The sequence below is a fragment of the Micromonospora sp. NPDC023814 genome (assembly GCF_040639595.1).
Lineage (GTDB): Bacteria > Actinomycetota > Actinomycetes > Mycobacteriales > Micromonosporaceae > Micromonospora.
Genome location: NZ_JBFAAF010000003.1, coordinates 57406 through 115076, shown reverse-complemented (window position 1 = coordinate 115076; position 57671 = coordinate 57406). Strand labels below are relative to the sequence as shown.

General features: G+C 72.2%; 49 protein-coding genes (2 of these 49 only partly in view). 32 read left to right on the top strand and 17 right to left on the bottom strand.

Translation table 11 applies throughout. The features are described from left to right. Together AB0G14_RS02590 and AB0G14_RS02585 are read left to right on the top strand one after the other, a co-directional pair. A protein-coding gene (locus AB0G14_RS02590) for a histidine kinase (protein WP_357692971.1) crosses the window boundary here: on the top strand, nucleotides 1–642 show its 3' portion. Its footprint begins 633 nt before the window's first position; only the last 642 of its 1275 coding nucleotides appear in the window; its start codon lies beyond the left edge, outside the window; its stop codon occupies nucleotides 640–642. Then, on the top strand, nucleotides 639–1268 hold the full coding sequence (locus tag AB0G14_RS02585; protein WP_357692969.1) for a response regulator transcription factor: 630 nt from the start codon (nucleotides 639–641) through the stop codon (nucleotides 1266–1268). Before AB0G14_RS02590 ends, AB0G14_RS02585 begins: the two co-directional genes overlap by 4 nt. Nucleotides 1269–1384: 116 nt before the next feature. Here the strand turns inward: AB0G14_RS02585 and AB0G14_RS02580 are convergent, their stop codons facing one another. Then, entirely contained in the window at nucleotides 1385–2368 is a 984-nt protein-coding gene (locus tag AB0G14_RS02580) for an NAD(P)-dependent alcohol dehydrogenase (RefSeq protein ID WP_357692967.1), read from the bottom strand. Nucleotides 2369–2482: 114 nt separating this feature from the next. Between AB0G14_RS02580 and AB0G14_RS02575 the strand changes: the two genes are divergently transcribed. The 3 genes from AB0G14_RS02575 to AB0G14_RS02565 all read left to right on the top strand — a co-directional run bounded on the left by AB0G14_RS02575 (nucleotide 2483) and on the right by AB0G14_RS02565 (nucleotide 7133). After that, entirely contained in the window at nucleotides 2483–3199 is a 717-nt protein-coding gene (locus AB0G14_RS02575) for a TetR/AcrR family transcriptional regulator C-terminal domain-containing protein (RefSeq protein ID WP_357692965.1), read from the top strand. Nucleotides 3200–3327: 128 nt separating this feature from the next. Then, entirely contained in the window at nucleotides 3328–4710 is a 1383-nt protein-coding gene (locus AB0G14_RS02570) for an alkaline phosphatase PhoX (RefSeq protein WP_357692963.1), read from the top strand. Between the two features lie 161 nt (nucleotides 4711–4871). Further along, nucleotides 4872–7133: a hypothetical protein gene (locus AB0G14_RS02565; protein ID WP_357692961.1), complete on the top strand. Its 2262-nt coding sequence runs from the start codon at nucleotides 4872–4874 to the stop codon at nucleotides 7131–7133. Nucleotides 7134–7145: 12 nt separating this feature from the next. On the opposite strand, the gene AB0G14_RS02560 is transcribed toward AB0G14_RS02565, so the two are convergent. After that, on the bottom strand, nucleotides 7146–8525 hold the full coding sequence (locus tag AB0G14_RS02560; protein ID WP_357692960.1) for an SDR family NAD(P)-dependent oxidoreductase: 1380 nt from the start codon (nucleotides 8523–8525) through the stop codon (nucleotides 7146–7148). Between the two features lie 30 nt (nucleotides 8526–8555). Between AB0G14_RS02560 and AB0G14_RS02555 the strand changes: the two genes are divergently transcribed. Then, nucleotides 8556–8972: a hypothetical protein gene (locus AB0G14_RS02555; RefSeq protein ID WP_357692958.1), complete on the top strand. Its 417-nt coding sequence runs from the start codon at nucleotides 8556–8558 to the stop codon at nucleotides 8970–8972. On the opposite strand, the gene AB0G14_RS02550 is transcribed toward AB0G14_RS02555, so the two are convergent. Then, nucleotides 8963–9226 carry a hypothetical protein gene (locus tag AB0G14_RS02550; RefSeq protein ID WP_357692956.1) on the bottom strand — a complete coding sequence of 88 codons (264 nt, stop codon included), beginning with the start codon at nucleotides 9224–9226 and terminating at the stop codon, nucleotides 8963–8965. The genes AB0G14_RS02555 and AB0G14_RS02550 overlap by 10 nt on opposite strands. A 3-nt stretch (nucleotides 9227–9229) precedes the next feature. On the opposite strand from AB0G14_RS02550, the gene AB0G14_RS02545 reads away from it, so the two are divergent. The 7 genes from AB0G14_RS02545 to AB0G14_RS02515 all read left to right on the top strand — a co-directional run bounded on the left by AB0G14_RS02545 (nucleotide 9230) and on the right by AB0G14_RS02515 (nucleotide 16751). After that, nucleotides 9230–9931, top strand: a complete 702-nt coding sequence (locus AB0G14_RS02545) for a hypothetical protein (protein WP_357692954.1) — start codon at nucleotides 9230–9232, stop codon at nucleotides 9929–9931. Nucleotides 9932–10095: 164 nt separating this feature from the next. Further along, entirely contained in the window at nucleotides 10096–10467 is a 372-nt protein-coding gene (locus AB0G14_RS02540) for a metalloregulator ArsR/SmtB family transcription factor (protein ID WP_357692952.1), read from the top strand. A 177-nt stretch (nucleotides 10468–10644) separates the two neighbouring features. Then, nucleotides 10645–10803, top strand: coding sequence for a hypothetical protein (locus AB0G14_RS02535; RefSeq protein ID WP_357458072.1), 159 nt, complete (start codon nucleotides 10645–10647; stop codon nucleotides 10801–10803). 619 nt (nucleotides 10804–11422) lie between these two features. Continuing rightward, nucleotides 11423–11617 (top strand): hypothetical protein, encoded by a 195-nt coding sequence (locus AB0G14_RS02530; protein ID WP_357692950.1) that lies wholly within the window; start codon nucleotides 11423–11425, stop codon nucleotides 11615–11617. A 430-nt stretch (nucleotides 11618–12047) separates the two neighbouring features. Then, nucleotides 12048–15047, top strand: coding sequence for a family 16 glycoside hydrolase (locus AB0G14_RS02525; RefSeq protein ID WP_357692948.1), 3000 nt, complete (start codon nucleotides 12048–12050; stop codon nucleotides 15045–15047). 350 nt (nucleotides 15048–15397) lie between these two features. Further along, nucleotides 15398–15769, top strand: a complete 372-nt coding sequence (locus AB0G14_RS02520) for a hypothetical protein (RefSeq protein ID WP_357692946.1) — start codon at nucleotides 15398–15400, stop codon at nucleotides 15767–15769. A 16-nt stretch (nucleotides 15770–15785) separates the two neighbouring features. Further along, nucleotides 15786–16751 (top strand): HAD-IC family P-type ATPase, encoded by a 966-nt coding sequence (locus AB0G14_RS02515; protein WP_357692944.1) that lies wholly within the window; start codon nucleotides 15786–15788, stop codon nucleotides 16749–16751. 114 nt (nucleotides 16752–16865) lie between these two features. On the opposite strand, the gene AB0G14_RS02510 is transcribed toward AB0G14_RS02515, so the two are convergent. Both AB0G14_RS02510 and eccB read right to left on the bottom strand, forming a co-directional pair. After that, nucleotides 16866–17516, bottom strand: a complete 651-nt coding sequence (locus AB0G14_RS02510) for a response regulator transcription factor (protein WP_357692942.1) — start codon at nucleotides 17514–17516, stop codon at nucleotides 16866–16868. Further along, nucleotides 17513–18955 carry a type VII secretion protein EccB gene (gene eccB / locus AB0G14_RS02505; RefSeq protein ID WP_357692940.1) on the bottom strand — a complete coding sequence of 481 codons (1443 nt, stop codon included), beginning with the start codon at nucleotides 18953–18955 and terminating at the stop codon, nucleotides 17513–17515. Before eccB ends, AB0G14_RS02510 begins: the two co-directional genes overlap by 4 nt. Before the next feature lie 164 nt (nucleotides 18956–19119). Here eccB and AB0G14_RS02500 point away from each other — a divergent pair, with 164 nt between their 5' ends. Then, on the top strand, nucleotides 19120–20160 hold the full coding sequence (locus AB0G14_RS02500) for a type VII secretion protein EccE (protein ID WP_357692938.1): 1041 nt from the start codon (nucleotides 19120–19122) through the stop codon (nucleotides 20158–20160). On the opposite strand, the gene eccD is transcribed toward AB0G14_RS02500, so the two are convergent. The 5 genes from eccD to AB0G14_RS02475 are packed head-to-tail and all read right to left on the bottom strand — an operon-like array spanning nucleotide 20157 to nucleotide 26212. Then, entirely contained in the window at nucleotides 20157–21506 is a 1350-nt protein-coding gene (gene eccD, locus AB0G14_RS02495) for a type VII secretion integral membrane protein EccD (protein WP_357693056.1), read from the bottom strand. The genes AB0G14_RS02500 and eccD overlap by 4 nt on opposite strands. Nucleotides 21507–21535: 29 nt before the next feature. Further along, on the bottom strand, nucleotides 21536–21838 hold the full coding sequence (locus tag AB0G14_RS02490) for a YbaB/EbfC family nucleoid-associated protein (protein WP_357692936.1): 303 nt from the start codon (nucleotides 21836–21838) through the stop codon (nucleotides 21536–21538). 57 nt (nucleotides 21839–21895) lie between these two features. Further along, nucleotides 21896–24304: a WXG100 family type VII secretion target gene (locus AB0G14_RS02485; RefSeq protein WP_357692934.1), complete on the bottom strand. Its 2409-nt coding sequence runs from the start codon at nucleotides 24302–24304 to the stop codon at nucleotides 21896–21898. Between the two features lie 3 nt (nucleotides 24305–24307). Next, on the bottom strand, nucleotides 24308–25426 hold the full coding sequence (locus AB0G14_RS02480) for a WXG100 family type VII secretion target (RefSeq protein ID WP_357692932.1): 1119 nt from the start codon (nucleotides 25424–25426) through the stop codon (nucleotides 24308–24310). 33 nt (nucleotides 25427–25459) lie between these two features. Then, on the bottom strand, nucleotides 25460–26212 hold the full coding sequence (locus AB0G14_RS02475) for a WXG100 family type VII secretion target (protein ID WP_350705962.1): 753 nt from the start codon (nucleotides 26210–26212) through the stop codon (nucleotides 25460–25462). 190 nt (nucleotides 26213–26402) lie between these two features. Here AB0G14_RS02475 and eccCa point away from each other — a divergent pair, with 190 nt between their 5' ends. The 7 genes from eccCa (at nucleotide 26403) to AB0G14_RS02440 (ending at nucleotide 34661) form a co-directional block, all read left to right on the top strand. Next, complete coding sequence (gene eccCa, locus AB0G14_RS02470) at nucleotides 26403–30353, top strand: type VII secretion protein EccCa (RefSeq protein WP_357692930.1); 3951 nt, start codon at nucleotides 26403–26405, stop codon at nucleotides 30351–30353. A gap of 178 nt (nucleotides 30354–30531) precedes the next feature. Continuing rightward, entirely contained in the window at nucleotides 30532–30882 is a 351-nt protein-coding gene (locus tag AB0G14_RS02465) for a hypothetical protein (protein ID WP_357692928.1), read from the top strand. Nucleotides 30883–30907: 25 nt separating this feature from the next. Continuing rightward, nucleotides 30908–31210: a WXG100 family type VII secretion target gene (locus AB0G14_RS02460; RefSeq protein ID WP_350705957.1), complete on the top strand. Its 303-nt coding sequence runs from the start codon at nucleotides 30908–30910 to the stop codon at nucleotides 31208–31210. A 113-nt stretch (nucleotides 31211–31323) separates the two neighbouring features. Then, nucleotides 31324–31647 (top strand): hypothetical protein, encoded by a 324-nt coding sequence (locus AB0G14_RS02455; RefSeq protein WP_350678828.1) that lies wholly within the window; start codon nucleotides 31324–31326, stop codon nucleotides 31645–31647. A gap of 64 nt (nucleotides 31648–31711) precedes the next feature. Then, the gene (locus AB0G14_RS02450) at nucleotides 31712–32950 is read left to right on the top strand and encodes a WXG100 family type VII secretion target (RefSeq protein WP_357692926.1); all 1239 of its coding nucleotides are present in this window, start codon (nucleotides 31712–31714) and stop codon (nucleotides 32948–32950) included. After that, nucleotides 32941–34260 (top strand): alpha/beta hydrolase, encoded by a 1320-nt coding sequence (locus AB0G14_RS02445; RefSeq protein WP_357692924.1) that lies wholly within the window; start codon nucleotides 32941–32943, stop codon nucleotides 34258–34260. The genes AB0G14_RS02450 and AB0G14_RS02445 overlap by 10 nt, the downstream gene beginning before the upstream one ends. After that, nucleotides 34257–34661: a hypothetical protein gene (locus tag AB0G14_RS02440; RefSeq protein WP_357692922.1), complete on the top strand. Its 405-nt coding sequence runs from the start codon at nucleotides 34257–34259 to the stop codon at nucleotides 34659–34661. The genes AB0G14_RS02445 and AB0G14_RS02440 overlap by 4 nt, the downstream gene beginning before the upstream one ends. A 27-nt stretch (nucleotides 34662–34688) precedes the next feature. On the opposite strand, the gene AB0G14_RS02435 is transcribed toward AB0G14_RS02440, so the two are convergent. The 3 genes from AB0G14_RS02435 to AB0G14_RS02425 form a co-directional block, all read right to left on the bottom strand. Further along, a complete protein-coding gene (locus AB0G14_RS02435; protein WP_357692920.1) occupies nucleotides 34689–35927 on the bottom strand; it encodes a S8 family serine peptidase in 1239 nt (412 codons plus the stop codon). Beyond that, nucleotides 35924–37189, bottom strand: a complete 1266-nt coding sequence (locus AB0G14_RS02430; RefSeq protein ID WP_357692918.1) for an ATP-binding protein — start codon at nucleotides 37187–37189, stop codon at nucleotides 35924–35926. Before AB0G14_RS02430 ends, AB0G14_RS02435 begins: the two co-directional genes overlap by 4 nt. 475 nt (nucleotides 37190–37664) lie before the next feature. Next, complete coding sequence (locus tag AB0G14_RS02425) at nucleotides 37665–38453, bottom strand: hypothetical protein (RefSeq protein ID WP_357692916.1); 789 nt, start codon at nucleotides 38451–38453, stop codon at nucleotides 37665–37667. A gap of 814 nt (nucleotides 38454–39267) precedes the next feature. Between AB0G14_RS02425 and AB0G14_RS02420 the strand changes: the two genes are divergently transcribed. Then, the gene (locus tag AB0G14_RS02420; protein ID WP_357692914.1) at nucleotides 39268–40605 is read left to right on the top strand and encodes a sensor domain-containing protein; all 1338 of its coding nucleotides are present in this window, start codon (nucleotides 39268–39270) and stop codon (nucleotides 40603–40605) included. Nucleotides 40606–40646: 41 nt separating this feature from the next. After that, nucleotides 40647–41291: a response regulator transcription factor gene (locus AB0G14_RS02415; RefSeq protein ID WP_357693054.1), complete on the top strand. Its 645-nt coding sequence runs from the start codon at nucleotides 40647–40649 to the stop codon at nucleotides 41289–41291. Nucleotides 41292–41370: 79 nt separating this feature from the next. Here AB0G14_RS02415 and AB0G14_RS02410 read toward each other — a convergent pair whose 3' ends face one another. From AB0G14_RS02410 to AB0G14_RS02395, 4 genes are read right to left on the bottom strand one after another with little or no spacing between them, the layout of a single operon-like run. After that, entirely contained in the window at nucleotides 41371–42195 is an 825-nt protein-coding gene (locus AB0G14_RS02410) for an SDR family oxidoreductase (protein WP_357692912.1), read from the bottom strand. Then, the gene (locus AB0G14_RS02405) at nucleotides 42192–43034 is read right to left on the bottom strand and encodes an amidohydrolase family protein (protein WP_357692910.1); all 843 of its coding nucleotides are present in this window, start codon (nucleotides 43032–43034) and stop codon (nucleotides 42192–42194) included. Before AB0G14_RS02405 ends, AB0G14_RS02410 begins: the two co-directional genes overlap by 4 nt. Beyond that, complete coding sequence (locus AB0G14_RS02400; protein WP_357693052.1) at nucleotides 43031–44218, bottom strand: mandelate racemase/muconate lactonizing enzyme family protein; 1188 nt, start codon at nucleotides 44216–44218, stop codon at nucleotides 43031–43033. Before AB0G14_RS02400 ends, AB0G14_RS02405 begins: the two co-directional genes overlap by 4 nt. Continuing rightward, the gene (locus AB0G14_RS02395; protein WP_357692908.1) at nucleotides 44218–45600 is read right to left on the bottom strand and encodes an aspartate aminotransferase family protein; all 1383 of its coding nucleotides are present in this window, start codon (nucleotides 45598–45600) and stop codon (nucleotides 44218–44220) included. Before AB0G14_RS02395 ends, AB0G14_RS02400 begins: the two co-directional genes overlap by 1 nt. 240 nt (nucleotides 45601–45840) lie before the next feature. Here AB0G14_RS02395 and AB0G14_RS02390 point away from each other — a divergent pair, with 240 nt between their 5' ends. The 9 genes from AB0G14_RS02390 to AB0G14_RS02350 form a co-directional block, all read left to right on the top strand. Then, on the top strand, nucleotides 45841–46656 hold the full coding sequence (locus AB0G14_RS02390) for an IclR family transcriptional regulator (protein WP_357692906.1): 816 nt from the start codon (nucleotides 45841–45843) through the stop codon (nucleotides 46654–46656). A 255-nt stretch (nucleotides 46657–46911) separates the two neighbouring features. Continuing rightward, nucleotides 46912–49014, top strand: a complete 2103-nt coding sequence (locus tag AB0G14_RS02385; protein WP_357692904.1) for a hypothetical protein — start codon at nucleotides 46912–46914, stop codon at nucleotides 49012–49014. Nucleotides 49015–49046: 32 nt separating this feature from the next. Next, nucleotides 49047–51230, top strand: a complete 2184-nt coding sequence (locus AB0G14_RS02380) for a hypothetical protein (protein ID WP_357692902.1) — start codon at nucleotides 49047–49049, stop codon at nucleotides 51228–51230. A gap of 38 nt (nucleotides 51231–51268) precedes the next feature. Next, nucleotides 51269–52531 (top strand): Gfo/Idh/MocA family oxidoreductase, encoded by a 1263-nt coding sequence (locus AB0G14_RS02375; RefSeq protein ID WP_357692900.1) that lies wholly within the window; start codon nucleotides 51269–51271, stop codon nucleotides 52529–52531. A gap of 23 nt (nucleotides 52532–52554) precedes the next feature. After that, on the top strand, nucleotides 52555–53790 hold the full coding sequence (locus tag AB0G14_RS02370; protein WP_357692898.1) for a sugar ABC transporter substrate-binding protein: 1236 nt from the start codon (nucleotides 52555–52557) through the stop codon (nucleotides 53788–53790). A gap of 96 nt (nucleotides 53791–53886) precedes the next feature. Next, nucleotides 53887–54789: a sugar ABC transporter permease gene (locus tag AB0G14_RS02365; protein WP_357692896.1), complete on the top strand. Its 903-nt coding sequence runs from the start codon at nucleotides 53887–53889 to the stop codon at nucleotides 54787–54789. Beyond that, nucleotides 54786–55688: a carbohydrate ABC transporter permease gene (locus tag AB0G14_RS02360; RefSeq protein WP_357692894.1), complete on the top strand. Its 903-nt coding sequence runs from the start codon at nucleotides 54786–54788 to the stop codon at nucleotides 55686–55688. The genes AB0G14_RS02365 and AB0G14_RS02360 overlap by 4 nt, the downstream gene beginning before the upstream one ends. An 8-nt stretch (nucleotides 55689–55696) precedes the next feature. After that, the gene (locus AB0G14_RS02355; protein WP_357692892.1) at nucleotides 55697–56719 is read left to right on the top strand and encodes an NAD-dependent epimerase/dehydratase family protein; all 1023 of its coding nucleotides are present in this window, start codon (nucleotides 55697–55699) and stop codon (nucleotides 56717–56719) included. 2 nt (nucleotides 56720–56721) lie between these two features. Then, nucleotides 56722–57671, top strand: the 5' portion of a protein-coding gene (locus tag AB0G14_RS02350) for a dihydrodipicolinate synthase family protein (RefSeq protein WP_357692890.1). The gene runs 58 nt beyond the window's last position; only the first 950 of its 1008 coding nucleotides appear in the window; its start codon is at nucleotides 56722–56724; the stop codon falls past the right edge of the window.

Below are 57671 nucleotides of genomic sequence, written 5' to 3'. Positions count from 1 at the left end.
CTGACCGATCTGGACCCACGGGTGCACGAGGTGTTCGACGACGTGCACGGCACGGGGAGCGCGGCCCTGGCCGACCTGCGCCGGCTGGTCGCGGTCCTGCGCGACCCCGAGGGCGTACGCGGCGACGCGGCCCTGACCGCGATCGAGCCGTCGGCGCTTCCGGCCGCCCTCGGCGCGGCCGTCGACCGGGCCCGCCAGGCCGGCGTCACCGTGGAGGCCGACATCGACCCGGCGATCGGTTCGCTCGACGCGGTCCGGGGTCTGGCGGTGTTGCGCCTGACGCAGGAGGCGCTGACCAACGTGGCCAAGCACGCCGGCACCTCCGCGCTGGCCCGGCTGTCGGTCAGCGTGCTCGACGGGGCCGTCCACTGGGAGGTGTGGGACGACGGTGGCGGATGGGTGCCGGCGTCGGTGCCGTCCATCGGGGGCCACGGCATCACCGGCATGCGCGAACGCGTCGAGGTCCTCGGCGGGCAGTTGGAGGCCGGGCCGACGGGCGCGGGTTGGCGGGTGCGTACCGTCCTCCCGGCCGCGGCCACCGCGCCGGCGCCCGCTCCCCACTCCCCTGCCGCCACGCCGGCCTCGTCGGTGCCGCACGAACGCGAGGCCCCGGTGGGGCCGCGCACGGCGGAGCCGGCATGATCCGCGTCCTGCTGGTCGACGACCAGCACCTCATCCGCGCGGGCCTGCGCATGCTCTGCGACGCCCAGACCGACATCGAGGTCGTCGGCGAGGCCGACAACGGCCGCGACGCGGTCCTCCTCGCCGCGCGACTCGTTCCCGACGTCGTCGTCATGGACCTGCGCATGCCCGGCGTCGACGGGATCACCGCGACCAGCCGCATCCTCGCCGACCGCCCCGCCACCCGCGTCGTGGTACTGACCACCTTCGGCGACGACGACGACCACCTCTACCCGGCTCTGACCGCTGGCGCCTGCGGCTTCCTGCTCAAGGACGCACCCCCCGCCGACCTGCTGGACGGCGTCCGCCGGGCCGCCGCCGGTGACAGCCCGTTCAGCCAGGAGGTGCTGCGGCGCCTCGTGCGACGCGCGGTGCACGCCCGCGCCGAGACGCCTCGGCCGGTCGACGGGCTGACCGCCCGGGAGCAGGACGTGCTGAACCTGGTCGCCGAGGGTTTCTCCAACACGGAGATCGCCGAACGGCTCCACATCGGCGTCACCACGGTCAAGACCCACATCACCAGCCTGATGACCAAGACCGGCAGCCCCAACCGGGTACGCCTGGCCCTGTTCGCCCGCGACGCCTGAGTCAGGGCACGCCTGATCGACGTGCGACGCCGTGCGGTCCGAGGGCCCACGACGGCGCGGACGACCTCATTGCCTGGTGAGGGTCACGACCTGAAGCTGCCTCACCAGCCAGTGAGTCAGATGGTGATGACCACCTTCGCCCGCGCGTGTTCACCTTCGAGGTACCGGATGGCTTGGGGCACCTCGTGGAGCGGATAGGTCCGGTCGATGACCGGGGTGAGGCGGCCGGTCTCGGCGTGGGCGCGGAGCGTGTCGAGGTGTTGCCGGCTGGGTGCCGTCGTGAGGGTGACGATGCGGTGTCGAACGAAGGGTGCCAGCAGCCGCCCGCGCGCGAGGAGCCAGATCGGTCCGACGAGGCTGCCGCCGCGGTACACGCCGCCGCCGGAGAGCACCAGTGTCCCGGTCGGGGTCAGCGCCCGCCGGAGCGCGGTGAGTGAGCGGTTGCCGACCAGGTCGAACACCATGTCGTGGCGGCGAGTGTCGTGGGTGAAGTCGTCGCGGGTGTAGTCGACGACGCGGTCGGCGCCGAGGGAGCGGACCAGGTCGACGTTGCGGGTGCTGCACACCCCGGTCACGGTCGCGCCGAGCGCCTTGGCCAGCTGGACGGCCAGGGTGCCGACGCCGCCGGAGGCGCCGTTGACGAGAACGCGGTGGCCGGGCTCGACCTGCCCGACGTCGCGCAGTCCCATGAGCGCGGTGATGCCGGCCAGCGGCAGGGCGGCTGCCTGCTGCGGCGTCAGGTTCGCCGGCTTCGGCGCGACCAGGGTCTCGGGCACGCACACGTACTCGGCGAACGCGCCGTTGGCGTCGCCGAGGTCACCGAAGACGGCGTCACCCGGGCGCACCTGTCGAACGTGGGCGCCAACGGCCTCGACCCGGCCGGCGAAGTCGCGGCCACGGATGCGCGCCCGGGGCCCGGGTCGGCCCATGGCCAACCGCGCCATCCGTGGATCGCCACGCATGACATGCCAGTCGTACGCGTTGAGCGCCGCGGCCTCGACCCGCACGAGCACCTCGTCGGCGGCAGGCACCGGCACGTCGACGTCCGCGAGCGTGAGCGTCTCCGGCGGGCCGTACCGGTCCTGGACGATCGCTCTCATCTTCCCCTCCCCTCGCGGTGTACGGCGTACACCCTATGTAAGCAGCGTAGGTGTACGCCGTACACCCGTCAAGGCGGTTATGGTTTCAACCGTCGCCGGAAGACGAGGACCGAGATGGCTGAGCAGGCTGACACGCTGCGCCGGACGCCGCTGAACAGGACCCGGGTCCTGCGCGCCGCCGTCGCGCTCGCCGACGAGGCCGGGATCGAGTCCCTCAGCATGCGCAACCTCGCCCAGGATCTGGGCGTCGTGCCGATGGCCCTCTACAAGCACGTGGCCAACAAGGACGAACTGCTCGACGGCATGATCGACGTGGTCGTCGGCGAGATCGATCCGCCGGTGCCCGACGGCGACTGGAAGCACGTGGTCCGCGGGCGCATCCTCTCGGCGCGGCAGGTGCTGCGGCGCCACCCCTGGGCGCCGCTCGCGATCGAGTCGCGGAACATGGCGACGCCGGCCGTCCTCGCCTACCTCGACTCGGTGGTCGGGACGTTGCGGGCCGGTGGGTTCTCCGCCGACCTCGCCCACCACGTGATGCACGCGATGGGCAGCCGGATCCTGGGGTTCAGCCAGGAGTTGTTCGACGCCTCCCGGCGCGCCGGCCGGTCCGGCATCACCGACCCGGACCCGCCGTCGGCCCTACCACCAGAGGTCGCGGCCCGATTCCCGCACCTGGCCGAAATCGCCGGGGCGGCATCCCATGACGACGCGTCGGTCGTGGGGCAGGGCTGCGACGACCAGTTCGAGTTCGAGTTCGCGCTGGACCTGCTGCTGGACGGCATCGAACGGCTGCACCAGCAAGGCTGGACGTCGTCGCGCCGACCCCGGTGAGACGGTCAGCGGTTCTGGCTCGGCTGGCAGGGCCAGCAATTCACGCATGGTTCTCGACTTGTTGGGGGTGGGCGTGACCCGCCGTCGATAGCGTGCTCGCGTCTTGACGTGACAGGGAGATGACATCCATGACAGAGCACATCGATCCGGGTCTGGCCCGTCGCGGCCTTCTCAAGCGCAGCCTCGTGACCGCAGCCGCGCTCGCCGCGCTCGGCCCCCTGGAGGCTCTCGGTGCGCGTACCGCTGGCGCCGCACCGATGAGCAAGCGCCCGTCCAGCCCCGACTACGGTCCGCTCTACCCGACCAAGGACCACACCACGGGGCTGGAGTTGCTGGCCCTGCCCAAGGGCTTCGAGTACATCAGCTACGGCTGGACCGGCGACCTGATGTCGGACGGCGTGGCAACCCCGGGTTCGCACGACGGGATGGCCGCATTCCGCCGCCCGGACGGCAAGATCGCGCTGGTCCGCAACCACGAGCGTGGCAGCTACACCGGTGCGTTCACCACACCGGCGTACAACCCGGCGGCTGGTGGCGGCACCTCCAACCTGGTGTTCGACCCGGAGGAGGGCAAGTTCCTCGAGTCCTGGGGCAGCCTGTCCGGCACGATCCGCAACTGCGCTGGCGGGCCGACGCCCTGGGGCACCTGGCTGACCTGTGAGGAGACCACCGAGATCGCCCCGGACGGCACTCGCCACGGGTACGTCTTCGAGGTCCCCTACGACCGCAAGGGTGACCCCCGCCCCATCAGGGCGATGGGGCGGTTCAGCCACGAGGCGGTCGCGGTCGACCCGAGGACCGGGATCGTCTACCTGACCGAGGACGCCACCCCGTCCGGGTTCTACCGCTACCTGCCCAACAAGGCGGGCGAGTTGTCCGCCGGCGGCGAACTGCAGATGCTCGTCGTGCAGACCCCGGACGGATCGTCGTACTCGACCTACGCCGACGGCACCGGCGTGGAGTACCGGACCGCCTGGGTCACGGTGCCCAACCCCGACTACGCCCCGGGCGAGACCCGCCCCGCGGTGCAGGGCGCCGCACTCGGCGCCGCCGTGTTCAAGCGGCTCGAGGGCGCCTGGTACGGCAACGACCGGGTCTACATCGTGTCCACCAGCGGTGGGCCGAAGGGCCAGGGCCAGGTCTTCGAGTACGACCCGCAGGCCGAGACGATGCGAGTGCTCTTCGCGTCGCCGGATGCCAGCGTGCTGAACAACCCCGACAACATCTGCGTCAGCCCGCGCGGTGGCATCGTGCTCTGTGAGGACGGCAGCGAGGGCGAATACCTGCACGGCCTGACCACCGACGGCGAGATCTTCCCGTTCGCGCTGAACCAGGTCGTGATCCCGGCCGGCGGGGTCCCCGGCAAGTCGGTCGCCCCCGGTAACTACGCCGGTTCCGAGTGGGCCGGGTCGACCTTCGATCCGAAGAACGGCAACTGGATGTTCGTCAACGCGCAGAGCCCCGGTATCACGTTCGCCATCACGGGCCCCTGGCGCAACGGTTCGCTCTGACGCGCTGATCGCGCCGGAGAGGCGGGTAGCCGCACGGGGGTTGTCCGGGAACGTCACGGACAACCCCCGCACGGATCACCCAGGCCAGGAATCGCGGCCACCACCTTCCGGTGATCGATGTTCGGCAGCGGGCGGCGTCACTTTTTGTGACCCTGAACGGCGTGGGCACAGCACCCGGACATGAGACCGTTGAGCTGCGCGTGCACGGGGTGTCCGGCGCGTCGGCGGAGAGGATTCTCGACCACCCGATCGTGGTGCGCGTCGCCGGGGATCGGCACGCGGGGTTCTATCGGCCCCGGCCGGGAGCCGGCGCGGCCGGCGGCACCACCGCCGGGGTTGCCGTCGAGGCGTACCGCTGGGGCACACTGACGGCCGGCGCCGCGGTGCGCACGGCGTCCATGCTGCTGCTGTTGCCGTTCATGTTGGGCAACCTCGCGATCTGGCTGCGCCCGACGCCAACCGACCGGTTCGGTCTGCTCGGCGCGCTGTGCCGCCTGCTCGCCGGCACCCTCACCGCCGCCTTCACGCTCTCGATCATCGGCGTCACGCTCAACCTCGTCGGCTGGCAGTGCGTGCCATACGTCGAGTGCCGGACCGACCGGCCCTACCTGTCCTGGCTCGCCGCGCTGCCGATGGGCCCGCGCCTGGCCCTGCTGTCGCTCATCCCACTGCTCGCACTCCGCCTGGTCTGGGCGATCGGCACGCGCTCCGCCCGGGCGTTCGAGGGCTTCGGCCCGACCTCGGCCGAGCCACAGGCCTCGGAGATGACCGAGAGCCTCACCACCCGCGGGTTCTGGGACGACGAGCGCGTCACCGCCTGGCTTCGCCAGATCCACGTCGGGCTCAGCGCCGGCACGCTCGACGCCAGCCTGCTCGCCTCCCTGTCGGACGGCGGGCGGAATCGGCTGGGCCTGCTGCTGTTTGCCGCCGCCGCAGCCCTGGTGGCGTTCTGCGCGGTGCTGCTCTGCCTGCCCGCGCCGACCAGCCCCGAGCAGGCCCGTCGCCTCCTGCGCCCGCTGTGGGCAGCCACCGCCGGGGTGACCGTCCTGAGCCTCGGCTACGCCGCCCTCACCCGCCCAGTCCAGCCCGTGATCAGGCAGTTGCCGGGCTACGAGGGCAGCACCTCCGGCCTGGTCGCGGCGCAGGGCATCCTGCTCGTGGCGATCGCCGTCGTCACGTTCGCACGCCAGTGGACGCAGCCGACCGGGACCCGCCCGTTCCTGCGCGGACTCGGCACGCCCGTCGTGGCGGCGTTGTCAGTCAGCGTCGCCGCAGCCTTCACCGCCACCCTGGTCTTCCGGGTCGCCGATCACCTCGACCGCGGCTACATCCCCAATCCGATCCGGCCGAACCCACCCGTCCTCGGCCCCCTGGAGCCGCCCGTCGCGTACTGGTGGGCCGCCCTCGCGGGACTCACCGCGCTGCTGATCATCACCGGGATCACCACAGCTACGCTCGTGCTCAGTCGCCGTCGGCGGCGGACCCTGGCCGAGCGCGTCGTCGCACAGGACTACCCGCAGGTGCCCCTCGACGCGGCGCCCCGGCTACGCCTCGTGCGGGAGACCGTCGCCAAGTCGCACGTGACCGAGGAACTGGCCCCGGTCCTGGTCGCGTTCTTCCTGATCTCCTCGCTGGGCCTGGCCACCATCGCGCTGGACCTGATCGGGATCGGTCCCACCCAGCTCGCGGCAAAGCTCAGCGGCCAACGCGACGGAACCGGCCTGCTCGTCGCTCACGTCACCGACGTGGCGATCTGGGTCATCAGCCTGCTCGTGATCAGCCTCCTGGTCCTCGGCTTCCGCTCGTACCGGTCGGCCGAGACCCGACGCCTCGTGGCGGTCCTATGGGATCTGGGCACCTTCTGGCCCCGCACCGTCCACCCCTTCGCGCCCCCCTGCTACGCCGCCCGGGCAGTACCCGAACTGACCAAGCGGGTCTCCGCGCTCGCCGCGCAGGGCCCCGTGGTCATCTCCGGGCACAGCCACGGTTCGGTCCTGGCCGCAGCCACCGTCCTGCAACTGCCGCCGGCCGCCCTGCCCAGGGTCTCCCTGCTGACCCACGGCTCCCCACTGCGCCGCATCTACGCCCGCCTCTACCCGGCCTACCTCGGTCAGCAGGCGCTGTGCGACCTGGGCGAGCGACTCGACTGGCGGTGGCGCAACCTCTGGCGGGACACCGACCCGATCGGTGGACCCATCTTCGACCGCTGGGGCACAGAGCCACCATGCGACACCCCGGCAGCCGAATCGGTGGACCTGCGGCTCCGCGATCCCCACGCCGTGACCATCGACCCGGCCGACACCGTGCCACCGCCCGTCGAGCGCCACTGGCCGTACCACACGCAACCGCAATACCAGGCGGCCGTACGCGACCTCGCCGACAGAGCGGCCAGCAGCAGCCCCTCGCTACGGTCACCCCCTTGAGTTGGCTCGGGTTCAGTCCGGCGCGAGCGAACGCCATATCCGGTCGGGCAGAACCCGCGCAGCCTGCCCGAGATCGATGCCCGGCACGCCGGCGAGCCACCGGCGCGCGGTCTCCGCCACCGGGCCGATCAGCAGCATCTCGATCAGGGGTTCCGGCAGGGTGGCGATCTCACCGGCCGCCATCCGTGGCCGCAGCCAGCCGGCGACGGCCGCCATGCGCGGCGCCTTGGCCGCCGCCACCTGTTCGGCGTGCGCGGCCAGGTAGCCGGCGTAGGCCGAGGCGTGGATGAAGCGCGCTGCGGCCGGGTTGTCCTCCGTGAAGCGCAGGTAGGCCGTCACGATGGCGCGGACGCCGGTGCGGGCGGTCCGGGCCCGGCTCAGCGCCGTGATCAACTCGTCGAACAGCGCCGCCATGCACCGGCTGTACAGCGCCGCGGCCAGCCCGTCGAAACTGCCGAAATGGTGGTAGAGACTGCCGAGGCTGACCCCGCTGGCGGCAGTCACGGCGTGGACCGTGAAGCCGGGCTGGCCGGCCGAATCGAACACGTCCAGCGCCGAGGCCAGCAGCCGCTCCGCAGTCGCCTCACCCCGCTGCTGCTTAGGTGACATGAGCCATCCCCTGGTCCCACAGCCGTCGAGCCAGGGCCGGATCGTCCGCCACGGGCGCGAGCGGTACCGGACGGTCACCGTCGAAGTAGCGCCCGGATCTCTGGCCGGGCGCGAACGCCAGCGCGTCACCGGCGCCGCGCCGGCCTCCGGAGCGTCCCACCGGCGCTTGACCACCTTGAGCAGCCGGCCCTTCACGCCACCGGGATCCCCCAATCCGGTCCTGACCACGCCGGGATGCACTGCGTCGATGGTCACCCCGGCATTCTTCCAGTGCTTCGCGAACAACGGCACGGTGAGCAGGTTCGCAAGCTTGGTGTCGCAATAGGTGCGCATCCAGTGGAAGTCCTCGCCCCTGGGCGTCCGATCCGGGTCCACCCTGCCCTTGACGTAGAGGCCGGCGCTGACCTGGACCACCCTCCGCAGCCGCTTCTCCAGCAGGTGGTTGAGCAGGAACGGCGCCAAGTGGTTCACCGCGAACGACTGCTCGTACCCGTCCTCGGTGCGTACCAGCCGGGTCGGCCAGACACCGGCGTTGTGCACCAGCACGTCGATTCGATCGCAGCGGCTGCCGAGTTCGACCGCGACCGCCCGAATGGACGACAACACCGAAAGGTCGCCCACCACCAGTTCCGCCGAGCCATCCGCGCCGCCCGGCGACGCCCCCAGCGCCGCCACCGCCTGCTCGCCCCGCGCCCGGTTCCTGGTCACCAGCACCACCCGGCAGCCCCGCCGCATCAACTCGGTGGCCACCGCGTACCCGATGCCGCGATTGGCTCCGGTCACGACCGCCGTCACGGTCTCCCGAGATGTCGGGTGAGCGAGACAAAGGAACCGACTGCTGTCTCGGGCACCGTCGCCACCGACCCCGACCCCGACCGCCACCCCTGTCCGCTGCCGGCCGACGAGGCCGAGCGGATGGACCCGCTTGGGCGGATAGCGGGCGGCAGCCGCCGCCCACGCGACCGATTGCCGCAGAAGGGAGCCGACATGGGGCTGATCCACGCGTGGCGTATGCAAAAGCTCGTCTCGGACGCCAGAACCGCCTTCAACCAGGGCGATGTCACGTTCAGTGCCGGCTTCGACATCGATACCCGCCGCAGAGTGTCGATGAAACACATCCGCAAGGAGATCGACTTGATCATCAACGCCGTGGAGCCGATCGGCTGGCAGTGTGTCAGCGTTGAGCCGTTCTTCGCATCGGTCGAGATTGACTTCGTCCGTCAGCCCTGAGCGTCGGAAGGATTCTCAGCGGCGAGCACCCAGGCCCGATGCCAACCCCCGGCCGAAACGCCAGCCGCGCAAGCCAGGCGGACCAGGTAGCACCAGGAGTCGCTGACCTCGCCCGCGAACGCACGACCGTCGCGGTCGTACCGGTGATCGCCGACGACGCGGTAGGTGGTGGTCAGCCCGTCCTCGTGGAAGGTGGCGGTGCCGACGGTCGCTCCGATCACGCGCAGCGGCCCGGTGCCGTAGCGGTTGGACAACTGGTGGGCCCGGGCGGGGTCGGCAAGACCCGGCTGACGTGCGTGGTGGCCGCGGCGGCGGCGCGGTCGTTCCCGCTCGGCACGGCGTTCGTCGATCTCGTACCGGTCCGGGACGACTTCGTGGCCCGGGCCGTGGCGACCGCGCTCGGGGTCACCGAACGGGCGCAGCAGCCACTGCTGGCCGCGATCGCGGAACGCCTCGGCCAAGGCCGCACCCTGCTCATGCTGGACAACTGCGAGCACCTGCTCGACCCGGTGGCCGGCTTCGTCGAGCGGATCCTCTCGGCCTGCCCGGACACGACCGTCCTGGCCACCAGTCGGGAGCGGCTCGCCGTACCCGGCGAACAGGTCGTCCCGGTGGCCCCGCTGCCGCCGACGACCGACGCGGTGGCCCTGTTCCACGACCGGGCCCGGGCGTTCGACCCGGACTTCAGCGCGGACCCGGCGCTCGTCGCCGAACTCTGCACCCGGCTCGGCGAGGCGGCGGCGCTGACCGAGCGCGCCTTCGGCGACTACCCGCAGAGCAGGTACGAGCCGTACGCCCGGGCCGCCGCGGCCGAACTCGCCGTCGTCGCCGGACTGCCGGACGCGGCCGAACGCCTCGCCACGGCGGCGGTGTGCGCGGAGAACGACTGGGCGGTGACCTGCCTCACCCGCGCGGCCGGGCGGTGGCGGGTCGATCGGCGTGCCCCAGCCGCACGGTGACCGCCACCATGACGCTCCCTGACGGTGCCTGAGGGCGTCTACTCGTCGCCCGGGGCACGGCACACTCGCCGCCCCGCCCCCAGCGTCCGTCGCAACCGGTCCCGCGACCGCCATCGGGGGACTGATCGCCGTTCCGCCGGCCTGTCGGGGGTGTTGGTGGAACGATGGAAGGCGTGGGAACTGCGAAAACTGCCATGCCTGCTGTCTCGCCGCTTACTGGTGAGCCGATCAAGCGTGCCGATGCCGAGCGGCTCGCGGGAGTGCTGAAGGCATTCGCCGACCCGGCCCGACTGCGACTGCTCAGTCTGATCCAGTCCGCTCCGGAGGGCGAGGCGTCCGTCAGTGACCTCACCGCGCCGCTCGATCTCTCCCAGCCGACCGTGAGTCATCACCTTCGGATCCTCACCGAGGCCGGCCTGCTCGAGCGCGAGAAGCGCGGCGTCTGGGCGTACTACCGCCTGGTGCCGTCCGCGATCGCGGCGATAGCCGAACTGTTGACGCCGCCCCGCAAGCGGGCGACGAAGAAGGCCCGCTGAGCGGCGCTGTCGAGGACCGCGCCGTCGTAGAGCGCTGGCAGGACGATCCGGCGGCATCACCCCTCACCTCGTGGCAGCGCACCGACTGAGGATCGTTTACCCACGGCCGACCCGGGAAGACGACGAGCGGAGTGGCGCGCGGAGCCGCCCGCGCCACCGCACCACGGGGAGGCCGACATGGGTGACCGGGAACGGCTGCACGAACTCCGCCAGCAGGCGCACAACGCGGGCATCGAGGGTAACTCCAAGATGACCGAGGAGCAGCTGCGCGAGGCACTGCGGAGAGTCGGCAAGGGCGAACAGCCGCAGATGGCCAAACACCAGGCCAAGCGGTGACAGACGCGAACGGTGCCGGCACCCGTTGAGAGGCGGGCCGGCACCGCTCGCGGTTCTCAACTGATCGTTTTTCCGGGTTGCCTGCCGCCCTACCCGAAAACTCCCGACACACACCTCACCGGCCACCCTCGGCATGGTGCGGGCACGGCGGGCAACGCCCCCAGTCGGTCAATACGGGCGTTCGAAACAGCATGACCTGCCCGGTGGGCCCATGACCCAGCACCCGCCCCACCCGGACGGCGCCCATCCGTCGCGGCAGCAACGTGAAGACGACGGCCGGCTCGACACCTGGCCCGCCCCGCGTGCCGCCTGCGGCACCGGCGTGGTCGCCGCCGCAGTCCGTGGCTCCCGTTCGGCCGGCTGCTCGCCGGCCTCTGGTCCGGCTCGCCGTCGTCACCGTGACGATGGTTCCTTTCAGCCGAACGCGACGAGGATCAGGCCGGGCGACCCTGCGGTTTTGGACGCAGCCAGGCCACCCGGCCAGTAGCTGGTCCGTGAAAGCCGGACCTGCGGACGGCCCAGGACGGCCGGCGGCCGTTCGCAGGGCAGGCCGCAAGCGCCGAGGAGTGGTTCACGGAGCCGGACCGCCCTCATGCCCGACTTCCGGTACGGTCCCGCCGTGGACCTTCGATCTCGGCGGGCTGCCAGCACGCGAGTAGTAGGCACTACCGCACTGCTGTCGGGCCTGCTGATCTCCGTGCTCACGATCTCCGGCGACTCGGGGATGACCGAGCCGCACTTCCTCGCCGGGCTCCTTGTCCTCACAGGCATCGGACTGCGCCTTGAGGCCGCGATCACGGCGCCCAGGGCGTAGCGCGAGCCCGGTTGGCCGCGAGCGGCCGATGCCGCGGAGGCCGCCAGCGGGCCGAGTGCGGCCAGCTGCGCCGCGCTCGCGCGGCGCCTTGATCCCGGAAAGACCGCTTCGGCGATGGCGGCGTGGGCCTTCTGTCGGTGTCCGGGACGCCGGAGAAGTTCCGTTGAATGAGCGACGCCGCACTCCTGCGCGCGGCCCTGCGGCAACTGTGGGGCACCCAGGTCACGGCCACCCTGTCGAGCTGCAACCAGGACCCGATGATCACGCCTGAGGCCGACTTTCACATCCTCCATTCAAAAGTTCCGATAGATCGATGGAAAGCGATAACGTCACCCATCGATCTTTTGTCTCGCGGGAGCGTATCGACCGGTCCAGGGGAGAGAAGTTGCACGGCTCTTGCCGCACGGGAGCCGCACCACCAGGAGGAACCATGACCGCACCGAAACAACGGCGGCGTCGGGCCGCACTCGCGGCCGCAGCTGCCGCTGTGGCGACCCTGCTCGCAGCGGCCCCCGTCACCCCGGCCACAGCCGCACCCGCCACCGCCGATGTCCCGCCGCAGGAACCAGGCGTCACCCTGCGCTCGTACGACATGGGTGCCCCGCTGTCGGCGCTGTGCACCCTGAAGCCCGCGCAGACGCCGAACGTCGACAAGCTCATGCCGCAGATCAACTGGAGCGCCACGGACGAGTTCGGCCTGTCCGACCGGTTCATCAGCCACGTGATCGCCAACCTCGCCGTGCCCACCGACGGTGACTACGCGTTCCGGCTCACCAGCGACGACGGGTCACGCCTGACGATCGGCGACCAGCTCGTCGTCGACCACGACGGCCTGCACGGCGAGACCTCCCGGGAGGGATCGGTCACCTTGAGCGCCGGCCTGCACCCGTTGTTCGTCGAGTTCTTCGACAACGGCGGCGGCCAGGTGTTGCGGCTCGAGTGGCGGCGCCCCGGCGCCGACGGCTTCGAGCTCGTGCCGACCTCCGCGCTGAGCACCGACGCAGGCGTCGTGCGCGTCACCGCCCCTGGCTGGAAGTACTGCGAGGGGGCAACCGACTCGGCCGGCGACGGCCTGCCCCTCGACCGGGTGCACCCGGGGTACACCCTCACCGACCTGCGTCCCGAGGGCTTCCAGCCGCAGGTCACCGGCATGGACTTCATGCCCGACGGGGACCTGGTCATCTCCACCTGGGGCGGCACCGACAACACGACCGGCGAGGTCTACGTGGTCGAGGGCGTCACCGGGAAGAGCGGCCCCGAGCAGGTGACCTACCGCAAGTTCGCGGAGGGGCTGCGCGAACCCCAGGGGGTGGCGGTGGTCGACGGGACCGTCTACGTCAGCCAGAAGCACGAGCTGACGGCCCTGCGCGACACCGACGGCGACGGCGTCGCGGATGACCACCGGACGGTTGCGACCTGGCCGTGGGGCCGGAACTTCCACGAGTTCGCGTTCGGCCTGCTCCACCGGGACGGGTACTTCTATCTCAACCTGTCGGTTGCCATCAACTATGGTGGCGCCACCACAGTGCCCCAGCCCGCGCCGAACCGCGGCACCTCGATCAAGGTGAACGCCGCGACGGGCGAGATCACGTATGTCGCCGGAGGGCTGCGCACTCCGAACGGGATCGGTTGGGGTCCACGCGGCGAGGTCTTTGTCACGGACAACCAGGGGGGCTGGCTGCCGGCGTCCAAGCTGGTCGAGATCCAGCAGGGAGCGTTCTACAACCACTACACGACGCCCACGGGTCGGTTCGACGACAAGCCGGTGACGCGTCCCGTCGTCTGGCTTCCGCAGAACGAGATCGGAAACTCACCGTCCACCCCCGTGCTGTTGAAGCAGGGCCCGTACGCGGGGCAGTTGGTCGTCGGTGACGTGACCTACGGCGGCCTGCAGCGGGTGTTCCTCGAGAAGGTCGAGGGGCAGTACCAGGGCGCGGTGTTCCGGCACACGCAGGGACTGGAGTCCGGCATCAACGAGGTGACCCTCGGCCCCGACGGCGCGCTCTACGTGGGAGGCCTGGGCGCCGGCGGCAACTGGGGCCAGGAGGGCAAGCTGACGTACGGCCTGCAGAAGCTCACGCCCAACGGCACCGCGGTCTTCGAGGTCAAGCAGATGCGCGCGTCGCATGTCGGGTTCGAGCTGGAGTACACCAAGCCGCTGTCGATCGAGACCGCACAGAAGCTCGCCGACGCGTACCAGGTGACGCAGTGGCGCTACGGTGCGACGAGCCAGTACGGCGGGCCCAAGCTCGAACTGGAGACGCTCAGGGTGACCAAGGCCGAGCTGTCGGCCGACGGCCGCACCGTCAAGCTGCGGATCCCGGGCCTGAAGGAGAACCGCGTGGTGCACGTGCGCTCCCCGCGTCCGTTCTCCTCCACCGGCGGGGAGGAACTGTGGAACACTGAGGCCTGGTACACGCTCAACGAGATCCCGGGCCGGGTGGTGCAGCCGCAGACCTTCTTCGAGGCCGAGGAGGGCCGCACGGTCGCTGTGGGCATGGCGACCGACCACGCCGCCTACTCCGGCGCCGGCTTCGCTGCCGGGTTCGCCCAGAACGGCTCGTCGACCAGCATCTCCGTCGACGTGCGGGAGAGCGGGACGTACGACCTGGCGATGCGCTACAGCAACGGCCCGAACCCCTACTCGGGTGAGAAGCAGCTGAGCCTGTACGTCAACGGTGAACGGGTGGGGCAGACGGTCTTTCCCTCCACGGTGACCTGGAAGGAGTGGGGCACCGTCACCACCGCCGTACATCTGAACAAGGGTCGCAACCTGGTCGAGTACCGCAAGGAGGCCGCGGACTCCGGGCACGTGAACCTCGACGTGCTCGCCGTCCGGCCGCACGGCGAGCGCATCACGCTGTTCAACGGTGGAGAGCTCACCGAGTGGCAACACAGCGACGGGCGCGAACCCGGATGGACGGTCGCCGACGGCGCCATGACGGTGCACAACGGGGACCTGCGCACGGTGCAGGCCTTCGGCGACTTCCGCCTGCACGTCGAGTTCAACCTGCCGCTGTACCCGCCGGACGTGACCGGCCAGGCACGCGCCAACAGCGGCGTGTACCTACAGGATCGCTACGAGATCCAGGTGCTGGACTCGTTCGGCATCGACCCGCCGCAGATCAACGACGCCGCGGCCATCTACAACCAGAAGGCCCCCGACGTGAACGCGGCGCTGCCGCCACAGACCTGGCAGACGTACGACATCGTCTACCGGCAGGCCCGCTACGACGCGGCCGGCAACAAGGTCCAGAACGCGCGCGTCACCGTCGTGGGGAACGGCGTCACGGTGCACGACGACGTCGAGATCCTCGGCCCGACAGGTGGCAACCGGCCGGAGGGCCCGGCGACGGGCGCGATCCGGTTGCAGGACCACGGCAACCCCGTCCAATACCGCAACATCTGGATCGAGCCGCTCGGCCTGTAGTCGGCCGGAACGCGGACGGCCGGGACCGGTTCGCCGGCCCGGCCGCCGCCTGGCGGCCGCAGCAGCCACCCCGAGACGTGAGGCGTTGCCTTCCGGACACTCCCGGGAACGGGTGGTGAACGGATCGCATTTCGATGTGGGGATGTCTGGTCACATCGCTTCCCAAGCGGCGACAGCCGACAACGGTCGTGCAACATTGTCCTGCCGGTGGCCGGATGCCGCTGGAGGATCGAAGGATCGCTCCAAGCCGCGAAGACCTGCCGCGGACCGGAATTCGGGTCCGCCGTTCGGCTCGCGGGGCGCGCCGATAGGGCCAGCGAGCCTCGGCCGATTTCTGTATGGTGCCCGCCATGATCCGCACGCCCACATTTACCGCCGCCGCTGCCATACTGCTCGCCCTGACCGGATGCGGCGAAGACGGAGACAGCAGCACCTCTCCTGCGTCGGCACCGACCACGCCCGCCCTGCTTGCCTGCAGCGACCTCTTCAAGCCAGGTCAGAAGATCGAGCAAGCGGAGGCCGAACGCGGATGTCTCGACCGTGCTGGCGGCGTCCAGGTCGTCGGGGGGTTCCGCTGCGACGACGGCCGCGACCTGTGGGTGATGGACTCCTCGACGGGCGCGCCGGCCGGATGGGGGTTCGGTGACGGCGAGTTCGTTGCGGTGCAGGACGCGACGAGCGAATCCGGCTTCCAGAAGGCATACCAGACCTGCAAGCCGTAGCACCGCAAGCAGCACCATGCATCCGCTGACCGAGGGCGTCACCGCCATGGTGACGCCCTCGGCACCCTGGTGGCGCTACTTGCTGCTGTCCATCGACCAGCAGCTGGTGCCCGGTCGGGCCGGCGGGCGGGCTGGACGGAGCTCGTCTGAGCATCCCCTCGCCCGCGCTGTGGTCGCAGCCGCCCGCGATGCGCAGCTCCCGCTACCCCCGTCGGACGCCTTCACCTCGACTCCCGGGCGCGGCGTCACCGCCCACGTCGATGGCTACCAGGTCGACGTCGGCAGCCCCGTCGGACTCCTCGAGAGCCATGACGACCCACTACGCGCCATCGTCGACGAGCTGGAGCAGGCGGGTCGAACAGCGGTCATGGTCCAGGTCGATGGCGAACCGGTCGGCGTGTTGGGCCTCGCCGACAAGCTCCGCGCAGACGCCGCCGCAACGGTCGCGCAACTCACCGTTGTGACCGGAGCGCGCCCGCTGCTCCTGACCGGCGACAACGAACGCGCCGCCCGACGGCTCGCCGCCGAGGTCGGCATCACCGACGTTCGCGCCGGCCTGCTCCCCCAGGACAAGGTCACCGCGGTGCGCGAACTGGAAAACCACGGGGACCGCGTGATCCTGGTGGGCGACGGCGTCAACGACGCCCCCGCCCTGGCCGCCGCCCACGCCGGCGTCGCCATGGGACGCGCCGGCGCCGACCTCGCGCTCGACACCGCCGACACCGTCATCACCCGCGACGAACTCGCCACCCTGCCCGCCGTCATCCAACTGGCCCGCCGCGCCCGCCGGCTCGTCATCGCGAACCTCGCCATCGCCGGAACCTTCATCGCCGTCCTGGTCGCCTGGGACCTCATCGGCACCCTGCCCCTGCCGCTCGGCGTGGCCGGCCATGAAGGCTCCACCATCATCGTCGGCCTCAACGGACTCCGCCTGCTCCGCCGCGCCGCCTGGGATCGGGCAGCAACCCCAGCAGCACCATGAGAAGAGGCAACTGGCCGGGACCGGAGGACGCCCACCGCCCGACACGCCCGCAGCGTCAGGCGGGACGTCCGCCACCGATCACCCACCGCACCGCGCGGATGGTCAACCGCACCGTCAGCGGTTCTGTGCAGGTGCGGCGATACCCTCCTCGATCGCCAGCCGGGTCAGCTCTGGCCGCCGACGACGCCCCGTCTTCTCCCGGATCCGGTCGAGGTGGGATCGGACGGTACGGACGCTGATCGCCAACGCCTCCGCGATGTCCTGGTCCCGTTCGCCGGCTGCCAGCAGCGACAGCACCTGACGTTCCCGGTCGGACAACGGCACCCGGTACAGCGGCTGTCGTCCCCGGGAGGAGTCCAGCAGGATCGAGGCCAGGGTCGGCGACACGTAGGTGTTGCCGGCGGCGATCTCCCGTACCGCCCGGAGGATCTCGTCGGCATCGGCGTCCTTGGTCAGGTAGCCACGGGCCCCGGCGGCGATCGCCCCGAGCACGTCGGACTGGTCACCGTGCGCGGACACCACCAAGACCCGGTGGCCCATCCCGGTGACCGCGACCACCGCCGCCGCGTCGCGTACCCCCGGCAACCGCAGATCGAGGATCGCCACTCCCCCGCCGGGCTGCCGGTACGCCGCGAACTCCTCCACCGACTTGGCGGTCACCCTGACCTGGACATCCGGTGCGTCCCCGAGCGCCCGGACCAGCGCGGCCCGATAGAGGGGGTGGTCCTCCACCACCGACACCTCGATCGTCGGCACGCCGGTCACCGGGGCTCCCCCGCGCCGGTGGCCGGGGTGGTGACGCCCGGCGTGGCTGGCCGTCGGGCGGCGGCCGGGTCCAGCACGGGGCCGACGGGGAACAGCGCCAGCACGGTCGGTGGCACCGGCGTGGGCCGAACCGTCCCGTACCCGAGCGCCTTGAGCGCGTCGCCGTCCGGTACCGGATACCGTACGCCCTGGTCGGTGAGGAGGAAGACGGTGCCGAGGGCAGCCTGCGGCGTCGGTCGCTCGCGCACCACCGCGGCCCGGCCGGCCGGTACGAACACTCTGTCGGCTCGCGTGCCACCGCCCGCTGCCAACGGCTCCGCCCCGGCCGGCACACCGGTGGCGGCGCCCAGCCTGACCACCGCCCGATCGCCGTCCACCGTCGCACACACCGCGGCCCCTTCCTGGGGCGCCTCGGCCGGCGGGGCGAGTCGGGCCGGATAGTCGGCGGCCTTACCGGCCACCGGCCGCGACTGCGCCACGTCGGCGGGCGTCACCGGAATCTCGCGCGCCGCGCCACCCGGGTAGGCCGCGCGGTTGGCCGGATTGCCGAGCACCAGCGCCGCCTCGGTCTGTCCGATCGGCAGCAGCCCGTCGGCGTGGACCAGGTAGTAGCGGGGTTCGGTGCCGACGGTCGTGGCGGCGAGCACCTGGCCGACCCGGGTGCTCTGGTCACCGATCCGGGGCCCGGCGGCGCCTACCCCCGCCACCGTGATCAGTCGCAGGTCCGGGCCAGCGATCACCGCGCTCAGCCAGGCCGCGCTGACCGGCAGCGGGCGTACCGCGTCGTAGCCGAGGGCCACCGCCGTGGCGGAGTCGGTGATCCGGTGCCGGCGACCGGCCACCAACGCGTGCTCGGTGCCGTCCGGGCCGGCGACCAGCAACGCGGTCGCCGCGTCCACCTCGATGCCCACCGGCGGAACCCCGGCCAGCGCCGTGGTGACCGGCGCGGTGCCCGCCGGCCGACCGTCGGCGGTCTGCGCACAGACGGTGAACGGCCCGGTCGTCAGCCGATCCCGGCCCGGCAACGACGGCGGCGCACCGGGTATCCCGAGCGGGACGCCGCGCGGCGCACGCGCCAACGACTTGCTCGACACCCGGCTGGTGGCGGTGCCGTCACCGCCCGCGAGCAGCCGCGCGGAGGCGTAGTTGAGCATCGGGTGCAGCAGCCCGTCCGCGCCCATCACGTACGCCGCTCCGGTGTCCTTGTCGATCACCACCTGGCCGGGCTTGCGCCAGTCGGTGTTCGCCCCGGGCCGCAGAAAGCCGTACACACCGAAGCCGGCGGTCACCAGCAGGGCGACCGCCGCGCCGAGCGCACACCCGATGACCAGACGGCGACTCGGCGACACCGGGTGGTTGGCGTCACCGACCTGTAGCGCCGAGACGAGCCGGCGGCGAAGGAACTGGTACGCCTGTAGTTGGTCCCGCTGTGTCCACATCAGTTCGTCCCCGCCATGGTGCGGTGCACGCCCGGTGCACTAGAACTACGGATACAAGGTACGGATCGCCGACGAGATCGAGCCCAAGGAGCCGAGCCATGCCGCCAGCCGCACCGGCCACCGCACCGCCCCTCGATTCCACACGGCAGCGGAGTGCGCCGCCGATGCCCGTACCACCGGTGGGACCGCGCGCACTGCGCGGGCTCGGCGTCGGCCGCCTGATGCTCTGGCAGAGCGCGGTGCTGGGTGCGGTCGCGGCCGGCGGGCCGTCCGGTGCGGTCGGCGGCACCCTCACCGGGGTGGCGGCGGGCGTGGTGCTCGCTACCGGGGTGCGCTGGCGCGGCCGGTGGCTGTCCGACTGGGTGGTGGTCCGGCACCGCTTCCGGCGCCGCGCCGGGCATGCCCTGCCGGCCCTGCCCGGCCTGCGGACCCGGACCGACGCGGACCGGGCGGGTAACCGGATCGGACTGGCCGGTGACGGCACTTCGTGGAGCGCGCTGCTGCGCGTCGAACCCGACGGTGACCTCGACGACCTGCTGCGCCGGCTCTTGTCCCGCTACGACGACCCCGATCTGCCGCTGGCCGGCGCGCAACTGGTCGACTGGACCTCGCCCGGCACCGGCAACGCGGCGCGCTGGATCGCCATCCGGCTCGACCCCGAGACGGCCACCCGGGCGGTACGGGCCCGCGGCGGCGGCCGGATCGGTGCGGTACGTGCCGCGGGCACCGCCGCGCTGCGGCTCGCCGCCGAGCTGCGCGCCGGCGGGCACCAGGTCACCGCGCTCGACGGTGGTCAACTGCGCGACGCGTGGGCCGCCGTGCTCGGTGTCGATCCGCGGCGCGCGGACGATCCGGGCACCGAGACCTGGCACTACTGGTCGCTGGGCATGCTGCACCAGGTCTGCTTCCGGCCACGCCGAGCCGCCCGGAGCCTGAGCGAGGTAGCCACGCTGCTTCGCCGGCACGCCGGCACACCGGCGCTGGTCAGTGCCGTGTCGGTACGGTGGGACCGGCAACGCGGCGGCGGTACCCGCAGCACCGCGCTGATCCGGCTCGGGGTGCCCGCCGGACCAGCCCGGGAGGCGGTCGCCGAGGCGGTCGGGAAGGCCACCGCCGGCTTCGACCGGGACCTGGTCCCACTGGACGGGGCGCATGCCGAGGCGGCCTGGGCCACGCTGCCGCTGGCTGGCCTGCCAGTGGGTTAGCCGCCCCATGCGCGTGCCGCGCCGTAGATGTCGAGCACCGCGCCCGCCACCGGCACCAGACTGACCAGCGCCAGGAACTCGACCACGTCGAGCAGCCGGCCCCAGTACGGCGACGGTGTCTTGGCGGCGGCCCGGACCGCGTACGTCCCGCAGACCACTCCGGTCACCAGGAGCAGGCCGGCGAGGAGCAACCGCGTTCCGGGGCCGCCGGCCAGGCTGGCCCGAGCCGTCAGGCCGAGCACCGACGCGGCACCGGCCAGCAACAGGGCGGCCCGTTGGCCGACGCCGACGTAGGCTCGGGCGCGGAGCAACAGCGCCACGCCGGCCAGACCGGCCAGCGCCCACGCCCAGCGACCACCGCTCCACAGGAGTATCCCGGCGCAACCGGCCACGATGACCGCCAAGCCGCAGAGCAGACCGGTCAGGATCCGTTCGGCGGCCTCGGTGTCCGCGACCACCTCGGGTCCGAGCGTGGGCCGCTCGTCCCCGCGGAACGCCTCCATGTCGGTCGGCACCCCGGGCAGCGGCAGCCGGCCGAGCCGAAGCGCGAGCATCGGCAGCGCCGGACTGGCCACCACGGCCACGCAACAGGTGACCGCCGCGACCGAAGCGGGTGAGGAGGCGGTGAGCAGGTCGGCGAGCGCGCCGAGACTACCCACCGCGGCAGCCACCGCGGCGGCGGCGAACCGCTGCTCCGCCACCACCACGGCGGCCACCGCCGTGTAGAGAGTGGCCGCCGCGCCGGCCAGCGCCAGTCGACTCGCGGTCAGCTCCATCGCCGCGCCCAGGCCACCGATCGCCGCCAGCCCGCCGATCATCGCGGCCGGTACGCCACCGGCGGCCACCGCCGCGCCTAGACCTCGCTCGCCGAACGCCCGCGACAACGCTCCGCTGGCGAGCAGCAGTATCAGGGCCAGGATGCCGGAAAGCAGCGCCACGGTCGACGCGGCGAGCCCGCTGAAGCCGACCGCGACCGCGACCGCGGTGAAGGCCAGCGCGGCGACCGCACCGCCGACCTTTCGGGACGCCGCCGCCCGCCACACTCCGGGCCGGTCCGCGGCGGCGCTCGCGATGGCGTCCACCACGTCGTCGAAGAGCATCGGGGTGGCCCGTCGGTCGACCGTGTCCAGGTAGAGCACCTCGCCGTCGCGCACCCCGGCGCCGCTGACGGTGACCGCAGCGTCCAACGGCGGCCCACCGAAGCGACGCAGTTCCCAGCCGACCCCGCCGGCCCGATCGGCCCGGTCGGCGTTGGTGGCCAGCAGCCGGACCAGTTGCGGAAGCAGCTCCGCCACCGTGCTCTGCATCGGCAACGACACGTCGAGACGGGCGTGGGGGGCTACCACGGTGACCCGCCGAGGGGCAACCGCAGTGGTCACTGTTGCGCCTCGCCGAGCAGCGGGGCGTACCTCGCCTCGTTGGCCGCCGCCAGCTTGGCCAGGCCGTCGTTCACCGCCTCCAGCACGAGTTGACCGAGGGTGTGCGCGTCGTAGCGACGCAACACCTGCGGGTCGATGGTCACCTCGGTGAACCGGCCGTCACCCTTGAGCTTCACGGTGACGTCGCCGTTGCCGGCGTACGCGGTCAGCTCCATGGTCGCCACCGAGCGCTGAATCTCCTCGATCCGCTGTTGCTGCTCACGCACCTGGGCGAGCAGATCCTCGATCGCCGGTTCCATCTGTCGTCTTCCCTCCGGTGTCACCGCTACCCGCCCGTGCCGTGGCCCGCCAGTGGGCTACGGCCGCCGCCCCTGCACGTCGTATTGGATCGACTCACGGGTATGAGTCGCAAGGTTTGCGAGATACACGTACTGCGCGGCGGTGGTGTAGGCGTCCATGTAGTCGGCCCGGCCCGGGTCAGCCCGGGCCCACCGTACGGCCTCCTCCGCGGCCGCGCCATGCAGCGCGCCAACCGGTACGGTCGGGGCCGATCCGCCGTTGCGTAGCTCGAAACTGGCGAGGTCGCCGGCCGCCGTGTAGACGGTCCCGTTGCCGGTGAACTGCGGGTGGTGGAACACATCGGTGGGCACGCTCTGTGGATGCACCGGGGCGGGTGCCTGCAGGGCACCGGTGACGACGTCGGCCGCCTGCCCGAAGGCGAAGCCGGCGAACTCGCCGACCTCTGGCAACTTGCCGACACCGAACCCGACCACGTCCTTGACCGCGTTGGCGATCGCCACCTGCCGGGCGTACGCCTCCTGCGCCGTACGGGTGGCCTGCTCGGCGTCCTGCACGTTGGCGTACCAGATCGCGTTGGCGGCCGCGGCGTTGGTCAGGCCGTCGACGTTGCCGGCGTACCGGCCCGCCTGTTCCATCGGGATCGTGCCGGCGTCGGCCTGGCGCAGCAGGTACTCCTGGTACAGGTCCGCGGCCGCGCTGATCTCGTCACGACCGTCCTGGGTGACCTGACCGAGCATCAGCATGTGCCGGGCGTCGGTGCTGCCCAGGCGCTGCGCCGCCGGATCGGTGTCCAACCCGTCGAGCGGCTGGGCGTACAGATCCAGGTTCGGCACGGTGGCCCGGGCGATCGCCTCGGCGAAGTGCGGGTTCTCCCGCATCGCGGCCAGGGTCTGCGGGTACGACGCCGGGTCGGTCATCGTCTGCGTGAGGTTGACGTACGCACCGCGGGCCAGGTCGTGCTCGGCGGGATCGGCGGTTCCGGCGCCGATCCAGTCGACGACCCGGCCCGCGGTGCTGCCGTCGTCGGCCCACCCGAAGCCGGCCAGTCGGCGCAGTGTCTCGCCGTCGCTGGCCAGCGCCGCGTCGGCGACGTGGTTCCGGGTGGACACGTCGAGCAGCGTGGTCATCGTCGCATCCACCCGGGGCTTGTCCCAGAGCACCGCGTCGTCGGTCGACACGTAGTACCCGGGCTGGTCGGGGCTGTGCCGGGAGAGGTCGTCCAGTCGCTGGGTGACGTCGGCCATCTCGCCGACCCGACGGGTCACCGCGGCGGAGTAGTCGGCTCCGGCGACGAGATCCCGGTCGGCCGCGCCGGTCAGCTGCGACAGCGCCTCCCACTGGGCGTAGCGGGGCACGTCGAGCCGGTAGGTGTAGACCGTCTCGCCGAGCACCCCGGTCAACGGTGCCCGGCCCGGCGTCGCCGGCACCTCGTGCGTGAAGCCGAACGAGTTGGTGCCGATGTTGGTCTCGGTGGCCGCCGGGGTGTGCACGAGGTCGCGGACCGCGGCAGGCAGGTCGGCCGGGTCCTGCGACAGGGTGAGGATACCGTTGCCGACGGTCCGCAGCATCTCCTGCCGGTCGGCGGGGGCGAAGCCCGGGGCGGTCTCGCCGAAAATGCCGAACAGACTGGTCTGGTAGCGGTGCTCGGTGGCGTTGACGTAGCCCGGCAGGTCGAACACCCGGTCGCCGAGCGTGCCGTAGAACGACGTCAGGAAGGCCTTGTCCGCAGCGGACGGTGGTTGGCCGGCGCGTACCCGGTCGGTGATCACGGCGAGTTGCGCCATGCTCTGACGGAACTGCGCTGGCGAGGCGTCGCCGGCGAGCGCGGCCCGCACCTTCTCTCCCGCCAGACGTCCGTCGGCGCCGGCTGCGGCGGCCGGACCGGCGGCCCCGACCGGGTGCGACCCGCCGAGCTCGGTGGCGACCTGCGCCAGCACCACGCCAAGCCGGTCCCACACCCCGCGCATCGCACCCAACGCCTGCTCACCGATGTTCCGGGCGTGCCCGAGCAGAACGGAGACCTGGCTGCTCGGCACCGCCCCGGCGGCGGCCACCAGCAGCTGGGCGTTGGCTCTGAACCGGGCGATGACCGTGTCGGCGGTGCTCGCGGCGGCCTCCAGGCCGCCGGCTGCGCGTTCCAGCGCGGCGGCGTGCCGGCGCAGCCGCGCCTCGGTGCCGTCCAGCCCGGTGGCGACCCGGCCCGCGGCGGCGCCGAACGCGTCGTACGCCGAGCCGTGCCACTGCGCCGAGAGCCCGGTCCGGCGCCGGACCAGCTCGCCGGAGACGCCCGCCGCCTGGTCGGCGATCGCCAGATAGGAGTGGGCCACGGCCCGCAGCCCGGCCGGGTCGCCGGTCATCTGCCGGCGGTATTCGGCGAGCACCGTGGCGTACCGGGAGAGCAGCCAGGACAGCGCGCCCGACAGATTGACGGTGTGGCCGACCAGGACGGGAGAGACGCCGGTCACCGGTCAGTCCACCTTGATCGAGCCGTCGGCGCCGACGCTGATGTCGGCGTTGACGCTCTGCCCACCGGAGCTGGCGGTGACCTCGATGTCGAACGCGCGGCCGGTGTCCACCGGCACCTCGACGGTCAACGTCATGTCACCCTTGCTGGCCGTGATCGTCACGTCATCGTCGCCGTCGTCGCCGGGCCCGGCCGGGGCGGACGACGCCGGCCCGTCAACCGGCGCGGCCGGTGGGATCGGCAGGGTCTGCACCGGGCCCTGTGGCGTCATCGTCACCGGCGCCCCACCCGAGGGGAGCGAGGATTGACCGGGTTGGACCGCGATCCACTGGTCGGTGCCGAGCGCCGGCGGCAGGTAGTTGCTCATCGAACCGCCGGCCGGGTAGCCCGCGCCGGTGAACGACGGCATGCCGTAGCCGCTGGTGCCGTAGCTGCCGCCCAGGGCCACCTGTCCCGCGCCGGTGGCGACGCTGGCCATCGGTGGTGGCGCGAGCACGGGGTTGCCCGCGCTCCCGGCCGGCAGCGCCGGAGCGGGCGCCGAGCCGCCGTCGTTGTTCTTCGAGAACAACTGCTCGACCTGGCCGACGATGGTGGCCAGACCGGTCAGGATCTGGCCGAGGTTGGTCACCCCGATGGCGGTGAGGATGCCACCGATGCCGGTGAGGAACGCCTTGAGGATCCCGGTGGTGCTGACCGCCAGGGCCCGACCGGCCGCCTGGGTGTACGGATTGGACATCAGCGCGGCCACCGTCGGGTTGACCGCGCTGACCACTGCCCGGTAGGCCGTCTGCGCGGTGGTCAACTGCGCGGCGGCACCCTCGAGTTCCCGAACGCCGGCGTACACGGTCTCGATGATCTGCTGGAAGCTCGCGAAGGACTTGTTCAGCTTCTGCACCACGGAGTCGCTCGCCGACCCGGCGGACCACACCTCACGCAGTTGTTCGCGGGCCCGCTCCAGGTCGGCCAACAGGGTGACCAGCCGGGCCACCCGCGCGGTCAACGCCGCGGAGTGGGCGAGGATGGCTTGCGGGTTACCGCCCACGATCGTGGGCAGTGCGACGGTACCGGGCCCGCGACCGCCGGCGGCGGCGTCCATCGCGCCCGAGTTGGGGATGTCAAACACGACGCACCTCTCTCGGCTTCAGGCCGTCGGGGTTCACCACAGCGAGGTCGCATCCGTCATCGGGCGGTAGACCCGGACGCGTCCGAACTCCGCGGCCGAGCCGACCGCTCCGTGGTTGTAGAGCTGGCCGCCCGCGCCGGCGACACCGATGACCGGGCCGCCGTCACCGACGACGGGCTGCACGACCACCACGTCGCCGGGGTGCACCAGGCCGGACACGTCCCGCCCGCTGCCCGAGTAGACCGCCAACAGGCCGACCCGTTCCTGGTTGGCCGGGCTGCGGTCGAGCCAGTCGGCGAAGTCCCGCGCGTCGCGGAAGGTCACCTCGGTCAGGGGCCGCGCCGAAAGCTCACCGAGCCCCGCCCGGCCCAGGTAGTCCAGGATGTTGCCGACCGACCCGGGCTCCCCCGCCGCGCCCGCGCTGTCGTTGATCGCGTAGCCGGCGAGGGCGGCGCTGGGCGCCGCGCCGGTGCCGGTGGGCGCCCCGCCCAGCGCGGCGGCGACCGCCCGGTCCGCGTCGTCGTAGTCGTTGGCGCTGCGGTGCACCAGGTCGTTGATCTCCTGCAGCAGTTGCAGCAGCGTCCGCATGGTGCCGACGACCTGCCCCTGCATCGCGATGTTCGCCGAGGCGACCGGCGAGCCCAGCTTCGCGAACGACGTCGGCGCGAGGGTGAGCCGCTCCAACTCCATCACCGTGCTGTACGCCTGGAGCAGAATGCCGACGACGTTGCCGACCACTCCACGTACGGCATCCGGCCGCACGTTGTACGACGAGCCTGTCGTCATCGATCGCACCTTCCCGCCAGATCGCCCACGCCCGGGGCCGGGCAACTCGACCGCGCTGAGGCGGTTCCCGGATGGTTGCGGGTCATCGTAGGTTGGTGCGCGCACGCCGTTAAACGGCAAAACTACCCACGACCTGCTCTGTCAAAGTGACCACGGGTCCCGATTCTTCGGGCCGAGGAGGCACCGCCGGATGTCCGCCGACACCTTCCGCCGCCGGGCTGTACTGCCCGAACCACCACGCGGCGAGATCATGCTGCAGTCCCCGCCCGCCCTGCCCCGCGGGTCCGGCCAGGCCGGCATGCAACTGATGTTCATGCTGCCGATGATGCTCGGCATGGGCGCCATGTCGTTCGTCTACATCGGGCGGTCCGGCGGGGCGATGACCTGGATCTTCGGCGCCCTGTACATCAGCGCCATGGCCGGCATGCTGATCATGAGCCTGTCCCGTGGCGGCGCCTCGAAGAAGGCGCAGATCAACGACGAACGACGCGACTACCTGCGCTACCTCGGCGGCCTGCGCGGCCAGGTCCGTGAGGTGGCGGTCCGCCAACGGGAGACGGCCCTGGCGGCGCTGCCCGACCCGGCCGACCTGTGGTCGTTCGCCGGCACCGAGCGGCTCTGGGAACGGGCCCGCACCGATCCCGACTTCGGCCGGGTCCGGGTCGGCACCGGGCCGCAGCGGCTGGCCACCGCGCTGCGGGCGCCACAGACCGCCCCGCTGGAGGACCTCGATCCGGTGGCGTCCACCTCGCTGCGGCACTTCATCCGCACCTACGCGACCGTCGGAGGGCTGCCGGTGGCGGTGTCCCTCCGTTCCTTCCAGCGGGTCACCCTGACCGGCGACCGCCCCGAGATCCTGGCCCTCGCCCGGGCCCTGCTGGCCCACCTGGTCACCTTCCACTCCCCGGACAACCTGCGCGTCGCCGCCTGCGTCGGGCCGGACCGGCAGGACGGCTGGGACTGGCTGAAGTGGCTGCCCCACGCGGTGCATCCGGGCCGGGCCGACGCGAGTGGGCCGACCCGCCTGGTCGCGCCCACCCTCAGTGAGTTGGCCGCGCTACTGGCCGACGACCCGGCCGACCCGGCGGCCCGCGGCCCGTTCAGGCCCGGTGCCCGGCCCGAGGCACCGCACCTGCTGATCGTGCTCGACGGGGCCGGCACGCTGCCCGATGCCGGGCTGGCCCCGCCCGACGGCCTGGCCGGCACCACCATGTTGGAGATCGGCGGCGGGTCTGGTGGTGGCGCTGACGCGCTCGATCTGGTGATCTCCGAAGGTCGGCTCGGCATGCGCACCCCGGACGGCGTCTCGCTGGTCGGTGTGCCCGACCGGCTCAGCGTCGCCGGCGCCGAGGTGGTCGCCCGGCAGCTCACCGCGCTGCACACCGGCACGGCGACGGCCAGCGAGCAGCCGCTGTCCACCACCTTCGGCCTGGCCGACCTGCTCGGCATCGGCGACCCGCGCCGGCTCGACCCGGCGGTCACCTGGCGCCCCCGGTCGGCCCGGGACCGGCTGCGCATCCCGATCGGGGTGGATCCCGACGGGCGCCCGGTCGACCTGGACCTCAAGGAGTCGGCCGAAGGGGGCATGGGCCCGCACGGGCTGGTCATCGGGGCCACCGGGTCCGGCAAGAGCGAACTGCTGCGCACCCTGGTCACCGGGCTCGCCGCCACCCACTCCTCGGAGACGCTCAACCTCGCGTTGATCGACTTCAAGGGTGGCGCCACCTTCGCCGGCATGACCGGCCTGCCGCACACCTGCGCGGTGATCACCAACCTCGCGGCCGACCTGACCCTGGTCGACCGGATGGCCGACGCGCTCCGCGGCGAGCTGGTCCGCCGCCAGGAACTGCTGCGGGCCGCCGGGAACTACGCCTCGGTACGCGACTACGAGCGGGCCCGAACCGAGGGCACCCCGCTGCAACCGCTGCCCTCACTGCTGGTGATCATCGACGAGTTCAGCGAACTGCTCTCCAGCCGGCCCGAGTTCATCGACCTGTTCGTGATGATCGGTCGGCTCGGCCGCAGCCTCGGCGTACACCTGATGCTCGCCTCGCAACGGCTCGAGGAGGGACGGCTACGCGGCCTGGACAGCCACCTGAGCTACCGCATCGGGCTGCGCACCTTCTCGGCGGCGGAGAGCCGGGCGGTGCTCGGGGTGTCCGACGCGTACGAACTGCCGCCGGTACCCGGCTCGGCGTACCTGAAGTGGGACACCACCACCCTGCAACGGTTCAAGGCCGCGTACGTCTCCGGTGAACTGCCGCCCGAGCAGGCCGCCGCCGTGGCCGAGGAGATCCCGTACGAGCGGCGGGTGCTGCCGTTCGGGCTCGCCCCGCTGGCGGCGGCCGAGCCGGTACGCGCACCGGCACCGGCGAACGGCCCCGACACCGCGGCGACCAAGGGCGAGACCGTGCTGAGCGCCATGATCGGCCGGCTGCTCGGCAACGGGCCCGCCGCGCACCAGATCTGGCTGCCGCCGCTGGCCGAACCGCCCGCCCTCGACCAGCTGCTGCCGCCCCTGGGCGTCGACCCGCAGCGCGGTCTGACCCCGGTGGGCTGGGCCGGCAATGGGCAGCTCACCGTGCCACTGGCCATCGTGGACAAGCCGTTCGAGCAGCGCCGGGACCTGCTGTGGGCGGAGCTGTCCGGGGCGGCCGGGCACGCGCTCGTGCTCGGCGCACCGCAGAGCGGCAAGAGCACCCTGCTGCGTACCCTGGTGACCGCCCTGGCACTCACCCACACCCCGATCGAGGCGCAGTTCTTCCTGCTCGACTTCGGTGGCGGCGGCCTGGCCACCCTCGCCGGCCTGCCGCATGTCAGCGGCTACGCCAACCGGATGGACACCGAACGGGTCCGCCGGATCGTCGCCGAGCTGACCGGCCTGCTGGCCGAGCGGGAGCAGTCGTTCGCCGCGCACGGCATCGACTCGATCTCCGACTTCCGGCGCCGCCCACCGCCCAGCCCGGACGGGCGGACGTTCGGCGACGTGTTCCTCGTCGTCGACGGCTGGATGACCCTGCGCCAGGAGTTCGAGCCGCTGGACGAGTCGGTCACCACGCTCGCCGCCCGCGGCCTCGGGTTCGGCCTGCACGTCGTACTGTCGGCCAACCGGGCGATGGAGATCCGACCGGCCCTGCGCGACCTGATCGGCACCCACGTCGAGCTGCGCCTTGGCGACCCGGCCGACTCGGCGTACGACCGGCGGGCCGCGGCCGACGTACCGAAGGGCGCTCCGGGACGCGGGCTCACCGCCGACAAGCTGCACTTCCTCGGCGGGCTGCCGCGCATCGACGGCCGTACCACGGTCAGCGACCTGCCCGACGGCGCGAGCGACCTGGTCAAGCAGGTGGACGCGAGCTGGCACGGCCCGCGCGCTCCCCAGGTGCGGTTGCTGCCCAGGATGGTGCCGGCCGCCGACCTGCCCGGTCCGGTTCCCGGTGACCGGCGGATCCCGATCGGGCTGGCCGAGGCGGACCTGGGACCGGCCTACCTGGACTTCGACGCCGACCCGCACTTCATCGCCTTCGGGGACGTGGAGTCCGGCAAGACCGGGTTGCTGCGGGTGCTCGCCCAGCAGATCGCGGCCCGCTATCCGGTGGCCGAGGCCGCGGTCATCGTCGCCGACTACCGGCGCGGGCTGGTGGACGCGCTCACCGGCCCGCACCTGCTCGGCTACGCCGGCAGTGAGCCGGTGCTCACGCAACTCGTCGCCGAGGCTGCGGAGGGGCTGCGGCGACGCCTGCCCGGTCCGGAGGTGACCGCCACCGAGTTGCGCGAGCGCAGCTGGTGGAGCGGCCCCGAGCTGTTCGTCCTGGTCGACGACTACGACCTGGTGGTGTCACCGAGCCGCAACCCGCTCGCGCCCCTGCTGGACTTCCTGCCCCAGGCCAAGGACGTCGGCCTGCATCTGGTGCTCACCCGCCGGTCCGGCGGCGCCAGCCGAAGCCTGTTCGAGCCGGTCGTGCAGCGGCTGCGCGACCTGGGTACACCGGGCCTGCTGCTCTCCGGTTCCCGCGACGAGGGCGCGCTGCTGGCCGACGTCAAGCCCAGCAAACAGCCGCCCGGACGTGGGCAGTTGGTGGACCGGCGGACCGGGGTGTCGCTGGTGCAGCTCGCCTGGGCGCAGACCGACCCGGCCTGATCCGAACCGGTCGACGCAGGGACCCGGCGGCCCCGGCCGCCGGGTCCCTGTGGGTAATAGTGCCGTGTCGGCGACGGGTACTTGTGCCGTACTACCAAGGGTGACGGATGCATAGCATCCCCAGCGTGTACGGCGCCGCGAGTCGGCGCGCGACCCTGCCAAGAGGAGGTGACCCGACGTGGCCAGTCCCGGATACCAGAGTGATGCCGCCGCGATGACGCGAGCGGTCAGCGGGTTCGACGAAGCCGCCACCAACACGGCTCGGAGCATGGCGCAACTCGAGAGCGAACTCGTGTCGGTACTGAGCCGGTACGCCGGTAACCAGGCCACCGCTTTCTGGCAGCTGCAGAGCCGGCTGCAGGAGAGCATGCGGGTTGCGTCACGGGAGCTGCAGACCATGTCCGGTCTGGTCAACGAGAGTTTCCGCAACTACAACACCGGTGACACGGCGGCTGCCGACTCCCTGCGGGGCCTCACCGGCGCCGTGGGCGAGGGCAGCCCCGTACTCAGCCGGCTGGCCGGTGCCTAACCTGCCCGGAAAGGGGTGATGTGAAATGACCGCCGATGTGATCAATGTGGAATTCGGCGCGCTGCGGGCCGCCGCCGACTCGCTTCAGGTGAAGGCCCAGGCGTTGAACGGCCACGTGGAACAGCTGCAGAGCAGCCTGGCCCCGATCAAGCAGACCTGGTACGCCTCCGGCAGTGCCGCCGGTCAGGCCGCGGAGCAGTCCGAGACGCGGCTGCGCGCGGCACTGGCCGACATCATCGCGGTGATCGGTCAGTTCTCCGGCAAGGTGAACGAGGCGCACGACACCCAGTTGGCGCTGGAGAACAGGAACACCAGCTTCTTCGCCTGAGCCGGTGCGATCAGCGGCGGCGTGGGGTGGGGCGGGATCCGCCTCCACCCGACGCCGCCGCCCCGCTGGCCGGCGATGTTCTCAGCCGAGCTCCGAGACAGGAGAGCGCGACGATGTCCCACGAGGAGTCGTTCCGGGTCCACCTCGAATCGCTGCTGGCGTTCGCCCGCGAGTTGGAGGACCAACTGGAGGCGATGCGCAAACCGACGGACGGCCTCGGCCAGTTGCGCATCCGGCCGGTCCGGCTCGGCGAGTTCGGCGAGGCGGCTTCGCTGGCCGAGCGGCACCGGGCCGCCGCCGAACAGATGCACGAACTGCTGCACACCGTGCGGGAGGCGATCGCCTTCGCCAACGACGTGACCCGCATGATCGCGGACGGGTACGCCGACTACGACATCGGCGTCGCCACGTCCTTCCGGGCACACGGAAGGGACTGACACGATGCCGCGTGGACACGGTCGGGCGCGTAGCGACTTCAGCCAGTACAGCCATCACGAACTCATGCGAATGCTGCACGCCGGCGAACCGAAGTCGGTGACTGAGGCGGCGGAGGGCTGGGGAGCCGCCGGCACCGCGCTGCACGAGCGCGCCGGCGACATCGAGCGCCAGCTCCGCGAGTTCGAGCAGTGGTGGGACGGCGGCGCCGCCCGACAGTACAAGATGATGATCAATGACCTGACCTCGGGTATCCGGCAGGTGGCCAGCACCGCGTTCACGGTGCGTGACCTGGCCTACTCCTCCGCCGAGGCGCTCACGACGGCCCAGAAGTCGATGCCCGCCCCGGTCGCCGTACCCGATCTCGCCCCCTCCGTGGTCGCCGCCGCGACCACGCCCCTGGTCGTACCCGCGGACACTCCGGCCAGCACGGTCGCCACGCTCCGCCAGCACCAGGCCGAGGCGGTCGCCGAGGTCCACGCCCAGCAGCGGGCACAGGCCGCCTCGAACGCGGCCCACCAGCAGGCGGTGCAGGTGATGTCCACCCTCGCCACCGAGTACGTCACCACCGAGGACGCGATGCCGGTCACCCCGAGCGCCGCGTCCCGGCCGGCCACCGGCACACCGATCGAGGAGCCACCGCCGGTCACGCCAGCCCCACCGCTGGATCCGCAGACCGGCGGCGGCCTGCCGTCCGTACCGGCCGAGACACCGGTCGACCCGGACAAGGCACCCGTCGACCCGGACGCGACACCACCGGCGACCCAACCCCGGCCGCTGTTCGGCACGATGTTCACCGCCGGGTTGGCCGCGGCCGCCGCCGCGCTCGGCGGGCGGTTCGCCACCGTGCCGCCTGGGCTGGGGGCCAAGCCGAAGGACGAGAAGAAGGACACCGCGCCCGCGGCCACGGCCAACGACAGGGCCGCCGGCAGCGGCGCCCGGATCTCCGCCGGCGGCGCGGGTGGCGGTGTGGGTGGCGGTGTGGGTGGCGGCGGAGGCGGCGTCGACATGTCGCCGGTGGCGAACCAGTCCTTGGCCGGTCAGGCCGGCGGCCCGACGGCGAGTGGACTCGCCGGAGCCGCCGGGGCCGCCGCCGGGGTAGCCGCGGCGAAGGGCATGGCCGGCGGCTTCATGCCGGCGATGCCCTTCGCCCCGATGGGCGCGGGCGACGCCGCCGGCGGCCGACGCATCCCACCCTGGCTGGTCGAGACCGAAGACGTGTGGGGCGAGCAGTCGGTGGTGACGCCGGCGGTGATCGGCGAGGAGCCTGAGTCGGACCAGCCTGGGACCCGGTCATGGAGGTGACCAGCGCCGGATTCCGAGCCGTCCCGACCGCACTGGACGCCGCGGCGGCCGAGCTCACCGGAAGCGCCGACCGGTTGAACACCATCCGCGGGCAGCTCACCACGCAAGCCGTCGACGGCAAGGCGTTCGGGTTGGTGCCGCAGTCCCAACGTGCCATGCAGGCACACGGCAACAGCCTGCAGCTCAGCAGCACCGAGCTGGAGTCGGCGGCGACGCAGACCCGGCGGTTGGCCACCGGGGTGACCGCCGCGGTGACCAACTACCGGCGGGGCGACGTCCAGGTCAGCCAGGCATTCCGACAGCTAATGGGTGGGCCGGCCGGTGGCACCACCCTGGCCGCCGCCGGGGCCGCCGCGCCCGCCGGCACCGCCCCGTTCGGCACCCGGATCGCGGCCAACCGTTCGGCGATCACCGCCGAGTTGGCCGCCGAACGGCAGCGCCTCGCCGGCTATCAGGCCCAGCTCACCGGGGACCCGGCCGTCGACCGCCGTCTGCAGGAGACCATCACCCGGTCGCAGGCGCGCATCGAACTGTACGAGAACGTCATCGCCGAGAACCGCAAGATCCTCTCGTTCGACCCGTCCGGTGACGGATCGATGGTCGAGCTGGTCGGCGACATCGACGCCGGCACCCGCAACGTCGCCGTGTTCGTTCCGGGCACCTTCTCCGAGCTGGCCAACTTCGAGCGGTACCGCGACGCGGCGGCCGGTTTCGTCGACGCCGCCCCCCGGCGGGACCTGGCCATGGTCACCTGGATGGACGGCGACCTGCCCTCCAACCTGTTCCCGCAGGCCCCGTCGGCCAGCTACGCCGACAACCTCGGGCCCCGGCTCGCCGACTTCTCCCGTGAGCTGCGGGCCGAAATCGCCGGCTCCGCCGCGGCCGGCAACGACGTGCAGGTCACCTTCGCCGGCCACTCGTATGGCGGCGCCGTGGTCGGCACCGCCGAGCAGCACGGGTTGGACGCCGACCGGGTCCTGCACATCGAGTCGGCGGGCATGGGTCACCGCGTGGACGGCCCGGAGGACCTGCGCCCGGCCCAGCCCGATGTGCAGCGCTACTCGATGACCGCCCCGGGCGACCCGATCGCCTGGGTCCGGGACATCAACATCTTCAACTGGGGGCACGGGGCCGACCCCGACGAGTTCCCCGGTGTGGTCCGGCTGGAGACCGGCAACTACCCCGACGGCCGACCGTTGGAGGGCACCTCCGCGCACTCCGACGTGCTGACCTACCACAGTGACGCGTGGTGGAACATGTACCAGGTGTTCACCGGCGGCCCGGTGGTGACGGTACCGTCGACGCCATGACCAGCCCGATCGACTACGAGCCGCTGGCCGCCGTGGCGGGGCCGCTGCGGGCCGTGCTGCACGCGGTCGCCGCGCGGTTCGGCGCCGACGCCCGGATCAGCCGCGACGAGCAGCTCGACTGCGACCCGTTCCGGCCGGCCGGCGTACCGAGCGAGTCGGTGCGCTGGGAGTACAACCTCCGGGTTCCCGTCCCGCCCGGCGCCGCCGAGATCCTGTTGACCGAGGTGGTGCCGGAGCTGAGCGCAGACGGTTGGCGAGCCACCGACCGCAGCGGCGAGACCGAGGTGGCCTACCAGTTCCAGCGGGACGGGGCGAACCTCGGCGTACACATCTCCCGGGACGGCACCGGCGAGGTGGTGGTGGGCGGCTCCAGCCGCTGCGTACCGACCGGGATGCCGTAGCGCCAGCCGCACCACGGGTGGGGCCGGTCAGCCGCCGGGACGCCAACCGCGGGCCCGGCCTCGACGCGCCACGGCCGTACCGATCCCAAGCAGCAGCGCCGCCCCGAGTCCCGCCGACGCCAGCGGCAGCACCAACGGATCCACACGGGAACCAGGGTTCGCACGGGCCGCGGCGACCGGCTGCGCGCTCGCGCCCACGGGTCCCGGCGGGTCCTCGACACCCTCGGCAGCCACCGCCCGGTACGGGTCCACCATTCCCCAGCCGAGCTGCGGGTGGCGCCCGTCAACCGCGGTCCGGTGCGCGGTCGACTCGATCCGCCGCACCACCTCGGCGGCGCTGAGTTCTGGCCGGTAGGACCGCAGCAGCGCCGCCGTGCCCGCCACGTACGCCGCCGCGTAGGCCGGATCGTCGACCGTGGGTGAGTGCCCCAGCCGACCGTCCGCCCCGGCGGAGAGGCTCAGCAGTTGTCTTCCCGGGGCGGCCACCCCGATGTAGTCACCGGATTCGGTAGAGGCCACCGCGCCGTCGGGCCCGAACGCACCGACCGCCAGCACCCCGGGCAGGGCGGTCGGGTAGCTGGTCGCACCCTGGGTCCGCGCGCCGGAAGCGGCCGGCGACACCACCACGATGTCGGCCGCGATCGCCCGTGCGGTGGCGTCCCGCAGCTGGGCGCTGTTCCTGGTTGCCGGCAGTACCACGTAGATCACGCGGGCGCGGGCGGTGACCGCGAAGTCGATGGCGGCGGCGAGCCGGCCGGGGTCGACGGCCCCGTCGCCCTGCCTGGTGGTCTGGGTGTAGCGAACCGGGAGCACGGACACGCCGGGAGCCAGACCGGCGAAGGTGGTCTTGTCGTGCGGCCGGGCGGCGATCAGGCCGGCGGCGAAGGTACCTCGGCCGTCACAGTCGTCGGTAGCCCCGTCGCGGTTGGCCAGGACGTCTCGACCTTTCTCGACCTGACCTGGACGGAACTGTGCGTTACGGGCGTCGACGCCGGTGCCGAGCACCGCGGTCCGCACCCCGGAACCCGTGCTCAGTGGCCACACCCGGCGCGGCCCGAGCAGTTCCATCGCCCACGGGGTGCCGGCGGTGTGCACTCCCACCGGTTTGGCACAGCCGGCCGGCGCCGCGTAGCTGGCCGGCACTGCGGCTACCGGCAGCGCCCCGACCAGCGCGCCGACGACGCCCGCCAGCGCGCCGAGAGCGGGTCGCGAGCCAGCCGGCCCCGGCCGGACCGCGCCGCGCCTGGAACTGCCCAACCGGATCATGCCGGCACCCGCAGGGTTACCCGGGTGCCGCGACCGGGCCAGGACTCCACGGTCGCTTTGCCGCCGACCTCGCGCAACCGGGCCACGATCGACTCCCGGATGCCGAACCCGGGTCGGCCGGCGACATCGAAGCCACAGCCGTGGTCACGGACCACCACGACCAGGGCGCTGCTCTCCTCGTCGGCGCGGACCACCACGTCACTGATCCCGGCGTGCTTGGCCACGTTGCCCAGAGCCTCCCGCACCCCACCGAGGACCGCGTCCCGGCCCGGGCGGGACATCCGACTGCCGGCGCCGTCGGCCACCGTCAACTCCACCCGCAGCCCGCGTCCCGCGAGTTCCTCCACCAGTTCGGCCAACCCGTCGGCGAGCGGGTTGTCTCTGCCGCCGCCGGGATCGTCGAGCGTCCTACGCAGCCGAGCGGCCTGGACCCGGGCGGTGGCCCGCACCTGGGCGAGCTGCACCGCTGACGCCGTCTCATCCGCCGCGCTGTGCAGGGCGATCGCTTCCAGGGTCTGCAACACCGTGTCGTGCAGCGACCGCAGCCATCGGGCCTGCTCGGCCTCCCGACCGGCTCGGATCCCGTACGACATGGCCAGGTGCAGGCTCAGCCCACAGATCACGAGCGCCGCCAACGCGACCACCACCGCCAATCCGAGCCACCCGGCCCGGCCGGCGAGGGTTCCCCTGTCCGAGGCGGCGCCGAACGCGGCCGTCGCCAACTGGACCGGCATCGACAGCAGCACCGCGAGCACGCCACCGACCAGGCCGTACGCGCCGGTCACCAGAACCACGGCACCGGCCAGGTACGACCAGAACACCTCGGTGTGGGGCACCACCGCACTTCCCACCACGTTCACCCCGAACGCCACGGCGAGGTCGACCAGCACGGCCCCGCGTACCCGTTCGAGGTCCACCGTCGACCGCCGGTGGACCGTGATGATCGCCGCGACGTTGGCGGCCAGCAGCAGAGCCGCAACCGGCAGCAGAGTAACCAGTGCCACCGGCTCCCCGCGCACCACGAGCAGGCCCATGGCGACGGGCAGGACGCACACCCGGTATGCCAGAGCACCGAGCAGCAGGCAACGCGAGGTCTGACGATGCAGCACGGCAGCGGCGGCGCCGCCGACCGGTCCGAGACTCTCCGCGGACGCCACCGGCGTCCACATCGGAGGCCGCTGCGGGGATGCGGCCCCCGCCACGGCGGCGCGGGTCAGCAGCGCGAACACCATGGCCGGCATGGCGACACTGTCGACTGTCACGGACCCTCCCGCGCTGCGCCGACCAATGCCCACGTGTCAGCTCCCTTGTCCACATCACGGACCGCGCGTCGCGACTGGCCCCACGAGGATCATGGCCAGTTTTCCCGACATTTGACCTTCGAAGCAAGAGCTGGCCGCGCATTGATCCGGGCCGACGTCGAATGGCGCCCGGGCCCGCGATCGGACGAGGTCAGCGAGCCGCGATCGCCCCTGCCAACCAAGGGCATCTGAGCGTGTAGTGGCAGATCCCCGTGCAGCCCAATCTCTAACATTGATGTACGCCACTCTGCCTCCTTCCCAACCGACCCGCCCAGCGGCCACCCGTCGACAGACGAGCAGCGAGCTCGTCCCCGCCCACGGCACGTTGACCACCCACCAGCCGAACCGCCCGGCCAGCACACCCGAAGCTCAAGTCCCCCCAAGCCGCGACCGATCTTCTCGTTGGAGAGCGTGAGGCTGACCCCCACGAGGTGCGTCACCAGCCGCCGTCGAAGAAGGCCAAGAGCGCCGGCGCCGGGTCCGCTGCGGTGGTCGTGTTCGCCACAACGACAACGATCACGACCAGCGACAACAACGCCGAGAGAACGCCGAAGGACCCCAACACGCGTCTCGTACGCCTGTCGGACGGCCCTGTTCTCGCAAACCTCTTCCACAACACCACGCTCGTGCCGACGAGGACGACCGCCACGATCCCAGCAATCACGGCCATCGCCACGTGATATCGAGAAAAGTCGCTGATCATCACCTCGAGGGCTGGCGGGGTCTGGTCACCCGCGCTCAGGGAGTCCGCCAGTCGCCGCCTGACGTGATCGAGCGTATCGGCGAGCTCTCCGTCGGTTTCGCCGTCCGCCAGCATCGGCAACAGCGAGGCGAAGGGCGCTACTGCACCCTGGACGTTGGCCATCACCATCGCCAACGAGAACAACGCGAGCATCGTGACAAGAACGCCGCCCGACGTGAGGGCGGCCCTCCTGCCCGCCCCGAGACCGCCGGCCCTCAGGAATGCCTTCCAGAGAAGAAGGCCGAGTACAACGAGCACGATCAGCAAGATCGCAGCGATCACGGCCTTGGCCAGGTGGTAGCGGAACCAGTAATCGACAACCCTCTGCAAGCCCGGGGAAAAATCCCGGTCGCCGGAACTCCAATACTTGACGAATTCTTCGCGGAGGGCTTCGACGAGTTTGCGCCTGTCGACGAAGCCGCCGTCCGACCTGTTCGCCGCCAGCGTGCGCGGGGCGACGACGAAGGCGGCGACGAGGGCCACAGCGAGGGCGACAAGCGTAGCGAGGATGCGACCGGAGATGCCTGCGGATCGCGACGGGACTGCGGGACTGCGCAAGGAGATTCCTTCGACTCGATCGAGTGGGTAGACGGCGCGCCGACCTGCCGGGTCGCCGGTTGAGGGGTTGGTACAGCAGGGTCCCGGGACCAGGATGTTCGAGGCGCGGTTCTGCCGGGCATGGACCGGCTAGCCACGCGACGCGATGGGTCCTTCGTTCCGATCACCATTCCGCACCGGTGGTCGCCCGGTCACGGGGGTACGCCGGACACTTGGGGGTGGGGCCTGCCCCACCTCTCGGGCAGGGCGGGCGGCCCTGGGCACCGCGGTCAAGCCAGTCGCGCACATGCTGTCGCCCGGGCTGACCTTCCGGCCTGCTGTGCACGTATACGATGGACGCGCCAGCGGCCGGGGCCTGGGCGCTCACCTGCCGTGATGCCTGAACCGCCACGGCAGAACCACGATGTCAGAACCGCTGCGCCAGAACAGGGAACAATGGGGCATGAACACGGTCCAGCGGGCCGGGCGACGAGCTACTGCCAGGGCATGTCCACATCGGTGCTCTGCATCCTGGTCTTCGAGGACCACAGCCAGACCGACACCGGGTCACCTCCACCGGGCAGATGGTCGACCTGACGGCGGATCGGCGTGCGCTCGATGGTGGGGAATCCGCCGTCGTGGTCGATCCAGGCCTAGCGGTGGCGAGCCGCGGGTGGGTCCGGTCCCAGGCCATCGCCGGCGCGGTCCCGTGGCGGTCGGTGTCCGGGCTCGCTCCGGGGATCCGGATTGGGCTGGGGCTATGACCACGTCGTTCCCCTCCGCGGTCTGGCGTCGGTGGCGATCGGGCGTCCGGTTCGTCTTCCGGATGGGGCGTCGCACGGTCGTGGAGTCGCTGTACCTGCTCACCGCGCCGGTGACCGCCGCGGCTGGCCTGCTGCTGGTGCTCACCGGTCTGTGTATCGGAGCGGTCGGTCTGCTGTTGCCGGGCCGGTCGCCGGTCGTGGCCGGCGGTTTGGCGCTGGTGCGGTGGTTCGCCGACGTGGAACGGTGGCGGATCGCCAAGGTGCGTTCCCCGGCGGTCGGCGTGGAGGGTGTGGGCCATTGGCGGAGACCGGAGGAGACAGCCGCCGCGTCCGGCCCGGGGCTGTGGCTCGGCGTGGCGCACGCGGTGGCGGTGCTGCCTGTCGCCCTGGTCACCTCAGTGGTGACGGTGCTGTGGTGGTTCGTCGGACTCGGTGCCGGCACGTCCGCCCTGCGCAGCCCCTACTCGTCCGCGGGGCCGATGCGGCCCACGACCCTGACCGTGGGCAGCCCTCGGTCCCACATCGCCTTGACCCTGGGACTGACGTCGCCGACCGAGCGGCTCGCCTTCGGGACCGCGGTCGGCCTGCTGTTGCTGTTCACCCTGCCGCTGGTGACCCGGGCGTGCGTCGCCGCCCAGGCCGGACTGGGGCAGACGCTGCTGTCTGACGCGTCCGCGTCGCACCGCCGGATCAGCGGACTGGAGCAGGAGCGGGACACCGGCGCGCAGACCGTCGCCGCGGTGACGGCCGAGGCGACCGCGCTGCGCCGGCTCGAACGCGACATCCACGACGGGCCCCAGCAGCGGCTGGTCCGTCTGGCGATGGAACTGGGCCGCGCCCAGCACCACCTCGACAGCAGGCCGGAGGCCGTCCGCGCGGCGCTCGCCGACGCGATCGTCCAGACCGAGGAGGCGCTGGACGAGCTACGGGCCCTGTCGCGTGGCATCGCCCCGCCGATCCTCGTCGACCGCGGCCTGCGCGCGGCGCTCACCGCCCTGGCCGCGCGCTCGACCGTACCGGTTGAGGTCGATGCCGAACCCCTGAACGACCGGCTGGACGCTGCGGTCGAGACGGCCGCGTATTTCGTGATCGCCGAGGCCCTGACCAACGTGGCCAAGCACAGCCACGCCGACCGGTGTGCGATCGGACTGCGCCACAGTGCGGGAACCTTGCGGGTCTGGGTGACGGACGACGGGGCGGGCGGCGCCGCGCTGGACAAGGGACACGGGCTGCGCGGGTTGGAAGACCGGCTGCACGCGGTCGGCGGCCGGCTGTGGGTCACCAGTCCCTACGGCGGCCCGACGGCGATCACCGCGGAACTGCCGTGCTGCTGAACCCGCACGAACCACCACCGGACCGCGCGGCCCGCGGTCCGCTGCGGATCGTCCTGGCGGACGACGCGGTACTGCTGCGCGAGGGCCTGGTCCGCCTGCTCGTCGAGGACGGTCACCAGGTGGTGGCCGCGATCGGTGATGGCCCGGCCCTGGTCGAGGCGGTGCTCAGACACCGCCCGGACGTGTCGATTGTCGATGTGCGGATGCCGCCGACCTACACGGACGAGGGCTTGCGCGCGGCGATCACCGCCCGCTCGCAGGTGCCCGGCGCCCCCATGCTGGTGCTCAGCCAGTACGTGGAGGCGTCCTACGCCGGCGATCTGCTCGCGGACGGCTCCGGTGCGATCGGGTACCTGCTGAAGAACCGGGTCGCCAGGGTCGAGGAGTTTCTGGATGCCCTGGATCGCGTCGCCCGGGGCGCGACGGTGCTCGACCCGCAGGTCGTTGCGCAGTTGCTGGCCGGGCAGCGCCGGGACAACGCCCTGGGGGCGCTGACCACGCGGGAACGGCAGCTCCTGGCGCTGATGGCCGAAGGTCATTCCAACACGGCCATCGCCGAACGGCTGGTGGTCTCCGCCAGCACGGTGGAAAAGCACATCGGCAATGTCTTCGCCAAGCTCGGCCTGCCGCCTGACGACGCCCAGCACCGTCGGGTGCTCGCTGTCCTCGCCTACCTCAGGGCCTGACGGCGGCCCGTCCGCCCCCTCCCTCGGTGGGGCCTGCCCCACCCCGGACGTCGCCCGGCCCGCGCGCGTCTCGGCGCCCTCAGAGGGTGCTGCGGTACGGCGGCATGAACCGCAGTCGGGGCATCTGGTCGGCGAGCACTCCCCCGTCGACGACCAGGTGGGTGCCGTTGATGTAACGACCGGCCTCGGAGGCGAGCAACAGGAGCGCGCCGACGCAGTCGGCCGGCGTACCGTAGCCGCCGCGCAAAGGGATCCGCTCCTCCCAGGCGGCCTCGAACGCCTGCCGGTCCAGGGAGAACTCACCGTCGATCGGGGTGGCGATCATCCCAGGAGCGATCGTGTTGGCGGTGATGCCGTGCGGCCCCAGCTCGGCGGCGAGCGACCGGGTGAGCAGCTCGACGGCACCCTTGGAGGCGTTGTAGTGGGCCAGTCCGGCCTCGGCCATCAGCCCGTTTTTCGAGGAGACGTTGACGATGCGGCCAGCCACCCCGTCGGCGACCATGTGCTCGGCGACGCGTTGCGCGAGGAAGAAGACGGCGTCCACGTTCACCCGCATCACCTCCCGCCAGTTGGCGACGGTGATCTCGTTGAAGTGCTCCAGCCGGGCCACCCCGGCGTTGTTGACCAGGACGTGCACCGGCCCGTGGGCGCGCCGCAGGTCGTCCACCCAGGGTGCGATCGCCTCGGTGTCGGCGAGGTCGAAGGCGTACGGGTGGCAGGCGCGGCCGCGGTCGGTGATCGCGGCGGCGACCGCGCCGAGGTCGACGCCGGGCCGGTCGACGACCACGACGTCGGCGCCGGCGGCGGCGAGCCCGGTGGCGAAGGCCGCCCCGAGCCCGCGCGCCGCACCGGTCACCACGGCCAGCCGGCCAGACAGGTCGAAGGAGGGCGGGACGACGGTCATGTCAACCCCAACAGGTCGAGCGACGGGCGGTGGATCAGCTGCTCGATCTGCTCGGTGTCGAGCGGGTCGAGGCCGGGGATGCCGGGCACCCGACCCACCGCCCGCAGCCCCTCGATCGAGGCGTCGACGGTGGTGAAGGGATAGTCGCTGCCGAACAGCAACTTGTGCCACACCCCGTAGTCCTGGACGAGCCGAAGGCTGTGCCAGAGCTGGAAGGGTCGGTAGTGCAGCGCGGAGACGTCGGCGTAGACGTGCCGGTGCTTGCGGATGACCGCGATGCACTCCCCCTCGTACGGGTGACCGAGGTGGGCCAGCACCATCCGCAGCTCGGGGTGGCGGATCGCCACCTCGTCGAGGTGCACCGGCAGGGCGAAGCGCAGCGGTGCGGTGGAGACGAAGGTGGTCCCGGTGTGCACGAGCAGCGGCAGTCCGTGCCGGACGGCGTAGGTGTACAGGTCGTCGTAGGCCGGGTCGGCCGGGTCGAACCCGGCGTACATCGGCATCAGCTTGATGCCGCGCAGGCCGAGGTCGCGGTGCCCGTGCTCCAGCTCGTCGCGCCAGCCGGGCTGGGTGGGGTCCAGGGCGAGGTAGCCGACCAGCCGGTCGGGCCGGGCGGCGACGTACGCGGCCACGGCGGCGTCGTCGACCCAGAGCCCGGAGCGGCGGGCCTTGCCGCCGACCACGATCGTCCTCGTGTCCTCCGGTGCGGTGGCCGCGTACTCCGACCACCGCACCGTCAGGTCGACCTCGCCGCCGTGCGCCCGGGCCGCCTCGGCGGCGAACGGGTCGCCGACGTGGTCCGGGCAGTCGAACAGGTGCGAGTGCACGTCGACGATCATCGGCGGTCCCGTTTCTCCCACCCCTCGGCGAACATGTTCCAGAAGCCGTGGCTCGGCGGGTGCTCGACGAACACCTCGTCGACCAGTTCGACGCCGAGGCCCGGCGCGGTGGGCAGGTCGATGTGCCCGTCGACCACGGGCAGGGCGCCGCGCACGGCGTCGAAGACGTACTCCTCCAGCAGGCCGTCGAACGTCTCGAGGATCTTGAAGTTCGGCATCCCGAGGACTGCGTGCACCGAGGCGGTGGTGCACAGCGGCGAGTTGGAGTTGTGCGGGGCGACCACCATGGCGTGCTGGTCGGCGATGGCGGCGAGCTTGCGCACCTCGGTGAACCCGCCGGCCATGGACAGGTCGGGTTGGATGATGTCGACGGCGTCGGTGGCGAACAGCCGGGCGTACTCGTAACGGTTGTGGAAGTGTTCGCCGCCGGAGATCGGCATGGTGGCGCGGGCGCGCAGCTCGGCGTACCGCTCGATGTGGGTCCACGGCAGCGGTTCCTCGAACCAGCCGAGGTCGAACGGCTCCAGCTCCCGGACGAGCCGGGCGGCGGTGTGCATGGCGAAACGGGCGTGGCCCTCGACGAACAGCTCGGTCTCGGGCCCGACGGCGTCGCGGACGGCGGCGACGATGTCGACCGAGCGGCGCAGCTCGGTGCGGGACAGCTCGCCGAGGCCGGCCCCGAACGGGTCGAACTTCAGCGCGGTGTACCCCTTGGCGACGGTGGCGACGGCCCGTTCGGCGAAGGCGGCGGGCTCCCGGTCGCCGGTGTACCAGCCGTTGGCGTAGACCCGGACGCGGTCGCGGCAGGCCCCGCCGGTCAGCCGGTACGCGGGCACGCCGAGGGCCTTGCCCATGATGTCGTAGAGGGCCTGGTCGACGCCGGAGACGACGATCCCGCCGACGTCGCCGCCGCGCAGGAAGTCGCCCTGGTACATGCGCAGCCAGATCTCCTCGACGTCGAACGGGTCGGCGCCGATCAGGTGCCGCCCGGCCATCGCCTCGGCGAGCTGGCAGGTCTCCCGGGCCCGGTACGGGTGGGTGATCTCGCCGACGCCGGAGAGCCCGGCGTCGGTGTGCACCCGTACGTAGGAGAAGTCGCGCCAGGCGGTGCCGAGGGTGAGGGTCTCCACCCGGCTGATCCGCCCGGCCGGGCCGACCGGCCGTGTCTTGTCGACGGTCAGCATCACCGCTGCCCTCCCCCGGTGGGGGTCGCGCCGCCCATGGTGGCGGTGCCGGCCAGCTCGGTCACCCCGCCGGCGGCGAGGGTGTCGCGGACGGCCGCCCGGGTGGCGTCGACGAGGTGGTCGATGTCGGCGTCGGTGTGGGCGTACGAAATGTGGTTGCGCTTGAGGTTCAGCGGCAGCTCGAAGATGCCGTGCTCGGGCATCCGCCGACGGTAGCCGATGAACATGCCGGCATCGTTGCGCAGCAGGTCGTCGTAGCTGCGCGGTGCCGGGCCGGGCATGAAGTACGTCACGAAGACGGAGCCGTGGCCGGTGACCACGGCGGGGACGCCGAGGTCGGCGAGGACCTCGGTGATGCCGGCGCGGGCCCGCTCGCCGAGCCGGTAGACGTGCTCGTGCACGGGCTCGGCGCGCAGTTTGCCGAGGGTGGCGATGGCGGCGGCGACCACGGCCGGGTGGCCGTTGTAGGTGCCGGCGAAGAACGCGGGCGCGCCGGGGTGGGTGCTGAACAGGTCCATCAGGTCGGCCCGGCCGCCCAGGGCGCCGATCGGGTAGCCGTTGGCGATGGCCTTGCCGAGGGTGGTCAGGTCCGGGGTGACCCCGCTGATCTTCTGCCAGCCGCCGAGGTCGTGCCGGAAGCCGGTGATCACCTCGTCGAAGACGAGCACGCTGCCGGCCCGGGTGCACTCCTCGCGCAGGGTGCGCAGGAACTCCTGGTCGGGCAGGAGGCAGCCCACGTTGTGCGGCACCGGCTCGACGATGACGGCGGCGATGTCGTCGCCGTGCGCGGCGAAGGCGGCCCGGACGGCGGCCACGTCGTTGAAGCGCAGCACGAGGGTGGCGTCGAGGACCTCGGGCAGGATGCCGGTGGAGATCGGGTCGGCCACGCCCACCTTGTCCGGGGCGGAGATGACGTTGAGGCTGACCGAGTCGTGCCAGCCGTGGTAGCAGCCCTGGAACTTGACCACCAGGCGCCGGCCGGTGGCGGCGCGGGCGACCCGCAGGGCGTGGAAGGTGGCCTCGCTGCCGGTGCTGGTGAGCAGCACCTTCTCGATGCTGGGCACCAGTTCGGCGAGGGTCTCGGCGAGTTGGACCTCCCCGTCGGTGACGGCCACGCCGCACAGGTCCAGCCGCCGGCCGGCCTCGGTGACGGCGGCGTTGACGTCGGGGTCGTTGTGACCGAGCAGGGGTGGCCCGAAGGCCGCGTGGTAGTCGGTGTACTGGCGTCCGTCGGCGTCCCAGAAGTGCGCTCCGGAGGCCCGGGCGATCACCAGCTCGGTGAGGCCGGGGATGCTGCGCTGTCCGCTGTTGACGCCGCCGGGGATGACCCGGCGCGCCCGCTCGGCGAGCGTGGCGCCGGTCGGGGCCGATCGTGAATTCACACCTTCTCCTCATCGGTGCGGCGCGGCGACCCAGCCCGGTCGCGGCGCCGCGGGGTGTCCGCCGCAGGAGGAACATTTCGAAGTTTCGGAACACTGTTCGGCATTGCCAAACGATGTTCGGCATACTAAGCACGCTTGTTCGCCACGGTCAACACGCCGGGATGCCAAATCTCGAACAGCTTTGTTACGCTGTTCGGCCTTGGCGAACAGATCGGCTTCCCCCTGCCCGAAAGAAGGACCATGACCACCACCGAAGACGGGGACAGCTCCCGCTACCTGGTGCGCAGCGTCAGCCGCGCGGCCGAGGTGCTGGAGGCGCTGTCCGCCGCCACCCCGGGCGAGGGGCTCAGCGTCACCGACGTCGCCCGCGCCTGCGGCCTGTCCAAGAGCGCCGCGTTCGCCACCCTGCACACCCTGTGCCACCACGGCCTGGCCGCCGACGACGGCGAGGGGATGAACCGGCGCTACCGGCTCGGGATGTCCCTGGCGCGCCTCGGCGTCCGCGCCCAGGAGCAGCTCTCCCTGCGCGACATCGCCCGCCCGGTGCTGGCCCGGCTGACCCGCGACACCGGGCTCAGCTCCCGGCTGGCCGTCCCCGAGGGGGCGCACGCGGTCGTCGTCGACCAGGTCAGCAACGGCGAGCGGATCCAGATCGAGCTGCGGATGGGCACGCGCGAGCTGCCGCACTGCACCGGGCTCGGCAAGGCCCTGCTGGCCGAGATGACCCCGCCGCAGGTCACCGAGCTGATCGGCCGCGTCGGGCTGCCCCGGCGCACCGACCACACCATCTGCGACCTGGACTCCCTGCTGGCCCACCTGGCCGACGTCCGCCGCGCCGGGTACGCCCTCGACGACGAGGAGGACGCCGAGGGGGTGTTCTGCATCGGCAGCGCCCTGCGCGACCACACCGGCGCGTGCTGCGGGGCCATCAGCGTGACCGGGCTGAAGCTCGGCCTGCCCAGCTGGCGGTACCAGGAGCTGGGACGACAGGTGCGCCAGGCCGCCGACGCCATCTCCGTCCGGCTCGGCCACGTTCCGGCGGAGCAGACCCCTTGACAGCGGGTTCACCTGCTGTTTAACGTTCCGCCAACGTCGCGTCCCGGCCGCGACCGTCTCGGGCGAACCAGCTGACTCCCGTCGTGCCGCAGCCCCGGCACCGGGCGTTCCGGTCAGCAGCTCCGCCGCCTGCGCGCCTCGCGCGTTTGCCCGACCTTCCCCCCGTCCTGCGGCGCCTCCCGGCGCCCGCAGACCCCCAGCACCGCCGTCCGGCGCACCCGCCGGTCGGCGGGACCGCGAAGGTTGAGGCTCTCCATGGGTCTACTCGGCACGTCCGTACCCACCCCCCACGACCAGGTCCTGCGCGTCGACACCGTCGCCGACCTGGCCGACCTCACCCCCGCCGCGCTGACGGCCCGCACGCTGGTCCGCGTCGCCGGCTACCACACCCCCGGCGACGGCGGCGGCATGCTGCTGCGCTGGGACCCCACCAGCACCGCCGCCGGCAACGGCGGCACGGTGCACGACCCGTACCCGGGCGGGCGCGGCGACCGGCGCGGCCGGTGGTCGGCCGTGCACGACGGGGTCGGCGACTTCCGGATGTTCGGGATCTTCGGCCGGGACACCCCCGCCGACGCCGCGCTGGACGCGATGGTCGCCGACCCGGCGATCCATCGGATCGAGGCCCACACCGACCTGCGCTTCGTCAAGCGGCACACCTTCGGCCGCAGCGACATCGAGCTGGACTTCGGCGGGCACACGGTGCACACCGACGGCATCGAACGCAACACCCACGACAACCCGTTCGGCGCGGTGCTCTACTTCCGGGGCACGGTGACCGACACGACGATCACCCACACCCTCACCGAGACCGTCCCCGAGCTGACCGACGTGTTCCCGGTGCCCGACTCGGGGCGCTTCGCCGTCGGCCAGTGGTGGACCGCCACCAGCAATGCCCTCACCGGCGCCGACGAGCGCGAACTGCAGAAGATGGTCCAGGTCACCCAGATCGTCGACGGCACCCACATCCGGGTGGGCTACCTCAACGGCTGGACCCTGGAGCCCGGACGCACGATCACCTGGCGGCGGGTCGAGCCGGTCCAGCGCGCCCACGTGCGCAACATGGTCTTCCTCGGCCACGTCGCCTTCACCGGCGAGTACCCCGGGTCGGGGCCGGACGACCGCGAGTACAGCGGCTCCCACCCGGTCGCCTACGAGTACGCGGTGCGCTGCGACGTCTCCGGCATCGACGCCACCGGCACCTGGTGGCCGGTGGTCATGCGCCGCTGGTGCACCCACTTCACCACCGCGAACTGCACCCTGAAGAACCCGCCGACCGTGATGTACGGCGGCGCCGGCTACCTCACCCAGCAGATCTACTGCCTGTACGGGCACGTCGTGGACTGCCGCAGCTCCAACGCCCGGCACCTCAACGACCTCACCGCCTCGGCGTACTGCACGGTGGAGAACTGCCACGGCGACGGCGACGACGCCGGGGGCAACCCGTTCACCACCCATGGCCAGTACGAGCACGACCTCGTCTTCACCGGCAACTCCGGCCTGATGGACATCGCCAACAGCGGTGGCCAGTGGGGCATCAGCGCCAAGCGGATCACCGTCCGCCGACACGTCTGCTCCTGGTTCGTCGCCGGCACCAAGATCACCGACCTGACCCTGGAGGACGTGCGGGTCGTCGCCCGCTCCACCTTCGACCCGGCCGGCACGCTCCAGGTCAACGCCGACGGCGCGCAGCTACGCGGCTGCTCGGCGCGAACGCTCAGCATCGCCCAGCGCTCGACCCGTTCCCGCCGGCCCACGGTCATCGCCGACTGCGACTTCGACCAGCCCGCCGGCACGGTGATCGTGCAGACCCCGGTGAGCAACCCGGTGCACTTCGTCCGGACCACCTTCCGCGGCCTGGACGGCGCGATCATGCGCGGCGCCGGCCCCGTCCACTTCACCGACTGCACGCTGACCGGGGCGCCGGACGCGGCGCCGCTGCTGATCGGCGCGGCCGAGGTGGTGGTACGCGGCGGCACCCTGACCGACACCGGCATCGAACTGTCAGCCGTCCGCGACCAGCGCCTCGTCGTCGACGGCGGCGCGGCGGTCACCGGCAGCAACGCCCGCCGGGCGCTGCTGACCCGGGCCGCCGGCACCGGCGCGGTCCGGATCGAGCTGGGCGACTACCGCAGCGCGGCGGCCGACGCGGAGACGGCGCACGTGCGCATCGACACCGGCGTCAACCGGTACCGGGCCGTCGGCGCCCGCTTCTCCGGCGGGCGGCTGGCGCTCGCCGACGCGGCCTTCGGCGCCGCCTCCACCCTGCTGCACACCGGGTGCGTCGAGGAGGGGGTCGCCCGCGAGCTGCCCGCCGACTCCGCCCGCGTCGCCACCGGCGACAACCTCACCCTCTGATCGCCCCGGCCCCCGCAAGAGGAGACACCCCCATGGACCGCTCCGAACCGACCTCCCGCCGCACCCTGCTGCGCGCCACCGGGGTCGGCGGGCTCGCCCTCGCCGGCGCCGCCCTGACCCTCGCCCCCACCACCGCCGCGTCCGCCGCCCCCGAGCCCGACAGCACGGCGAACCCCCTGGCCCCCGGCCTCGACGCGGTCCTGCACGTCGGCACCGTCGCCGCCCTGCTCGGCCTGAATCCCGGCACCCTGCACGACGGGCGGGTCGTGCACGTCGACGGGCACTACGCCGCCGGCGACGGCGGCGCCCGTTTCGTCCGCTGGAACGCGGCCAGCACCGCCGCGGGCAACGGCGGCACCGTGCTCGACCCGCACGGCGACCGGCCCGGCCCCGGCCGCTGGCTCCAGCTGCACGACGGCGTCGTCGAGTTCCGGCACTTCGGCATCTTCGACGCGAAGACCCCCGCCGACGCCGCGCTGGACGCCATGGTGAACGACCCGTCGGTGCACCGCATCGAGGCCCACTCCGACCTGCACTTCGTCAAGCGGCACCGGTTCACCCGCAGCGACCTCGTGCTCGACTTCGGCGGACACACCATGTCCACCGACGGGATCGAGGACGCCGGCCGCGACGACCCGTTCGCCGCCGTGCTGTTCTTCCGTGGCAAGGTCACCGACGAGGTGCGCACCCACACCCTGACCGAGACGGTCCGGGAGGGCTGGGACTCCTTCCAGGTCGCCGACTCCGGCGCGTTCGCCGTCGGCCAGTGGTACGCCGTCGAGGTCAACCAGCTCGCCGGCCGCTGGGAGAAGGAGCTGCAGAAGCTCGTCCAGGTCACCCAGATCGTCGACGGCACCCACATCCGGGTCAACTACAAGAACGGCTGGGAGCTGGCCCCCGGGCGCACCCTCACCTGGACCCGGGTCGAGCCGGTCAGCCGGGTGCACGTACGCAACCTGCTGTTCACCGGCAACGGCGCCGACCAGTACACCGGCTCCCACCCGATCGCCTACGAGTACGCCGTGCACTGCGACGTCGCCGACGTCGACGCCACCGGCACGTTCTGGCCGGTGATCATGCGCCGCTGGTGCACGTACTTCCACACCACCCGGTGCACCCTGAAGAACCCCACCTCGGTCACCTGGGGCGGCGCGGGCTACCTGACCCAGCAGATCTACTGCCTGTACGGGCACGTCGAGGACTGCCGCACCTCCAACGCCCGGCACCTCAACGACTGGACCGCCTCGGCGTACTGCTACGTCACCAACTGTCACGGTGACGGCGACGACCAGGGTCCGTTCGTCACCCACGGCCAGTACGAGCACGACCTCGTCTACACCGGCAACTCCGGGCTGATGACCTTCGCCAACTCCGGCGCGGCCTGGGGCTCGGCGGCCAAGCGGATCACCGTGCGCAAGCACGTCTGCTCCTGGTTCGTGGCCCGGGTGAAGGTCACCGACCTGACCCTGGAGGACGTGCAGGTCATCCGCAAGGCCGGACTGGCCGGCTCCGGGATGATGTGGGTCAACGCCGACGGCGTGCAACTGCGCGGCTGCTCCGCCGACGACACGCTGATCATCTCCCAGCAGTCCACCCGGTCGCAGCGGCCGAACGTCATCGAGGGCTGCTCCTTCACCCTCGCCACCGCCGGCACCGAGGTGGTGCAGGCCAGCGTCACCACCCCGGTGCACCTGGTCCGCACCACGCTCCGGGGGGTCAACGGCCACACCTTCAGCGGCACCGGGCGGCTGCACCTGACCGACGTGACGTTCGTCGGCGCCCCCGACGCCGCGCCGGTCACCGTGAAGTCCGCCGACCTGCGCCTGTCCGGCGGCACGTTCACCGACACCGGCATCCGCCTCGCCGGCGCCGCCGACCAGCGGATCAGCGTCGGCTCCGGGGCGGTGTTCAGCGGGACGAACGCGGCGAAGGCGCTGCTGTCCCGCGCCGCGGCCACCGGCGTCGTGCGGTGGGAACTGGGCGGCTACCGCAGCAGCACCGTCGACGCCGGCACCGCCCACGTCAGCGTCGACGCCGGCACCAACCGGTACTCCGCCGTCGGGGCGCAGTTCACCGGCGGGAAGCTGCGGCTGGCCGACGCCGGCTTCGGCGAGGGGTCGTACCTGCACCACACCGGGTGCGTCGAGGAGGGCGTGGCCCGGGAGCTGCCCGCCGCCTCGCCCCGGGTGCGCGACGCCGGAAACCTGACGGTCTGAGCGCGGCGACGGCGAGCGAGAGAGAAAGCGAGAAACAGGTGGAACAGCAGGACCGGCCGGTGCGGGTGGCGCTGGTGGGCGCCGGGAACCGGGGACAGACGTACGCCCGGTGGGTGGCCGCCAACCCCGCACGCGCGCGGCTCGTCGCGGTCGCCGACCCGCGCCCCCACCAGCGGGGGCTGATCACCGCCGCCCACCCCGGCGCGGCGGCGTACGCCGACTGGCGGGACCTGCTGGCGGCGGACGCGCCGGCCGACGCGGTCGTCGTGGCCACCCAGGACCGGATGCACGTGGAGCCGGCCGTCGCGTTCGCCAAGGCGGGCCGGCACCTGCTGGTGGAGAAGCCGCTCGCGCCGACGGCGGACCAGTGCCGGGAGATCGTCGACGCGGTCCGCGCCACCGGGGTGCTGTTCGCCGTCTGCCACGTGCTGCGCTACACCCCCTACACCGACCTGGTGAAGCGGGTGGTGGACAGCGGGGTGCTGGGCGAGATCGTCAGCGTCCAGCACCTCGAACCGGTCGGCTGGTGGCACTACGCCCACTCCTACGTGCGCGGCCCGTGGCGGCGGGAGGACCTGGCCACCCCGATGCTGCTGGCCAAGTCCAGCCACGACCTGGACTGGCTCGGCTACGTCACCGGCCGGCGCATCGAACGCGTCGCCAGCTTCGGCGGGCTGCGCCACTTCCGGCCCGACCAGGCCCCGGCCGGCGCCGCGCAGCGGTGCCTGGACTGCCCGGTCGAGCCGGACTGCCCGTACTCGGCGCCGAAGCTGTACCTGCCGGTGCTGCGCGAGCACGGGCCGATCTGGCCGGTCAGCGTGGTCACCGACGGCACCGACGAGGCCGCGCTGGTCGAGGCGCTGCGCACCGGCCCGTACGGACGCTGCGTCTACGCCGGCGACAACGACGTCGTCGACCACCAGGTCGTGGCGATGGAGCTGACCGGCGGGGTCACCGCCACCTTCACCATGGCCGCCTTCACCGAACAGACCCACCGCCAGACCCAACTGTTCGGCACCCACGGCTCGCTCTCCGGCGACGGCGAGCGGGTCCGGGTGCACGACTTCCGCACCGACCGGATCGAGGTCCTCGACGCCGGCACGGTCGGCGGGTCCACCGCCGCCGACGACCACGGCGGCGGCGACACCGGGCTGATGGACGCCTTCGTCCGCGCCGTCGCCACCGGCGACGGCCGGCACATCCGGTCCGGACTGGACGAGACCCTCGCCAGCCACCTCGCGGTCTTCGCCGCCGAGGCGGCCCGGCACACCGGCACGGTCGTCACCGTGCCCGCGCAGTGAACCACTCAGAGAGGAACGGACAGATGCGAGTTCGCAGGTTCGCGCCGGTCGCGGTCGCCGCGCTGGCGGCCGGGCTGCTCACCGCGTGCGGCGGCGGGTCCGACGCCGGCGGCGACAAGCAGGACGTCACCATGTGGATCTACCCGGTGATCCCCGACGAGGCCACCCACCGGGGCTTCTGGGACAAGCAGGTCGCCGCGTTCGAGGCCGACCACCCGAACGTCGACGTGAAGGTCGAGATCTTCCCGTGGGCCAAGCGGGAGGAGTCGCTGACCACGGCGATCGCCGGCGGCAAGGGCCCCGACGTGGTCTACCTGATCCCCGACCAGCTCGGGAAGTTCGGCAAGATGATCGAGCCGGTCGACGAGTACCTGCCGGCCGACGCGAAGGCCGACTACCTGGACAACCTCCGCGAGGCGGTCACCCAGGACGGCAAGATGCTCGGCGCGCCCATCCTGACCAGCGCCAACCCGCTGATGTGCAACGCGAAGGTGTTCGCCGCCGCCGGCGTCACCGAGTACCCGAAGACCTGGGCGGACCTGCTCGCCCTCGCGCCGACGTTCAAGGCCAAGGGCTTCGACGTGACCAACTACTACGCCGACCCGAACGCCACCCTGAACCAGTCCTTCTACCCCCTGCTGTGGCAGGCCGGCGGGGACGTGTTCGGCGCCGACGGCAAGTCGGTGGCGTTCGACGGCCCCGAGGGCGTCAAGGCGCTGACCTTCCTCAAGCAGCTCGTCGACGGCGGCTACGTGGAAAAGGACCTGCTCACCAATATCCCCGCCTTCGAGCAGACCAACGTCGCCAAGAACAAGGTGGCCTGCACCTGGCAGCACGTCCCGGCCGACGTCGAGACGTTCTGGGGCAAGGAGAACATCAAGATCTTCCCGCCGCTGACCGACGTCAAGAGCGTCGGCTACGGCGCGGTGGGCAGCCTGTCGATGCTCAAGGGCAGCAAGGCCAAGAAGGCCGCCGGCGAGTGGATCACCTTCGCGACCCAGCCGTCCGTGGCCACCGCCTACGACACGGCGGGCGGCTACTTCTCCACGAAGAAGTCCGCCGGCTCGCTCTACGCCCAGGACCCGGTCAACGGCGAGCTGGAGAAGACCCTGCCGAGCATGACCGTCGGCTCGCTGAACGAGAAGAGCCGCGAGGTGATGGGCGTGCTCAGCCCCGAGATCCAGGCCGTGCTGATCGGCAAGAAGACCCCCGAGCAGGCCCTCGCGGACGCGGCCAAGGCCGCCGACGCGCTGCTCTGACCCACACCGGCCCGCCGTCGCCGCGTCGCGGCGGCGGGCCGGGCACCACCCGACCGGCCACGTCGGCCGGTCCGTACCCGCGAAGAGGATGGCGAGATGGCCGTACCTGCTCAGCTGCCGGCCCGCAGGGCCCGGCGGGTGATCGCCCGGCGCGAGGCACGATGGGGTCTGCTCTTCGTCCTCCCCGCGTTCCTGCTGTTCCTGGCGTTCCGCTTCGGCCCGGCCATCGCCGGGCTGGTGCTCGGCTTCATGGAGTACACGATCGGCGGCGACGCCGAGTGGACCGGGCTGGACAACGCCCGCCACCTGGTCGACGACCCGGTGTTCTGGCAGTCGCTGCGGGTCACCGTCGTCTACACCCTGCTGTACGTGCCGCTGACCGTGGCCGTGTCGGTCGGGCTGGCGCTGCTGGTCCGGCGCGGCTTCCGCGGCGTCGGCTTCTTCCGGTCGGTGTTCTTCCTGCCGGTGGTCACCAGCCTGGTCCTCGTCGCCACCGTCTTCTCCTGGGTGTTCTCCTCCGACGGCCCGTGGTCGCGGATCATGGGCTGGCTCGGCCTGCCCGACGACTCGTGGCTGGCCTCCAGCGCCCTGGTGGTGCCGGCGCTGGCGCTGGTCGGCGTGTGGTCACACTTCGGGTACGGCATGCTGATCGTGCTGGCCCGGCTCCAGGACCTGCCGCGCGAGCAGGAGGAGGCGGCGCTCACCGACGGCGCCGGCCCGTGGCAGCGCTTCCGCTGGATCGTGCTGCCCCAGCTCAAGCCGGTCCTGTTCTTCCTGCTGGTGATCGAGACAACCGCCTCCTTCCAGGTCTTCGACCTCGTGTACGCGATGACCGGCGGCGGTCCGGCCCGCGCCAGCTACACCCTCGTCATGGCCCTGTACGACCAGGGCTTCAAGTACTTCGACCTCGGCTACGCCAGCGCGATCGGGGTGGCCCTGTTCGTGATGACCCTGGTCGTCGCCCTGGTCCAGCGGCTGGCCCTCGGGAGGAACAAGTGACCGCCACGAGCACCGCCCCCACGCCCGCGCCCACCACGCCACCTTCGCCGGCGAAGCGGCGGCGTCGGTCCTACCGGGCGTTGCAGCCGGGTCCGGCCGGCACCGCGCTGCGGTACGTGCTGCTCGCCGTCGCCAGCGTGGTCACCCTGTTCCCGTTCTACGCGATGGTCGTGTTGAGCCTGAAGCCGACCGCTGCCGTCGAGTTCCCCGGCAGCCTGCTGCCCTGGCCGATCGACCTCGACGCGTACGCCACCGTGCTCGACTCGCGGAGCATCCTGCGGTGGCTGCTGAACACCACGATCTACTCGGTGGTCAGCGTCGTCGCGGTGCTCCTGCTCGCCGCGATGGCCGGGTACGCGTTCGCGAAGAAGCGCTTCCCCGGCCGGGAGACGATGTTCTGGTCGTTCCTGGCGATGGTGATGGTGCCCTACCACGTCACCCTCATCCCGACCTTCATCCTGATCGCGAAGGTCGGCGGGGTGGACACCTACTGGGGGCTGATCCTGCCGACGCTCGCGAACGCGCAGGCGGTCTTCCTGATGCGGCAGTTCATCCAGGGCCTGCCGGACGAACTGTTCGAGGCGGCGCGCATCGACGGCGCGTCGGAGTGGCGGATGTTCGTGCAGATCGTGCTGCCGCTGTGCAAGCCGATCCTGGCCACCCTCGGCGTGTTCGTCTTCCTGTGGCACTGGAACGACCTGCTCTGGCCGCTGATCATCGGGCAGAGCGGGGACATGCGCACGCTCACCGTCGGCATCGCCTCCCTCCAGCAGGAGAACGTGCCGCTCAACGTCATGCTCGCCGGCTCGGTCGTCGCGTTCGTGCCGATCTTCGCCGCCTACCTCGTCGGCCAGCGGTACTTCACCGAGGGCGTCACGATGTCCGGAATCAAGGGATGAGAAGACCAGTGTTCAACAGTGAGTCCGAGTTGGAGGACCGGCTGACCCGGCCGTCGGCGGCGCTCGTCGCCGACCTGGCCGGCGACTCCGGCGACCTGGTGGTGCTCGGCGCCGGGGGCAAGATGGGCCCGTCGCTGTGCCGGCTGGCCCGCCGGGGGCTCGACGCCGCCGGCCGCACCGGCGACCGGGTGTACGCGGTGTCGCGCTGGTCGGACCGGGCGGCGGCCGACGCGCTGGCCGCCGACGGGGTGGAGCCGGTGGCGTTCGACCTGCTGGGCGACGGCGATCTGGGCGGCCTGCCCGACGCCCGCGACGTGATCTTCATGGTGGGCGCGAAGTTCGGCACCGCCACCGCCCCCTACCTGGCCTGGATGGTCAACGCGGTGCTGCCCGCCGCGGTGGCCCGCCGCTACCCGGCCGCCCGGATCGCCGCGTTCTCCACCGGCAACGTCTACCCGATGGTGCCGGTGGCCTCCGGCGGCTGCCTGGAGACCGACCCGACCGGCCCGGTCGGCGACTACGCGATGAGCTGCCTCGGCCGCGAGCACGTCTTCGCGCACGCCGCCGCGACGCGGGGCACCCCGGTCGCGGTGCTCCGGCTCAACTACGCCGTCGACCTGCGCTACGGGGTGCTCGCCGACATCGGGCAGGCGGTGCTGGCCGGCGACCCCGTCGACGTCACCACCGGCCACGTCAACGTGGTCTGGCAGGGCTACGCCAACGAGGTCGCCCTGCGGGCGCTGCGGCACGCCTCCACCGACGTGTGCACCCTGAACCTGACCGGCCCGGAGACCGCGCCGGTGCGCCGGATCGCCGCCCGGTTCGGCGCGCGGCTGGGCATGCCGGTGACGTACGCCGGCACCGAGGCGCCCACGGCGCTGCTCAACGACGCCGGCCGCTGCCACGCGCTGTTCGGCTACCCGGACGTCCCGCTGGGCACCCTGGTCGACTGGCAGGCCGACTGGCTGGCCGCCGGGCTGCCCACCTCCGGCAAGCCCACCAAGTTCGCCGTCCGCGACGGGAGGTTCTGACCGTGTCCCTGGAACTGCTGCGCGAAGGCACCGTCATCCCGGCGCACCCGCTGGCGCTGAGCGCCGACCGTCGCCTCGACGAGCGGCGGCAGCGAGCGCTGACCCGCTACTACCTGGCCGCCGGGGCGGGCGGGCTCGCCGTCGGCGTGCACACCACCCAGTTCGCCGTCCGGGAGGCCGGGCTGCTGCGGCCGGTGCTCGCCCTGGCCGCCGACACGGTCGACGCCGAGGCCGGCCGGCCGGTGGTGAAGGTCGCCGGGGTGTGCGGCCCCACCGTCCAGGCCGTCGCCGAGGCCGAGCTGGCGGCCGGGCTGGGCTACCACGCCGTGCTGCTGTCCCCCGTCGTGCCGGGCGCCGACGAGGCGTACCTGCTCCAGCGGGCGCGCGCGGTCGGCGAGGTGCTGCCGGTGATCGGTTTCTACCTCCAGCCGGCCATCGGCGGCCCGCGCCTGTCCCCGGCGTTCTGGCGGGCGTTCGCCGACCTGCCATCGGTGGTCGCGGTGAAGCTGGCCCCGTTCGACAGGTACCGCACCCTGGAGGCGGTGCGCGGGATCGCCGCCGCCGACCGGGGCGCGGAGGTGGCGCTGTACACCGGCAACGACGACCACATCCTCGGCGACCTGCTCGGCGAGTTCGCCGGCCGCCGGTTCGTCGGCGGGTTGCTCGGCCAGTGGGCGGTGTGGACCCGCGCGGCGGTGGCGATGTTCGACCGGGTGCGGGCGGCCCGCTCGGGCGACGCGGCGGCGCTGGCGGAGCTGACCGCCCGCGCGGCGGCGCTCACGGACGCGAACGCGGCGGTGTTCGACGCGGCGAACGACTTCCACGGCTGCATCGCCGGGGTCCACGAGGTGCTGCGCCGGCAGGGGCTGCTCGACGGGGTGTGGTGCCTCGACCCGGCCGAGGGGCTGTCGCCCGGCCAGGCCGAGGAGCTGACCCGGGTGAGCACCGCCTA

What these genes read in the sequence shown, in the direction of transcription:
- AB0G14_RS02490 (WP_357692936.1), bottom strand. Translation starts at nt 21,838, where the DNA reads ATGGAACCGGCGATCGAGGATCTGCTCGCCCAGGTGCGTGAGCAGCAA.
- AB0G14_RS02445 (WP_357692924.1), top strand. Translation starts at nt 32,941, where the DNA reads ATGGAGGTGACCAGCGCCGGATTCCGAGCCGTCCCGACCGCACTGGAC.
- AB0G14_RS02570 (WP_357692963.1), top strand. Translation starts at nt 3,328, where the DNA reads ATGACAGAGCACATCGATCCGGGTCTGGCCCGTCGCGGCCTTCTCAAG.
- AB0G14_RS02405 (WP_357692910.1), bottom strand. Translation starts at nt 43,034, where the DNA reads ATGATCGTCGACGTGCACTCGCACCTGTTCGACTGCCCGGACCACGTC.
- AB0G14_RS02585 (WP_357692969.1), top strand. Translation starts at nt 639, where the DNA reads ATGATCCGCGTCCTGCTGGTCGACGACCAGCACCTCATCCGCGCGGGC.
- AB0G14_RS02400 (WP_357693052.1), bottom strand. Translation starts at nt 44,218, where the DNA reads ATGCTGACCGTCGACAAGACACGGCCGGTCGGCCCGGCCGGGCGGATC.
- AB0G14_RS02410 (WP_357692912.1), bottom strand. Translation starts at nt 42,195, where the DNA reads ATGACCGTCGTCCCGCCCTCCTTCGACCTGTCTGGCCGGCTGGCCGTG.
- AB0G14_RS02450 (WP_357692926.1), top strand. Translation starts at nt 31,712, where the DNA reads ATGCGAATGCTGCACGCCGGCGAACCGAAGTCGGTGACTGAGGCGGCG.
- AB0G14_RS02525 (WP_357692948.1), top strand. Translation starts at nt 12,048, where the DNA reads ATGACCGCACCGAAACAACGGCGGCGTCGGGCCGCACTCGCGGCCGCA.
- AB0G14_RS02515 (WP_357692944.1), top strand. Translation starts at nt 15,786, where the DNA reads ATGCATCCGCTGACCGAGGGCGTCACCGCCATGGTGACGCCCTCGGCA.
- AB0G14_RS02380 (WP_357692902.1), top strand. Translation starts at nt 49,047, where the DNA reads ATGGACCGCTCCGAACCGACCTCCCGCCGCACCCTGCTGCGCGCCACC.
- AB0G14_RS02460 (WP_350705957.1), top strand. Translation starts at nt 30,908, where the DNA reads ATGACCGCCGATGTGATCAATGTGGAATTCGGCGCGCTGCGGGCCGCC.
- AB0G14_RS02420 (WP_357692914.1), top strand. Translation starts at nt 39,268, where the DNA reads ATGACCACGTCGTTCCCCTCCGCGGTCTGGCGTCGGTGGCGATCGGGC.
- AB0G14_RS02475 (WP_350705962.1), bottom strand. Translation starts at nt 26,212, where the DNA reads ATGACGACAGGCTCGTCGTACAACGTGCGGCCGGATGCCGTACGTGGA.
- eccCa (WP_357692930.1), top strand. Translation starts at nt 26,403, where the DNA reads ATGTCCGCCGACACCTTCCGCCGCCGGGCTGTACTGCCCGAACCACCA.
- AB0G14_RS02365 (WP_357692896.1), top strand. Translation starts at nt 53,887, where the DNA reads ATGGCCGTACCTGCTCAGCTGCCGGCCCGCAGGGCCCGGCGGGTGATC.
- AB0G14_RS02440 (WP_357692922.1), top strand. Translation starts at nt 34,257, where the DNA reads ATGACCAGCCCGATCGACTACGAGCCGCTGGCCGCCGTGGCGGGGCCG.
- AB0G14_RS02455 (WP_350678828.1), top strand. Translation starts at nt 31,324, where the DNA reads ATGTCCCACGAGGAGTCGTTCCGGGTCCACCTCGAATCGCTGCTGGCG.
- AB0G14_RS02540 (WP_357692952.1), top strand. Translation starts at nt 10,096, where the DNA reads ATGGAAGGCGTGGGAACTGCGAAAACTGCCATGCCTGCTGTCTCGCCG.
- AB0G14_RS02390 (WP_357692906.1), top strand. Translation starts at nt 45,841, where the DNA reads ATGACCACCACCGAAGACGGGGACAGCTCCCGCTACCTGGTGCGCAGC.
- AB0G14_RS02575 (WP_357692965.1), top strand. Translation starts at nt 2,483, where the DNA reads ATGGCTGAGCAGGCTGACACGCTGCGCCGGACGCCGCTGAACAGGACC.
- AB0G14_RS02520 (WP_357692946.1), top strand. Translation starts at nt 15,398, where the DNA reads ATGATCCGCACGCCCACATTTACCGCCGCCGCTGCCATACTGCTCGCC.
- AB0G14_RS02370 (WP_357692898.1), top strand. Translation starts at nt 52,555, where the DNA reads ATGCGAGTTCGCAGGTTCGCGCCGGTCGCGGTCGCCGCGCTGGCGGCC.
- AB0G14_RS02435 (WP_357692920.1), bottom strand. Translation starts at nt 35,927, where the DNA reads ATGATCCGGTTGGGCAGTTCCAGGCGCGGCGCGGTCCGGCCGGGGCCG.
- eccB (WP_357692940.1), bottom strand. Translation starts at nt 18,955, where the DNA reads ATGTGGACACAGCGGGACCAACTACAGGCGTACCAGTTCCTTCGCCGC.
- AB0G14_RS02535 (WP_357458072.1), top strand. Translation starts at nt 10,645, where the DNA reads ATGGGTGACCGGGAACGGCTGCACGAACTCCGCCAGCAGGCGCACAAC.
- AB0G14_RS02500 (WP_357692938.1), top strand. Translation starts at nt 19,120, where the DNA reads ATGCCCGTACCACCGGTGGGACCGCGCGCACTGCGCGGGCTCGGCGTC.
- AB0G14_RS02385 (WP_357692904.1), top strand. Translation starts at nt 46,912, where the DNA reads ATGGGTCTACTCGGCACGTCCGTACCCACCCCCCACGACCAGGTCCTG.
- AB0G14_RS02580 (WP_357692967.1), bottom strand. Translation starts at nt 2,368, where the DNA reads ATGAGAGCGATCGTCCAGGACCGGTACGGCCCGCCGGAGACGCTCACG.